The sequence below is a fragment of the Pseudomonas sp. 31 R 17 genome (genome assembly GCF_900004915.1).
GTDB classification, from domain to species: Bacteria; Pseudomonadota; Gammaproteobacteria; order Pseudomonadales; family Pseudomonadaceae; genus Aquipseudomonas; species Aquipseudomonas orientalis_A.
In genome coordinates this window covers 1-52,042 of sequence record NZ_CVTN01000076.1, presented here as the reverse complement: position 1 = coordinate 52,042, position 52,042 = coordinate 1, and the positions used below count along the sequence as shown (strand labels likewise).

General features: G+C 58.5%; 71 protein-coding genes and 4 tRNA genes (1 of these 75 cut by a window edge). 25 read left to right on the top strand and 50 right to left on the bottom strand.

Translation table 11 applies throughout. From position 1 onward, the window contains the following. From BFP89_RS20190 to BFP89_RS27790, 31 genes are all read right to left on the bottom strand, one after another. Nucleotides 1–1,305 carry the 5' portion of a tape measure protein gene (locus BFP89_RS20190; protein ID WP_065887132.1) on the bottom strand. 2,124 nt of this gene lie to the left of the window's left edge, so only the first 1,305 of its 3,429 coding nucleotides appear in the window; it begins with the start codon at nt 1,303–1,305; its stop codon lies beyond the left edge, outside the window. A gap of 57 nt (nt 1,306–1,362) precedes the next feature. After that, on the bottom strand, nt 1,363–1,740 hold the full coding sequence (locus BFP89_RS28695; protein ID WP_141689116.1) for a hypothetical protein: 378 nt from the start codon (nt 1,738–1,740) through the stop codon (nt 1,363–1,365). Between the two features lie 134 nt (nt 1,741–1,874). Then, the gene (locus tag BFP89_RS29010) at nt 1,875–2,033 is read right to left on the bottom strand and encodes a hypothetical protein (protein WP_176718435.1); all 159 of its coding nucleotides are present in this window, start codon (nt 2,031–2,033) and stop codon (nt 1,875–1,877) included. 92 nt (nt 2,034–2,125) lie between these two features. Beyond that, on the bottom strand, nt 2,126–2,455 hold the full coding sequence (locus tag BFP89_RS20185) for a hypothetical protein (RefSeq protein WP_065887131.1): 330 nt from the start codon (nt 2,453–2,455) through the stop codon (nt 2,126–2,128). 38 nt (nt 2,456–2,493) lie between these two features. Continuing rightward, a complete protein-coding gene (locus BFP89_RS20180; RefSeq protein ID WP_065887130.1) occupies nt 2,494–2,994 on the bottom strand; it encodes a hypothetical protein in 501 nt (166 codons plus the stop codon). A gap of 55 nt (nt 2,995–3,049) precedes the next feature. Next, nucleotides 3,050–3,436: a DUF3168 domain-containing protein gene (locus tag BFP89_RS20175; protein WP_065887129.1), complete on the bottom strand. Its 387-nt coding sequence runs from the start codon at nt 3,434–3,436 to the stop codon at nt 3,050–3,052. Continuing rightward, on the bottom strand, nt 3,429–3,932 hold the full coding sequence (locus BFP89_RS20170) for an HK97-gp10 family putative phage morphogenesis protein (protein WP_065887128.1): 504 nt from the start codon (nt 3,930–3,932) through the stop codon (nt 3,429–3,431). Before BFP89_RS20170 ends, BFP89_RS20175 begins: the two co-directional genes overlap by 8 nt. Nucleotides 3,933–3,935: 3 nt before the next feature. Next, the gene (locus BFP89_RS29005; RefSeq protein ID WP_170876023.1) at nt 3,936–4,103 is read right to left on the bottom strand and encodes a hypothetical protein; all 168 of its coding nucleotides are present in this window, start codon (nt 4,101–4,103) and stop codon (nt 3,936–3,938) included. Nucleotides 4,104–4,112: 9 nt separating this feature from the next. Next, nucleotides 4,113–4,445, bottom strand: a complete 333-nt coding sequence (locus BFP89_RS27800) for a head-tail adaptor protein (RefSeq protein WP_083208117.1) — start codon at nt 4,443–4,445, stop codon at nt 4,113–4,115. Next, the gene (locus BFP89_RS20165; RefSeq protein WP_065887127.1) at nt 4,445–4,786 is read right to left on the bottom strand and encodes a head-tail connector protein; all 342 of its coding nucleotides are present in this window, start codon (nt 4,784–4,786) and stop codon (nt 4,445–4,447) included. The genes BFP89_RS27800 and BFP89_RS20165 overlap by 1 nt, the downstream gene beginning before the upstream one ends. Nucleotides 4,787–4,909: 123 nt before the next feature. Beyond that, on the bottom strand, nt 4,910–5,527 hold the full coding sequence (locus tag BFP89_RS29000) for a hypothetical protein (protein ID WP_065887126.1): 618 nt from the start codon (nt 5,525–5,527) through the stop codon (nt 4,910–4,912). Between the two features lie 129 nt (nt 5,528–5,656). Further along, nucleotides 5,657–6,853: a phage major capsid protein gene (locus tag BFP89_RS20155; RefSeq protein ID WP_065887125.1), complete on the bottom strand. Its 1,197-nt coding sequence runs from the start codon at nt 6,851–6,853 to the stop codon at nt 5,657–5,659. Between the two features lie 70 nt (nt 6,854–6,923). After that, entirely contained in the window at nt 6,924–7,787 is an 864-nt protein-coding gene (locus BFP89_RS20150; RefSeq protein WP_065887124.1) for a head maturation protease, ClpP-related, read from the bottom strand. A gap of 2 nt (nt 7,788–7,789) precedes the next feature. After that, entirely contained in the window at nt 7,790–9,091 is a 1,302-nt protein-coding gene (locus tag BFP89_RS20145) for a phage portal protein (RefSeq protein WP_065887123.1), read from the bottom strand. A gap of 150 nt (nt 9,092–9,241) precedes the next feature. Beyond that, on the bottom strand, nt 9,242–10,930 hold the full coding sequence (locus BFP89_RS20140) for a terminase large subunit (RefSeq protein WP_065887122.1): 1,689 nt from the start codon (nt 10,928–10,930) through the stop codon (nt 9,242–9,244). Further along, entirely contained in the window at nt 10,931–11,419 is a 489-nt protein-coding gene (locus tag BFP89_RS20135) for a terminase small subunit (RefSeq protein ID WP_065887121.1), read from the bottom strand. A 153-nt stretch (nt 11,420–11,572) separates the two neighbouring features. Next, complete coding sequence (locus BFP89_RS27795; protein WP_370671227.1) at nt 11,573–11,869, bottom strand: HNH endonuclease; 297 nt, start codon at nt 11,867–11,869, stop codon at nt 11,573–11,575. Nucleotides 11,870–12,089: 220 nt separating this feature from the next. Next, on the bottom strand, nt 12,090–12,320 hold the full coding sequence (locus BFP89_RS20130; protein ID WP_065887120.1) for an Acb2/Tad1 domain-containing protein: 231 nt from the start codon (nt 12,318–12,320) through the stop codon (nt 12,090–12,092). A 56-nt stretch (nt 12,321–12,376) separates the two neighbouring features. Further along, a complete protein-coding gene (locus BFP89_RS20125; protein ID WP_065887119.1) occupies nt 12,377–12,562 on the bottom strand; it encodes a hypothetical protein in 186 nt (61 codons plus the stop codon). Further along, nucleotides 12,534–12,911, bottom strand: a complete 378-nt coding sequence (locus tag BFP89_RS20120) for a hypothetical protein (RefSeq protein WP_065887118.1) — start codon at nt 12,909–12,911, stop codon at nt 12,534–12,536. The genes BFP89_RS20125 and BFP89_RS20120 overlap by 29 nt, the downstream gene beginning before the upstream one ends. Beyond that, on the bottom strand, nt 12,908–13,225 hold the full coding sequence (locus BFP89_RS20115; RefSeq protein ID WP_065887261.1) for a phage holin, lambda family: 318 nt from the start codon (nt 13,223–13,225) through the stop codon (nt 12,908–12,910). Before BFP89_RS20115 ends, BFP89_RS20120 begins: the two co-directional genes overlap by 4 nt. Before the next feature lie 244 nt (nt 13,226–13,469). Then, nucleotides 13,470–14,033 carry a hypothetical protein gene (locus BFP89_RS20110; protein ID WP_065887117.1) on the bottom strand — a complete coding sequence of 188 codons (564 nt, stop codon included), beginning with the start codon at nt 14,031–14,033 and terminating at the stop codon, nt 13,470–13,472. Nucleotides 14,034–14,036: 3 nt separating this feature from the next. Further along, a complete protein-coding gene (locus BFP89_RS20105) occupies nt 14,037–14,366 on the bottom strand; it encodes a hypothetical protein (protein ID WP_065887257.1) in 330 nt (109 codons plus the stop codon). A gap of 19 nt (nt 14,367–14,385) precedes the next feature. Further along, on the bottom strand, nt 14,386–15,666 hold the full coding sequence (locus BFP89_RS20100; RefSeq protein WP_065887116.1) for a tyrosine-type recombinase/integrase: 1,281 nt from the start codon (nt 15,664–15,666) through the stop codon (nt 14,386–14,388). After that, the gene (locus BFP89_RS20095; protein ID WP_065887259.1) at nt 15,663–16,076 is read right to left on the bottom strand and encodes a VRR-NUC domain-containing protein; all 414 of its coding nucleotides are present in this window, start codon (nt 16,074–16,076) and stop codon (nt 15,663–15,665) included. Before BFP89_RS20095 ends, BFP89_RS20100 begins: the two co-directional genes overlap by 4 nt. A gap of 14 nt (nt 16,077–16,090) precedes the next feature. After that, on the bottom strand, nt 16,091–16,387 hold the full coding sequence (locus tag BFP89_RS20090) for a DUF1364 domain-containing protein (protein WP_065887115.1): 297 nt from the start codon (nt 16,385–16,387) through the stop codon (nt 16,091–16,093). Beyond that, a complete protein-coding gene (locus BFP89_RS20085; RefSeq protein ID WP_256097366.1) occupies nt 16,384–17,070 on the bottom strand; it encodes a replication protein P in 687 nt (228 codons plus the stop codon). The genes BFP89_RS20090 and BFP89_RS20085 overlap by 4 nt, the downstream gene beginning before the upstream one ends. Beyond that, complete coding sequence (locus BFP89_RS20080; RefSeq protein WP_065887114.1) at nt 17,067–17,819, bottom strand: DnaT-like ssDNA-binding domain-containing protein; 753 nt, start codon at nt 17,817–17,819, stop codon at nt 17,067–17,069. The genes BFP89_RS20085 and BFP89_RS20080 overlap by 4 nt, the downstream gene beginning before the upstream one ends. Continuing rightward, nucleotides 17,819–18,481, bottom strand: coding sequence for a phage antirepressor KilAC domain-containing protein (locus BFP89_RS20075; protein ID WP_065887113.1), 663 nt, complete (start codon nt 18,479–18,481; stop codon nt 17,819–17,821). The genes BFP89_RS20080 and BFP89_RS20075 overlap by 1 nt, the downstream gene beginning before the upstream one ends. A 318-nt stretch (nt 18,482–18,799) precedes the next feature. Beyond that, complete coding sequence (locus BFP89_RS20070; protein WP_065887112.1) at nt 18,800–19,162, bottom strand: hypothetical protein; 363 nt, start codon at nt 19,160–19,162, stop codon at nt 18,800–18,802. Then, a complete protein-coding gene (locus BFP89_RS27790) occupies nt 19,159–19,359 on the bottom strand; it encodes a Cro/CI family transcriptional regulator (RefSeq protein ID WP_083208115.1) in 201 nt (66 codons plus the stop codon). Before BFP89_RS27790 ends, BFP89_RS20070 begins: the two co-directional genes overlap by 4 nt. A gap of 109 nt (nt 19,360–19,468) precedes the next feature. Here BFP89_RS27790 and BFP89_RS20065 point away from each other — a divergent pair, with 109 nt between their 5' ends. From BFP89_RS20065 to BFP89_RS20035, 6 genes are all read left to right on the top strand, one after another. After that, nucleotides 19,469–20,329, top strand: a complete 861-nt coding sequence (locus BFP89_RS20065; RefSeq protein ID WP_065887111.1) for a S24 family peptidase — start codon at nt 19,469–19,471, stop codon at nt 20,327–20,329. A gap of 6 nt (nt 20,330–20,335) precedes the next feature. Next, nucleotides 20,336–20,569 (top strand): hypothetical protein, encoded by a 234-nt coding sequence (locus BFP89_RS20060; RefSeq protein WP_065887110.1) that lies wholly within the window; start codon nt 20,336–20,338, stop codon nt 20,567–20,569. Then, nucleotides 20,566–20,781, top strand: a complete 216-nt coding sequence (locus BFP89_RS20055) for a hypothetical protein (protein ID WP_065887109.1) — start codon at nt 20,566–20,568, stop codon at nt 20,779–20,781. Before BFP89_RS20060 ends, BFP89_RS20055 begins: the two co-directional genes overlap by 4 nt. Before the next feature lie 533 nt (nt 20,782–21,314). Beyond that, on the top strand, nt 21,315–22,088 hold the full coding sequence (locus tag BFP89_RS20045; RefSeq protein WP_176718434.1) for a DUF1828 domain-containing protein: 774 nt from the start codon (nt 21,315–21,317) through the stop codon (nt 22,086–22,088). Nucleotides 22,089–22,181: 93 nt separating this feature from the next. Beyond that, nucleotides 22,182–22,508, top strand: coding sequence for a DUF2388 domain-containing protein (locus tag BFP89_RS20040; RefSeq protein WP_065887107.1), 327 nt, complete (start codon nt 22,182–22,184; stop codon nt 22,506–22,508). A 104-nt stretch (nt 22,509–22,612) separates the two neighbouring features. Further along, on the top strand, nt 22,613–23,497 hold the full coding sequence (locus BFP89_RS20035; protein WP_256097365.1) for a zinc ribbon domain-containing protein: 885 nt from the start codon (nt 22,613–22,615) through the stop codon (nt 23,495–23,497). Between the two features lie 51 nt (nt 23,498–23,548). Here the strand turns inward: BFP89_RS20035 and BFP89_RS20030 are convergent, their stop codons facing one another. After that, nucleotides 23,549–23,860, bottom strand: coding sequence for a DUF1654 domain-containing protein (locus BFP89_RS20030; protein WP_083208121.1), 312 nt, complete (start codon nt 23,858–23,860; stop codon nt 23,549–23,551). A gap of 385 nt (nt 23,861–24,245) precedes the next feature. On the opposite strand from BFP89_RS20030, the gene BFP89_RS20025 reads away from it, so the two are divergent. The 5 genes from BFP89_RS20025 to BFP89_RS20005 all read left to right on the top strand — a co-directional run bounded on the left by BFP89_RS20025 (nt 24,246) and on the right by BFP89_RS20005 (nt 27,181). Next, a complete protein-coding gene (locus BFP89_RS20025; RefSeq protein ID WP_065887106.1) occupies nt 24,246–24,629 on the top strand; it encodes a LuxR C-terminal-related transcriptional regulator in 384 nt (127 codons plus the stop codon). A gap of 659 nt (nt 24,630–25,288) precedes the next feature. Then, the gene (locus tag BFP89_RS20020) at nt 25,289–25,570 is read left to right on the top strand and encodes a hypothetical protein (protein ID WP_065887105.1); all 282 of its coding nucleotides are present in this window, start codon (nt 25,289–25,291) and stop codon (nt 25,568–25,570) included. Next, a complete protein-coding gene (locus BFP89_RS20015; protein WP_065887104.1) occupies nt 25,567–25,881 on the top strand; it encodes a hypothetical protein in 315 nt (104 codons plus the stop codon). The genes BFP89_RS20020 and BFP89_RS20015 overlap by 4 nt, the downstream gene beginning before the upstream one ends. Nucleotides 25,882–25,972: 91 nt before the next feature. Then, nucleotides 25,973–26,320: a hypothetical protein gene (locus BFP89_RS20010; RefSeq protein WP_028619156.1), complete on the top strand. Its 348-nt coding sequence runs from the start codon at nt 25,973–25,975 to the stop codon at nt 26,318–26,320. A gap of 45 nt (nt 26,321–26,365) precedes the next feature. After that, a complete protein-coding gene (locus tag BFP89_RS20005) occupies nt 26,366–27,181 on the top strand; it encodes a YfdQ family protein (RefSeq protein WP_065887103.1) in 816 nt (271 codons plus the stop codon). A 64-nt stretch (nt 27,182–27,245) separates the two neighbouring features. Here BFP89_RS20005 and BFP89_RS20000 read toward each other — a convergent pair whose 3' ends face one another. Next, a complete protein-coding gene (locus BFP89_RS20000) occupies nt 27,246–27,983 on the bottom strand; it encodes a RipA family octameric membrane protein (protein ID WP_083208113.1) in 738 nt (245 codons plus the stop codon). A 107-nt stretch (nt 27,984–28,090) separates the two neighbouring features. Between BFP89_RS20000 and BFP89_RS19995 the strand changes: the two genes are divergently transcribed. Together BFP89_RS19995 and BFP89_RS19990 are read left to right on the top strand one after the other, a co-directional pair. Continuing rightward, nucleotides 28,091–28,651: a hypothetical protein gene (locus tag BFP89_RS19995; RefSeq protein ID WP_065887102.1), complete on the top strand. Its 561-nt coding sequence runs from the start codon at nt 28,091–28,093 to the stop codon at nt 28,649–28,651. A gap of 68 nt (nt 28,652–28,719) precedes the next feature. After that, nucleotides 28,720–29,484, top strand: a complete 765-nt coding sequence (locus BFP89_RS19990) for a hypothetical protein (protein ID WP_065887101.1) — start codon at nt 28,720–28,722, stop codon at nt 29,482–29,484. Nucleotides 29,485–29,582: 98 nt separating this feature from the next. Here the strand turns inward: BFP89_RS19990 and BFP89_RS19985 are convergent, their stop codons facing one another. Then, entirely contained in the window at nt 29,583–30,299 is a 717-nt protein-coding gene (locus BFP89_RS19985; protein WP_065887100.1) for a DUF6602 domain-containing protein, read from the bottom strand. A gap of 160 nt (nt 30,300–30,459) precedes the next feature. Beyond that, entirely contained in the window at nt 30,460–30,693 is a 234-nt protein-coding gene (locus BFP89_RS19980; protein ID WP_065887099.1) for a hypothetical protein, read from the bottom strand. A 70-nt stretch (nt 30,694–30,763) separates the two neighbouring features. Between BFP89_RS19980 and BFP89_RS19975 the strand changes: the two genes are divergently transcribed. The 7 genes from BFP89_RS19975 (at nt 30,764) to BFP89_RS19945 (ending at nt 36,648) form a co-directional block, all read left to right on the top strand. After that, nucleotides 30,764–32,926 (top strand): DNA cytosine methyltransferase, encoded by a 2,163-nt coding sequence (locus tag BFP89_RS19975; RefSeq protein ID WP_065887098.1) that lies wholly within the window; start codon nt 30,764–30,766, stop codon nt 32,924–32,926. 249 nt (nt 32,927–33,175) lie between these two features. Further along, the gene (locus tag BFP89_RS19970; RefSeq protein WP_065887097.1) at nt 33,176–33,487 is read left to right on the top strand and encodes a hypothetical protein; all 312 of its coding nucleotides are present in this window, start codon (nt 33,176–33,178) and stop codon (nt 33,485–33,487) included. Further along, on the top strand, nt 33,484–34,041 hold the full coding sequence (locus BFP89_RS19965) for a hypothetical protein (RefSeq protein WP_065887096.1): 558 nt from the start codon (nt 33,484–33,486) through the stop codon (nt 34,039–34,041). The genes BFP89_RS19970 and BFP89_RS19965 overlap by 4 nt, the downstream gene beginning before the upstream one ends. 715 nt (nt 34,042–34,756) lie before the next feature. Further along, the gene (locus BFP89_RS19960) at nt 34,757–35,356 is read left to right on the top strand and encodes a hypothetical protein (RefSeq protein WP_065887095.1); all 600 of its coding nucleotides are present in this window, start codon (nt 34,757–34,759) and stop codon (nt 35,354–35,356) included. Then, nucleotides 35,337–35,735 carry an HNH endonuclease gene (locus BFP89_RS19955; protein WP_065887094.1) on the top strand — a complete coding sequence of 133 codons (399 nt, stop codon included), beginning with the start codon at nt 35,337–35,339 and terminating at the stop codon, nt 35,733–35,735. Before BFP89_RS19960 ends, BFP89_RS19955 begins: the two co-directional genes overlap by 20 nt. Next, nucleotides 35,732–36,316: a hypothetical protein gene (locus BFP89_RS19950; RefSeq protein WP_065887093.1), complete on the top strand. Its 585-nt coding sequence runs from the start codon at nt 35,732–35,734 to the stop codon at nt 36,314–36,316. The genes BFP89_RS19955 and BFP89_RS19950 overlap by 4 nt, the downstream gene beginning before the upstream one ends. Continuing rightward, nucleotides 36,313–36,648, top strand: a complete 336-nt coding sequence (locus BFP89_RS19945; RefSeq protein ID WP_065887092.1) for a hypothetical protein — start codon at nt 36,313–36,315, stop codon at nt 36,646–36,648. Before BFP89_RS19950 ends, BFP89_RS19945 begins: the two co-directional genes overlap by 4 nt. 49 nt (nt 36,649–36,697) lie before the next feature. Here the strand turns inward: BFP89_RS19945 and BFP89_RS19940 are convergent, their stop codons facing one another. Beyond that, nucleotides 36,698–36,940: a hypothetical protein gene (locus BFP89_RS19940; protein ID WP_065887091.1), complete on the bottom strand. Its 243-nt coding sequence runs from the start codon at nt 36,938–36,940 to the stop codon at nt 36,698–36,700. 132 nt (nt 36,941–37,072) lie between these two features. Here BFP89_RS19940 and BFP89_RS19935 point away from each other — a divergent pair, with 132 nt between their 5' ends. From BFP89_RS19935 to BFP89_RS19920, 4 genes are read left to right on the top strand one after another with little or no spacing between them, the layout of a single operon-like run. Beyond that, nucleotides 37,073–37,564, top strand: coding sequence for a hypothetical protein (locus BFP89_RS19935; protein ID WP_083208111.1), 492 nt, complete (start codon nt 37,073–37,075; stop codon nt 37,562–37,564). A 40-nt stretch (nt 37,565–37,604) separates the two neighbouring features. Further along, nucleotides 37,605–37,823, top strand: coding sequence for a hypothetical protein (locus BFP89_RS19930; protein WP_065887090.1), 219 nt, complete (start codon nt 37,605–37,607; stop codon nt 37,821–37,823). A 2-nt stretch (nt 37,824–37,825) separates the two neighbouring features. Next, a complete protein-coding gene (locus tag BFP89_RS19925) occupies nt 37,826–38,059 on the top strand; it encodes a hypothetical protein (RefSeq protein ID WP_034134173.1) in 234 nt (77 codons plus the stop codon). Then, nucleotides 38,059–39,195, top strand: coding sequence for a tyrosine-type recombinase/integrase (locus tag BFP89_RS19920; RefSeq protein ID WP_065887089.1), 1,137 nt, complete (start codon nt 38,059–38,061; stop codon nt 39,193–39,195). The genes BFP89_RS19925 and BFP89_RS19920 overlap by 1 nt, the downstream gene beginning before the upstream one ends. 109 nt (nt 39,196–39,304) lie before the next feature. Here the strand turns inward: BFP89_RS19920 and BFP89_RS19915 are convergent. Continuing rightward, nucleotides 39,305–39,381, bottom strand: a tRNA-Val gene (locus BFP89_RS19915). Between the two features lie 184 nt (nt 39,382–39,565). On the opposite strand from BFP89_RS19915, the gene BFP89_RS19910 reads away from it, so the two are divergent. Further along, nucleotides 39,566–40,849, top strand: a complete 1,284-nt coding sequence (locus BFP89_RS19910; protein WP_065887088.1) for an NAD(P)/FAD-dependent oxidoreductase — start codon at nt 39,566–39,568, stop codon at nt 40,847–40,849. Nucleotides 40,850–41,006: 157 nt separating this feature from the next. On the opposite strand, the gene BFP89_RS19905 is transcribed toward BFP89_RS19910, so the two are convergent. The 13 genes from BFP89_RS19905 to BFP89_RS19845 form a co-directional block, all read right to left on the bottom strand. After that, nucleotides 41,007–41,083, bottom strand: a tRNA-Asp gene (locus BFP89_RS19905). Between the two features lie 105 nt (nt 41,084–41,188). Beyond that, nucleotides 41,189–41,265 (bottom strand) — tRNA-Asp (locus tag BFP89_RS19900). A 55-nt stretch (nt 41,266–41,320) separates the two neighbouring features. After that, nucleotides 41,321–41,396 (bottom strand) — tRNA-Val (locus BFP89_RS19895). 100 nt (nt 41,397–41,496) lie between these two features. After that, on the bottom strand, nt 41,497–42,261 hold the full coding sequence (locus BFP89_RS19890) for an SDR family oxidoreductase (RefSeq protein ID WP_034116861.1): 765 nt from the start codon (nt 42,259–42,261) through the stop codon (nt 41,497–41,499). An 11-nt stretch (nt 42,262–42,272) separates the two neighbouring features. Then, nucleotides 42,273–43,484: an O-succinylhomoserine sulfhydrylase gene (locus BFP89_RS19885; protein WP_065887087.1), complete on the bottom strand. Its 1,212-nt coding sequence runs from the start codon at nt 43,482–43,484 to the stop codon at nt 42,273–42,275. Nucleotides 43,485–43,548: 64 nt separating this feature from the next. Next, on the bottom strand, nt 43,549–45,054 hold the full coding sequence (gene purF, locus BFP89_RS19880) for an amidophosphoribosyltransferase (protein ID WP_065887086.1): 1,506 nt from the start codon (nt 45,052–45,054) through the stop codon (nt 43,549–43,551). Between the two features lie 40 nt (nt 45,055–45,094). Further along, nucleotides 45,095–45,652 (bottom strand): CvpA family protein, encoded by a 558-nt coding sequence (locus BFP89_RS19875; protein WP_003234314.1) that lies wholly within the window; start codon nt 45,650–45,652, stop codon nt 45,095–45,097. Nucleotides 45,653–45,894: 242 nt separating this feature from the next. Then, complete coding sequence (locus tag BFP89_RS19870) at nt 45,895–46,557, bottom strand: SPOR domain-containing protein (RefSeq protein WP_065887085.1); 663 nt, start codon at nt 46,555–46,557, stop codon at nt 45,895–45,897. Then, the gene (gene folC / locus BFP89_RS19865) at nt 46,541–47,848 is read right to left on the bottom strand and encodes a bifunctional tetrahydrofolate synthase/dihydrofolate synthase (protein WP_065887084.1); all 1,308 of its coding nucleotides are present in this window, start codon (nt 47,846–47,848) and stop codon (nt 46,541–46,543) included. The genes BFP89_RS19870 and folC overlap by 17 nt, the downstream gene beginning before the upstream one ends. Beyond that, nucleotides 47,845–48,765 (bottom strand): acetyl-CoA carboxylase, carboxyltransferase subunit beta, encoded by a 921-nt coding sequence (gene accD, locus BFP89_RS19860; protein WP_005789754.1) that lies wholly within the window; start codon nt 48,763–48,765, stop codon nt 47,845–47,847. Before accD ends, folC begins: the two co-directional genes overlap by 4 nt. Nucleotides 48,766–49,010: 245 nt before the next feature. Then, nucleotides 49,011–49,643, bottom strand: coding sequence for a phosphoribosylanthranilate isomerase (locus BFP89_RS19855; protein WP_065887083.1), 633 nt, complete (start codon nt 49,641–49,643; stop codon nt 49,011–49,013). Nucleotides 49,644–49,707: 64 nt separating this feature from the next. Next, the gene (gene truA, locus BFP89_RS19850) at nt 49,708–50,532 is read right to left on the bottom strand and encodes a tRNA pseudouridine(38-40) synthase TruA (protein ID WP_065887082.1); all 825 of its coding nucleotides are present in this window, start codon (nt 50,530–50,532) and stop codon (nt 49,708–49,710) included. Nucleotides 50,533–50,702: 170 nt separating this feature from the next. Beyond that, nucleotides 50,703–52,042 (bottom strand): FimV/HubP family polar landmark protein (locus BFP89_RS19845; RefSeq protein ID WP_305119632.1); only part of this gene is annotated, 1,340 nt, incomplete at its 5' end.

Here is a 52,042-nt window from a genome sequence, read left to right as displayed (position 1 = left end):
CAGTTTCTCTTCTAAGACGCTTGTATTGTTGCGCAGAGTCAGGAAAGCAGTCGCAGCGCCGATCGCGAGCGCGGCTACGCCTACGGGGCCACCGAGCATACCGAGGAGACCGAAGCCTGCACGACTAACACCGGCCTGGGCAGCGGCAACGGCGTTAGTGGCGCGCGTCTCCGCCAGTCTTGCCTCGGCCAGTTGAAGCGACATTTGAGTCTGGACTGCGGTACCGCGCGCTGCGATCGCTTCCTTCTCGGCCAAGAAAACCGAAGTCTGGGCTTTCTGCTGCTCGGCCTGCGCCACCAGCAACACAGCTGTGGCCTGAGCCTTTCTGGCGGCAACGTCTTTGAGCGCCGAATATGTGGCTGACGCAGCAGATGAGACAGATAGGGCGCCATACCGCCCAAGAGCAGCGATGGCGGCCATGATTGCAACATCGGCGATGGTTTCGAAATTATCACCCACCACGCCGATGGCTTTGCCAAGAACGCCAGTAAACCCAATCGTCTCGTCCAGTTTTCCGACATATACGCTGAACGCATTGGAGAGGTTTTGTACTGCATCACGAACAGCTACGCTCATCGCATCTGCAAGCTCACCATTCGCCTTTGAAGCCTTCTGAAGACCCTCCGTCAGGATATCGAGTCCGAGCTTTCCCTGGGCGCCGAGACTTCGGATCTCTTCAGCGCTTTTACCGGTGGCTTTTGCGAGGGTGTCGACTACAGTCGGCATGGCCGCGAGAATGGATTGCCAACCGTCCGCCTCTACTTTCCCCGTTTGAAGCGCTTTCGAATACGCGTCAATGGCGGCGCCGGCCTTGTCAGCTGATGCTGAGTTTGTGACAAGCAGAAAGCTGAAACTGTCCATCACGTCCAGCGCTTGGCTGGTGTTGTAACCCATTGACTTCAGGCTATCCGAGGTGCGGATGTAAAGCTCTTGGGCCTCTGCGAGCGGTCGGTATGTGCGCTTTGCGGTATCGAGCAGGCGCTGCTGCACCAGATCGTATTCGCCCACACTCGCAGTCGCCATACCGATACGATCAGACATCTGACCGTAGGAGTCGGCCGCCTCAATGATCTTGCCAATACCAGCAGCACCAATCGCTGCAGCGAGTGCCCCCTTTATCAATCCTGAAGCATGCTGAGCCCGTTCTCCGATACGATCGAAGGCAGAATCAACACGGCCCAAGCTTTTATCGATCTTCCCCGAGGCTTGAGCAACACTGGAATCGGCACGCGCCATTTCCTGACGCAACTGGGCGGTGGTCGCCTCGATGCGGACGAGCATCCCCTGTACGTCGGTATCAGCCATGCTTTTTCTCCGGGCGAAAAAAAACCGCCTGTTGGCGGCTTGCTTATGAAAGGTGATTCAAAATTTAGTATTAGCGGGTGCTTTTATGATTGAACACCCTGACGTTTCAAGATAGACAGAACCGCTCATTCGACTTGTGGTTTCTCTTTTAAGAATCAAACTGACACGGTCAACCGTAAATTTCTGCGGGAAGCTTTTAGACTGGTTCTGCCAACTTACATACTGAGGTCCGAAAGACGCCGGGGATGTGAAATTAAGCCCGGAACCGCTCTTATCGCTTTGTAGTGAGGCCGTACCATTTCCCTGATCTAGCACGACTACCAAATCGTCGGCGCGCTTATCAACAGCCGGGCAGGACAAATAAGTGACATTTCCCGCAGCCAGAGATACCTGCCAAGCAAATCCAAAACACGTCGCCGTCAATAGCCGCAACATTCCAACGCTCCTTTTTTGATGGAAACAATCTACCACCTTACAAAGGAGCGACAAAGCGCGGCATCATCGATGCGCTCTATCGAAGGCAGATGGATATAAGCCTCAGGCCTCATCAACGCTATGGCGGATCCTGCCTAACTTGCCTGCCGACCAGTCAGCGCCTGCCGGAGCTTATCCGCCACAGTCGACGGCGAAGGCTTCTCGGCCTTGGTCTTTGTCTTGCCAGTGCCAAACGGGTTGGTCATCTGCGCCCACTCGATCTTGGCATCCATGGCCAGGAACAATTCTGGCATAGGGGTGGACCAGGCAATGTGTGGCGGCCATCCAAGCCAGCCGGTGGCTACAGCGTAGAGCCGGTCGACGTAGCTGCCGTCCTCGACAGCACTTACGCCGCCGCCGGCTTTTCCTTTCCCGCATCGGGGCCTTTCGGATTGTACAGCGCCACCAGGTACGCGTTCAGTTGCACGGAAACGTTCAGCACGCCCGCCTTCCACACCAGATCAGGCACGGCCTCGGCGTCTTTGCCATTCAAGCCAGCACCACCGGCGATAATCACAGCGCAACCAACGATGCTCAATGCATTGATGGCCTGGGACGCACCGCGCAGACCGCCGAAGTGGGCCTCGATCGCACGTACGGCGCCGAGTGTAGGCGTCAAAGTGTACGTTTCGTCGCCCAACTTGATGTCGACGGTACCGTAAAGGGTTTTGCTCATGTGTCGAATCCTTAGGATTCGGGGCCGAAGCCCCGTGATTAAGCGGCGGCCGGCTCTGGCTCGATTTCGAAAATATCGGAGTTGATGCCGATAGTGACGTTCCGGCGGACGACGTTGTCAGCTGCGCCCGCTGCGACAGTGTTGTTCATAACCTTGCCGCGCATGTAAAACGTGGTCGGCAGCAATGGCGGGGTAGCGGAAGGGTCGCCGTCGTTCAGGGTGATCTTGATGTTGTAATCGCCCTTGCTGCGATCGCGGTGAGCGATCTTCAGCTTGGCCTGGCCCAGGTCGCCGTTGTCCAGGCCGACGGCCAGGGTCAGGTCGCCGGCGTCCGCCGTGCCCTTGTACTTGCGCACGCGCCCATCGCGAAGCGACGTGAAGTTCACGGAGCTGAACGTGTCGCCGAACTCGCCCAGGTCTTCTACCTCCCCGATATCGACATAGGTGTCCGCCTTATAGAGCGCTTCAGTGTTAGCGCCGTTTTTGCTGCCGATACCGATTCGGCAGCCGGCGGCTGTGTTGAGGTTGTCTTCGGCCATGGGGGTTCCTCCAAGGGCACATTGGATAAAGCCGCGGTGCGGCCGGGTGTTGGGATTAGTGAGTGGTGATGACGCGGACCGTTACCGATCCTTGATATGTGACGCCATCAGCATCGCGCTGGGCGTCGGCCTGCTCGACGCGGACCGATACAGCACGCCCGACGGTCAACGGCAGGCGGCGCTCGTCCAGAGCAGCAGCAACCTCGCCGAGGATGCGCTTCACCTCGGCCTGGCCATGGGCGTCAGACCAGACCGACAGGTAGATCAGCCGTTGCTCACGCTTCCTACCGGCAATAGGCGAGATGTTGGTGGATATCTCCCGGTCAAAGGAGACATATGGCATCGGTGAGTTCATGGGGGCGCCGTCGTAGACAGGGCATGACACCTCGGCAAGTAACCGAGCGTAGAGCGCCTCCTGCAGCGCAACAGACGGATCAGCCATTAGATAGCCCCTTGCTTGCCTTGCTGAGCGTCCGGCCTATTGCTGCCTGGATATTGGCAATCACATATTCCCGGTTCACGTCCTTTGCAGGTCGAAGCCACGGGTGCGCTGGACGAGCTGGAATATCTGGGTTTTTACCAAAGAAGTGAGTTCCATCACTTTTGTTTGTGTCGCGACGATTCCGCCCGCCAGAACGCTTCCCGCCCGTATAACCCTTAGTTCCATACTCAATGAACTTTAGGTAGAAAAATCCACTATTGTCTCGCTTTCCGCGAATACCAATCTGCGCATCAAGGCCACTTTTCGAAACGAACACTTTGAGAGCTGCCGCGGCGGCACCCGTGTCCTTCGGGACTAACTCTTTCATGGTAGTTAAGATGCGGTCTGCGGAATCAAGCATAGCCGGGGCAAGCTCGTTATCCATGGTTTGGTGGATTGTGCGGAGCATACGACGAAGCTTGAAGTCGCCCGACATACGCGAGCGGCGGGCGGCCATACTCTACTCCTTGACCTTTCCGGCCTTTTCGGCGGCGGGCGACTCAGGAGCAGACTCAACTAGTCCGCGACCGATCAGTTCGGCGCCAAGCTTGGCGTCCACCGTGAATTCCTCGCCTTTCTCCCGGTCGCCAGCAGCGCCGGAAAGAGTGCCCAGGGCAACTACTTTCATGATTCACCTCTATGGATTGGGTACGTTTGAGCAAAGTAATCGAAGCATGTCGCGCTCATTATTGAGCAGCGCTGCACCGATCAAGTAAGTTGTGGTGACTCCTTTCACCGCGTGCACAAGACGATTGCCCGCCACAGCATCAGCCCGGGGCCGGATGCGAATCTCGGCGGTGATCACAGCTTTCAGTTGCTCGGCAACGGGTGATACACGTCCAGTTGGCACTGCGATCTCTGCCCACAGCTTGCCGATCTCGGCCCATGTGGTATCAAAGCCGCCGGATTTATTCCTGGTCAGCACCGGCTTGAACATCTTGCAAGAGTGACGCAAACGTCCAGCGCGCATTAAACCCCCCAGCCAATACGATATGGCGTTAGCAACGATCGGGATCCGCCAGGAAGCTCTGAAGAGATTGTGCCCACAACAACATCTTCTCGGTTTCCGTAAAGGTTGCCGGCAATGAGCAGGCAGGCGGCGCGAATGGTTGGATTGATCAGGATCGGGCGATCCCCTGCAGACCCCTCTGCGATCGCCACATCCAGCGCCCCCTGATCAGCGTAAAAACGACGATTCATAAACTGCGCCGCGCTGTCCTCGGCCGCAGCAAGGTACAACTCAACATCCGCACGATCGTCCTCTTCGGCTCGCAGATGTCGCATCGCTTCATCGGTCGGAATGACGTTCATTTCAGGACTTCGGATTGAGTGTCGTAGCCAATCCTTTGGCAATCAGAAGGCTCGCTTCATGCTTCGGTGATCTATAGCCATCACCTCCAGCATTACGAATTTCCTTGCCGTCTAGATAGCTTCTCAGTGGATAGATGGTAATGAAGCTGTCAGCAGCGTCAGCAGCGTCAGCAGCGTCAGCAGCGTCAGCAGCGTCAGCTGCTGCTGCAGCGTCAGCAGCGTCAGCAGCGTCAGCAGCGTCAGCTGCTGCTGCAGCGTCAGCTGCTGCTGCAGCGTCAGCAGCGTCAGCAGCGTCAGCAGCGTCAGCAGCGTCAGCAGCGTCAGCAGCGTCAGCAGCGTCAGCAGCGTCAGCAGCGTCAGCAGCGTCAGCAGCGTCAGCAGCGTCAGCAGCGTCAGCAGCGTCAGCAGCGTCAGCAGCGTCAGCAGCGTCAGCAGCGTCAGCAGCGTCAGCAGCGTCAGCAGCGTCAGCAGCGTCAGCAGCGTCAGCAGCGTCAGCAGCGTCAGCAGCGTCAGCAGCGTCAGCAGCGTCAGCAGCGTCAGCAGCGTCAGCAGCGTCAGCAGCGTCAGCAGCGTCAGCAGCGTCAGCAGCGTCAGCAGCGTCAGCAGCGTCAGCAGCGTCAGCAGCGTCAGCAGCGTCAGCAGCGTCAGCAGCGTCAGCAGCGTCAGCAGCGTCAGCAGCGTCAGCAGCGTCAGCAGCGTCAGCAGCGAAAGGCTGGGCGCTGGCCGACTGACTGGCAACAACTATTTGATCTGCAGTCAGCGTCTTTTCCGTTTCATTATTTTGCTGAGTTGCCTCGTTCTTTCTTGCTCGACTCATAACAATTCTCCAATCGATCCAGGCCTCCCATTGAGACCTGAACCGGTAGCAAGTTAAGGAGCAGCAACCAGAGGGCCGGTAACGAAAGCTTCTGGACGATAGACCGCGAAGGCCAATCGCTCCTCGGCCCGGATGGTGACCATGTTGTTCTCGAAGTCTTTGTCGTTCTCAGTCGAGACCAGAACCTCGATACCCATCCGATCAAAGATTTGGGCTGCAAGGCTAAAGGCTCCGGTAAGAAACTGGCCCTGAACAATTGCCTGGGTCTCAACCACCGGTAGGTTCCAAAGGCGTGGCGAGGTGCCTTCCTGCGGCTTGCCAATGATGTAGCGGTTTTCACCGTCTTTGAGCAGCTCAATTGCCGCCCAGTCAATTGGGTTGAGCACAATGCCAGTAGACGGGAACTCGGCCAGGGTGGCTTGCAGCAAGGCCAGGCGGATGCGGTCAATACGCTGCTCAGCCGCTACCGTGATGCCTGCCGGGGTCACATATGCCTGGGCCTGGGGGATGATGCCGTGCAGGTTATTGCCGGTACCGTTGCCGTAAAGCAATTGAGCCTCTTCAGCCAGCAGCAGGCCGTAACGAGCACGGGCATCGATGTAGCTTTGCAGCGCGGCGGCGTCATCCAGAATTTGCCGGCTGCCCTTGAACAAATGGGCAATAGTGCGCACGTTCGCATTTTCGAGACCAAAGGTCAGTTCGCTATAAGGCTTGGCCAAGCCCTCGCCAACGATGGCTGCGTTGTTGGTGAAGCCCGTCTCGCGGACATATTCGACGGCGTTTGCACCAGTAGTACCCGGCGCTACCAGGTCACGAATGGTGAGTCGACGCTGGGGAGCCAAAATCACACCAACCCGTTCAGCAGGAACAAGAGCTCCGCCGGAAGCTGGTGCCGAAGTAATTGCTGCGCGCGGTACCTCGACACGTCGAGAACCTCGGAAAGAACTGCTTACGCCCTCCTCCTGCATTTTGGCAGCAACCATTTGGCCGGCAGACTGCTGAGTCTCCGGCTCGTTCGGTTTGCCTGCATTGACCAGTTTCTGCTCGGCGTCCTGCATACGAGCCTGCAGCTCCCCTTGCTTGGTCAGCAGCTCATCCACCTTGGCACGGGTTTCGGCCTGCATCTCGCCGGAGGCTTTAATTTCCTTCTCGGTCCGCTCGGCGTAAGTCTTGATCTGATCGCCGACGGCTTTCAGGTCAGACTGGGTTTGCTTCTGAGACGCTTCGATTTGGGACAGATCTACTGGCATGGTTTGTTTCCTTCAAAAATGAAAAAACCGCCACTTGGGCGGTTACTAATCGGGTTGCTGACACAGTCGTCTAGCGAATGGGAAGGAGGTCCCGTAGTGCTGACGCCTGGGTTGCGGTTTCTTCAAACGCGGATACATCAAGGGCAGCGCGAGGCTTACCCGGCACGACAGCGCGAGGCGTGTCGCCGCCAGCAGCGCTAGGCATGCCGGTCTTGATTTCGGAAATCAGTTTTCGTCGCTCACTACGCGGCATCCCTGACTTGGCCAAGGCTGCATCGAGTTTGCGCGCAGCTTGCGCTTGAGCCCGGGACTCATCCGCTGTTTCTTTGACTTCTGCGGGCGAGATCAAACCAGTGGCAAAGCCTTTTTCGAGAGCCGTGGTTCCATTCAAGTAGGTTTCGGCATCGAGCATCTTCTCAACGTCATTTTCATCCTGGCCGCTCGTCTCGGCATACACACCGACCATCGCTTGGTCGAACTCCTCCATCGTATCGGCGAGCTCGCGGATCGCGTGGCGGTTACCGGCGAAATAAGTCCAGCAGTTGTGGATCATCAAGAAAGCGCTCTTGGCAATTTCCCGCTTGGCGCCGGCCATGGCAACCACCGATGCGGCAGAGGCAGCCAAGCCCAGAACTTTCGTGGTGACCTCCTGAGAATGCTCCATCAGGCGGTTGTAAATCGCGATACCCTCAAACATATCGCCACCTGGCGAGTTGATGTAAACGGTGACCGGGTTATCGCCGATGGCACGGAGCGCTGCGTCGACACGCTTTACAGTGTTGCCCTCACCCCACCAATCCTCACCAATGATTCCGTAGATAGTGATGGTGTCTGTGTCGGCCTCAAGGGCCGCTTGGATGCCTGGGTTCCACATCTCAAGTGCACGCGGCGTAATTTCACAACGCATGCTGTTCGCCTTGATTGATTTCGGCATGTTTACTCCTCGCTCTGGCCGAGCCAGCTTTTTAAGGCAGCCTGCGCGGCCTGGCCATCGGTTTTGTTGCCGAGTTGATCAATCGGCGCCAAGTTGGTTTGCACCGTGAGCACGTCGGCGTTTCCTCCGTGCCGTGGCAAATTCTCTTTAACCCTGCATTCGTCGCGGGTCATGACGCCGTTCTGGGTCATCTTGCTGTACCACTCGGCGCGCCCTGCACTGTCAGCCTTCAGGAAGGCCTCCAGCGCATACTCCGAGTAATAGGTGCGGCGCTCGACCGGTGTCAGCAGGCGCTTGTTGATACATTGCTGAATTTGGTTAGTGACCGAACTGATGCTGAACGTGAGGAATGCGATCATCTGCTGTTCAAGGCCGGTACCCCAGTTGCTGCCTGAATCCGTCTTGCCAACCATCCAGGGCGGAACACCAAACCAGCGGCAGATTTCCTCAGTGCTATAGGCCCTCGACTCCAGGAGCTGTGCATCCACAGGATTGATGCCGATCGTTTCCGGCGTGATGCCCTGTTCAAGCACGGGCGACCTGCCGGCGTTTAGGGCGCCAGACACCTGCTTGACGTAGTCACGAAACTCTTCGCGCTGCTCAGGCTTCAAAGTCCGATCGATCTTGAAAGCGACCGCGGGAAGCAAACCGTTTTTAAAGGTGCCGTTGGCAGCGTCATCAGCAGACATTGCTGACCCGAATACATCAGCACCGTAACGAATTGCCGACAGCCCCACCCGCCCATCAAGGCTGAATGCTGGAATATGCAGCATATCGGAGCGTTCAATTTTGCGACGGGGCCCTTTGCGAGGCGAATACCAATACTCAATTCTTCCATCGCCATCCAGATCCAAGTCGACCCGCGAGGGCAACAGGAAGTCCAGAGCTACAACTCGGCCACCAATTCGCAGAATTTCTGCAAAGGCATTTCCGCGCAGCAGCATTGCAGAAACCATTGCCTGCCAAAACTGGAACGCCGTCATATCCTCGTTGGGGCTGTTATGGATAACGTCATATATTGCGAAGTCACGGGCATCCTTTCTCCCGCCATCAGTATCCCGCTGATACACCCCCAGTGGTAGACCGGCTACGGAGGTGGAGATAATGCGAACGCACGCCCAAACAGCAGACAGGTGCATTGCATTATCGACCGTTACTGTCTTGCCAGAACTGGACTGCCCCCCAAGAAACTGCCCCCAGAAGCCACCATCCGTCAATTTGATCGTCTTGCCGATCCAGTCAGTGACCGAGGCGCTTGGCTTTCGCGCGGCGCTCCCAATGACTGACGAAAGAGACTTAGCCATCTGTTAGCCCCTTGCGCACGAAACCAGCGATGAGAAGTAATGCCACCGATCCCGCGAGCAGGGACCAGCCTAAACCAGCAAGAACGTAAATCCCCGCGACGGCCAGGGCGAATCCGCACAGAGCGGCGGCAACAAATACGTGCAATGGATTCATACGATTATTGGATTCCGAATGGCAGCCATGAAGTCGTCATTACCCCTGCCTTCAGGGTTCAGAGCTATCAGGGTCACGGCGTTAAATAGAGCCATCAAGGGGTCGATCTTGGCCGACCCGCTGGCTTGCTTAGTGATCAGGATTGAGTTAGCTCTGGGTTCAACCTTTGCGTTACTCACGCACCAGGCCATCATCGCCTGCCCCCCGTGCTTCATACCGCCCTCGGCCAGCTTCCGCTCTGCGGTCTTGATCGCCCCGCCGAGCTTCCAGCCTTGACTGATCGCAACGATCTTTTCCGGAGGAATTTCTCGTTCAATCATTGCGTCATAAATCGCGCCAATACCGACTGGGTCGCAGCCCACTTTGTCGAGGAGCCCGGATGCCTCTACCTGCTCTACCAGGTCAGCCACATCCGCTACGTCATCGCCAATTCGCTCAGATAGCGTCAGATTCCCGTCCTTTTCGAAATCTTTAAACCGTGGGGCTTCGGCCTTTCTCCGCTCGAGCACTGACGGGTGAGCCCAGGCATGAGTCCAGACCAACCAATCGCGTGTTCGCTTGTCACGACCTACGGCGGCAAACCCAAGAAGGTCATCAAGCCCACCGCCATCAATACCCACCGCAATCACCTCGGACATTTCGATCAGCTTGTCCAAGGTCAAAATAGGGATAGCCGCAGCAGCCCAAAAATCCGCACCAGCCCAGCGATCAGAGCGCAGCGCAAGACCGATTTCAACGTTCAAGTGCTTGGACATAAAACCAAGCACCTCGGCCTCACCCGCCTCCTCAGCCTTGCCCATTTCACGAATCAGGAATTTTTCGCTGACCGAGTAACCCATGTTGGGGTTGGTCACGTAGAAGTTCTCGGGTGAACGATGCGCTCCGGCATCAATCATCCATTTCGGAAACTCATAGATGATCGGAAGGAAGTTCGGATCAACAATCGTGCCGTCTCGCACGCCACGGGCGTACATCAGCTTTTCGCGGAAAACACCCGCCGGCGGCTGGTCCGACTGAGTCGTGAGGTAGATCACGAAACCTTCTGGCCGGGAAGCCAATCCACCCGTCGCTTCTCGAAGCATGTTCGCCGCATGTGGGTTCTTGCCGAACAGGTGCAATTCGTCGACCAGGACAACCGCAGCCTTCTTACCGCCAACTGTATTCTGGTCAGCAGCTACGACCTTTAAGGTCGCGCCCGATTCGCGGTGTGTGATCGTTCGAACATGATCCTGAACGTGCAGCAGCGCGCTCAGCTCCTCGTCGTGCTTGATCATATCCCGGGCAGGGGCATACGCATTATTGGCTACCTCAATGGTGGGCGCCAAAATGATGAACTCTGCGGACTGCCGCCAATTGCGGATCAGCACCGTAAGCATGATTGCAGCGGCAATCGTGCTTTTTGCGTTCTTCTTGCTGATGAGCAGGAAGAACTCCTTAATGAGGCGCTCACCGGTTTCAGCGTTGTATGCACCGAAAATTGCGTTTCCTAAATCATCAATCCATGGGGCGCATGACTGACTGATCAGCGGGCTGCCTGGAGCATCCACAATGCGAAGATCGCCCATGACCTGCATGCAGGCCCGGGCCTCGTCAGGAAACAGTGGCGCAAAAGGCACCAGCGACTGGCGATTTACAATTTTCGTTTCCCAATCTGGGCAACTGGTACTCCAGACGGGCTCGCTCATTTACTTCACCGATCTCAGTTGAGGTGGTGCGGCAGCACCGAACTTGCCCTTGCTCGCCGATTTCGCGGCCTGGTCCTTTTCGTCCTTCTTGCCTCCTTCGCCTTTGCGCGGATGCACGAAAGGCATCAACGCTTTGGCGGCATCAACTCTCAACTTCGGCTCGGTGCTGAAGTCGTTCATGGTGGCCAACAAGAAATCTTTAGGGTCGGAAAATGACAACACCCTGGCGGCATCAAATGAGAACGCTTCGGCGCCATCATCCAGATCAAGGGGGGCCTGTTTAGGGACATGGGCGATGGCACCGCCATTAACATTCTTGTTAACGGGGGCGCCTGCCAACGCAGCCATAACCATTGGATGCTTAGCCAGCCTAGATCCGGCGGCCGAAGCGCTGGAAGCTGCGTATCCTGCGGCTATTGCCGCGTCACGATTGGACGCACCTCTCCTAACAGCCTCGACAAATGCGCGCTGTTTAGTTGTTAACGCCATTAACAAAAAACCTGTGAGAGGGAAAAAATCTCTACATGAGATCGGGGGCGGTGTCCTGTGCAAAACCTTCCACGGTTTAGACCCGCCCCATGGGGTACTGACGTGCCACAAATACGCAAACGATATGATTTCTCATTCGCGCGCGCCGCGCGGTCAGCGCGCCTTTCCCAAACCTTCAGCTGACTCCGAAGCAGTCTTAAGCTTGTGGCAAGGGACGCAGAGCGCCTGAAGGTTCGCATCATCGTCCGTGCCGCCCCTGGCCCTGTTGAGGATGTGGTCAACCTCAAGTTGCTGAGTGATAAATCCACACGCCTGGCATGTGTAGTTGTCTCTGAGAAGAATCGCAGCACGGATTCGCCGCCATGGACGACCGCCCCGACCGGAACCCCAACCATCGACGCCTTCAGGTTCCACTGGCGAAGCGAAGGGCCGGGGCTCTGCTGCACTCATGCGAGGCTTTATGGTGGTCAGCCTGCTCATCACCAGCCCCCTGCCATCTTGGCGCCTACCGCCATACCAGCGATGAACACCAACACCACCAGCATCGAGCCGATGCTTGGGATGATCGATGCGGGCCGGGGTGTGCGCATGGTTGGTGGCAGAGGCGACGGCCGCCCGTGCCATTTAGTTGTGGGCGGTGGAAGGCGTTCAGCGTGGCGGGACAGGCACATCAGCTGAAAGGATCGGCAGGCTTGGCGATCGAGCGAACGAACCACATAAATCCCTGCTGCAAGTTCGTCTTGGCCAGTGCCAGCAGGCGCTGGTCGACGCCCTCAATCTGGCCGATCTGCTTGAACAGTTCGCCGGTGTCAGCTTCCAGCGCCTTGATGGAGTTCATGCCATCGATTTCGGACTGGTTCAGGTCGCGATAGCCGGTGATTTTCTTGTGCTGGTTGTCCATGGGTGAATCCTCATGTTGCGCACCACGATTGGGCGCATTCGAAATCGTGGCGCGGACTACTTGCTCTGGCTGCGCACGATCTGCGCATCCACCTGGTCAGCGCAGGTATCCAGCAATTTGATGGCCTTGTCCTTCAACTCCCACACATCGCCATTGATGCGAAGGTCGGCTTCGGCCTGGTCCACCCGCTCACAGGGAATCAGTTCGGGCGCTTCAATTCTTACGGCCTGGGTCTTTGTCACCACCGCCGGCTTTGCCGCGCAGGCCGTCAGGCAGAGGCTGAGCAGCCCAGTCACGAACAGGCTTGCTGTTGCGCTTGAGATTTTCAAAGTCTTTCCTCGCCTTGTCGGCTTTCTTCTCGCTGGCCCTGATGCGCTTGTTCAAGTCTTTCAGGTAGTCAGCGTTGCGCTGGGCCTCGGCCCGCAGGGTTGTGATGGTGGCCTGGCTCTCGGTGTTGGCCTTGATGGCTTCCACCTTCGCCTGGGTCTCAACGAGCTTTTCGTCCCGCAGATCCTCGACTCGCATCTGCTGGATGCCGACTAGCAACAGGCCCACTAGGGCGACGATGATTGCTACTGCGATCGCCTTCATGCTGCGTCCGCCTTTTTGCCCAGGAACCGAATGATCAGGTCACGGATCGCCGTCACGCCGATGAAGCCAATGGCACCACCAGCAGCAACCGACAAGCTCGGCGGCCACTCCATCCACTCAATGACGCTACTGGCTGACAGGCTCAAGGCCCCACACAGCAGCGCCTCGAACAAGATGCGCCAGTAGTTCGGCTCTTTGGCGTCGTACAGCACGCGCAACAGCGTGATCGTGAAGGCCATGATTGCGCCCTGCCACAGTGGGTTCGAGAGGACCAGCCAGACCTGGGCCCAGAAGTCGGGGTTTTTCTCAGGCATGTTCAAGGACATCCGGCAGTCCTCCCTTTGGGGGAGCGAATAGATCCGGCTCCAGCAGCACACCCAGCTTGGTGCGATGGGTGTGGTGGGGCCGAAAACGAAAAAGCCCCGGCAAATGCCGAGGCTCGATGAACTGTAGAAAGCAAAAGCCCCGCACAGTGGCGGGGCTCAGAATTTTTGGTCGTCTCTCATAACGCGCAAGATCGACATGATGGGGTTAATTTACGGCCAGTCGGCCAGTGGGTCAAGCGGCATCTACAAGAATTTGTTCTCTGTCGAATATCTCGGTGGCATGGATTACCGCCTGCTCTTCAATCTTCTCCAACCGCTTGTGGATTCCGCCCCTCCAGTTGCGACGCGTGCGCTCCGGCGAGCCAGCCAGGTCCCAGGTGTTCATGTCGTAGAACTCTGCAGGCAGCACGATCATGTCAGTGGAACGCTTACCAACCTGAACTCCCTTCAACTTCGGTATGGCCCAGGCAGTCAGCGCCTTATAGATGAACAGCTGAGGCGCCGGGGAAACCATGCGCGCGACCAGACGGCCAATGGCACCGACCTTGTTGGCCTTGTGGGTCGAGTACTTCGCCACCAGAACATCCCACTGCGCCGCGTCGAGCTGACGGTGCAGCAGCGCATATAAGCAGCAGTCGTAATCGAACTTGTCACGCACAGACAGCGTGCTACCCGTGCCGCCTTGGCGAAGGTCGGCGTCGATCAGCTTCTGCCAGGACTGCTTGGTGCTGTTGTCGATGTTGTCTGCTGCCAGCACCCGCACCAGGGTACCCATCACGTCGTTGTACATGGCCATGGCTCAATCCCCTGTGTAATTGGTGCCGCCGGCGCCGCGGCGGTTGTTCTGTTCGTAATAGCTGCTGACATCGGTGGACCGAACCGGCCCTGGCTGAATGCGCATACCGTTGGCCTGCTGACACGCAGCAGTGAGGGCGGTGCCCAATTGAAACACCAGATCCTGAAGCGCCAAAGCCTGGCCATCATCGAAGCGAACCCAACCGGACGCATTGCACTGAGAGCAGTCAATCTGGTGAAAAACCCCACTGACGAAGGCCTTCCCTTTGCAGGCTGGGCAAGAGGCCAGCGGGACTATTTCCTTCTTGAAGGCGGGGCCATGCTGCTTTTTCATCATTTTTAAACCTCGCCTTTTATGGTTTCTGAATTTGGCTATAGGCCGCGCCATTTAAGGCCTCGGCGCCATTGTGCGAATTTCCGTTTCTAGTCATGGTCGAGCGGTGAATCAGGTTGAAACCCTTCCCGTCTAACCAGTCGTGCCACTTGTTCAGCGCCTCACGCTTGAGCAGTTCCGCCGAGGTATGGATGTAGGTCTGCACGTTGCGGGTCATCGTGTGGTTCACCAGCATCTCGCCGATCAGGAAGTCGACGCCCAGGTCAGTCCAGCCGGTTCGGGCCACCTTGCGCAGGTCGTGACTCGTCCACTCACCCTTACCCAGGCGCGTGAACACGGCGCAGGCCTGGCTATCACTCATCGGGCCACGGATACGGGCAGGGAACAGGTAGGTGCCCTTGTAGCCCTTGGACGCCTGCCAGTCCCGGTACCGCTCCAGCAGCGCACAAACCTGATGGGTGAGCGGCAGGTGATGCTCACAGCGGGTCTTGGTGTTCTCGGTGGGAATGAACCACTCGCCCTGCTCACCCAGGGTCAGATGCGACCATTGGGCTTGCCGGGTCTCGCCGGCGCGGGTGCCGTGGCATAGCATCATCAAAGCCAACATGCAGTCCTGCGGGTGCTGATCGAAGCCGGCGGCCAGTTGGCATATGACTTCCTCGAGCTGCACCGCCCGCAAGCGAGACGGCTTCGGCTGAATGCGAGCTTTGGTGAAGTCGGTGAACTTGAACCCGGCAATGGGGTTGGCGGTGATCAGGCGCAGCTTCTCGGCCTGGCGGAAGGCGACGACCAGCACGCCCCACATCAGTCGCACGTAGGACAGCGACATTTCGGCCTGCATCGGCCACATAACCAGTTTGTCGAGCGTGGCCCGGTCAACGTCCTCCACCACCAGGGTGCCGAGCCGTGGTTTAAGATGGCATGAGATGATCGATGTGTTGGTGGAGCGGCGCTTCGCTGAGAGGCTGCGATCAACGGACTGGCGGCCAGTGAACCAGTCGAGCAGCTCGCCAACGGTGTGCAGCGTACCGGCAGCGGCGGATGCCTTGGGATCGGCGGCCAGGCGCTCGCGAATCTTAGGCAACGCGCCGACCAACCCCTTCACAGGCAGCTGAGGAAACCCGGCGATCTTGTCCCACTTGTTGCCCGTCACCAGGTACCAGGTGCCGCGCTCGCGGTTTTGATGGAAGCGAAAATACACGCCCGGGTACCGAGCATCCCGCAGGTCACGGATACCGGCGTTACCGGCCTGGCGCCGGATCTCGGCGTCGGTAAACGAGGTGAGCATTGTCTGGGTCATGCCGCAGCCCTGGTTTGTGGTTGGAGTAGGTAGGCTCGTATTGCCTCAATGGCGTCGAAGTGCCCTCGGCAGACGATTGCCAAGTAACCCTGATCGGTCAGCGCCTGCAGGTATGCGTCCTGGGCTGGCGAAACGGCGGCGTCATGCGGCGCCGTTGCCTTGAATTCGATGTACAGCCCGAAGTAACCCCCGCGGGCCATCGGCAGCACCAGGTCAGGGACGCCGGCCTTCACGCCCTGCTCTTTCAGCTTGATCGCCACCAGCTTGTGCCGGTGCCCACCGTTCGGGACGTGGTAGATCAACTTGGCGGCTGCCGGGTAGCGCAGGCTGATCTCTCTGATAAGGGCTGCCTGCTCCATGCCCTCGCGGTCAACTGGTTTTGCACGCGCGGGCTTCTGCTTGAATAGCATCAAGGCGGACGGCTTCAAAGTTTCACCTTTCCTTCGCGAATGAGGATGTCCTGGGTGCGCATGACGCCCTCGGCCAGGTACAACCGAACTTCGTCGCGACTCAATTGCACAGGCGCGCGAAGGCGACCGTCGGCGATGTCGTGGCAGTAGCCGCAGGCCCAGGCAGCCTGGAAATCATTCGGCTTCATGCCCACGCCGCAGGTGCCGCCCAGGCGATAGTGCGCCAGGACAGTGGTGGACGGTTCGCAAGAGCAGCCAGGAAACCGAACCTGGCAGTCACGATCGCGGGCCGCTTTGGTCAGGCGACTCATCGCGAACCGCCCGCTAGCTTGGCGCGAAGCTCGGCCAGAGCCCCCTTACCCACCTCGGGCGTGATTCGCCCGTCAACTTTGGCTGGCAAAGCCTTGGGCATTGGCTGAAGCGGAAGACCGTCAAGCAGGCGCCGAGTTGTTATCGTGTAGTTGCGCTCGAACAGCTTGAGGCTTAGCGCCGTTTCGAGCCTGTTCAGGTTCTCAAACCCGCACTCCTTGGCCGTGTGCCACACTGCGTCATGTGACCACTTACCCTCGCCCGCCATGCTCGGGTGAGCATTTCGCACGGCTTCGCGGTGAGCAGCCGCAAGCGATGGCAAACCGAGCATTTCGGGCGACGGCTTGCACCATTCGATGAATTGCCCCGGGCTCGGGATGAAATCGGATACCTGTTTGCGGGCCTTGATCATGCCGAACTCGATCTGTCCCTGAGTGCGGATGCCTTCGTCGAGGAACGCTTGCATCCACTGGACCTTGGCTGCGCGATAGGTCTCCTTATCGGGCCATGCTTGACGCCAAGCTGAGCGGATCAGGCGAAGCTCAGTGAACAGGTCGTTGATGGCAGATGCCATCTGGCGGCGGCCTTCGTCCTGCGGTACAGCACTTTCGTCTGCTGAGATAAATTCGCCGGCCTTGGGGTTGGCCCAAAGGCCTTGGGTCACTGCGGATACTTGCTTCATCATGACTGCACCCCGCTCTGCCAGTCCGTGCTGTCGTCATCGAATTCAGATGCAGCCGCGGGTTTCGGCCGAAACGGCGTGACGTTGCTGGCCGCAGCGCGGGTCTTGTCGTTGTTCACCCACTTGACCAGCATGCTCACCCATTCGGCCTGGGTGTTAACCTGGTGCTGAGGCTCGTAGTGGGCGGTGAAGGCCACCCTCGACTCTTCGGTAAATAACTCCAGTGCAAGGCCTCGGTGCAGCGCATACGTTTTCAGCAGCTTCTGGTCCGGTACCCAGTCGAGAGTCATCTCGCTTGGCATGCGAGGGTCGACCGCCTCGGGCGCAGAGATAGGGTTTTGATCTTCTCTTCTCTTCTCTTCTTTAGGTAACGCACCGCTAACGATAGAAGCGTTACTTTTACCGTTAGCGGCCTTGTGGTTTGCTACTCTCTTTGCCGTTAGAAGCCTGTTTTTAGCGGTCTTCCCGTTGTGCCGGTCGAAATGAGGCAGGCTTATCACACCGTCCGCTTCGATCATCCACCCGACAGATTTCATGTTCTCGCAGAAACCGATAACGCCAACCAGACGATCTAGTAACTTTTTGCTAACGCTTGGAGCGTTACCGTTTTCGGTTTGTTGGTCGAACCAGCCCCACACGCGCATCAGCTTTCCGACTACAGCATCGGGGTCGATATCTGCCAGGTCCGCGATCTGGCAGACCTCGGGCTTGTCCAGGGTGGTGAGTTCGAATTTGATCCAGTCGCCGGCCATTACGCGGCCTCCTGCAGAAGTTCAGCGAGGCGTGTCAGCCCCTTTGGAGTGATCATTGGGTCGAAGGCAGCGCGGTCGATACCGGTCTCGGGGTCAGGCTTCAATGCAGTAACCTTGTGGGTCATGTAACCGGAGGTTATGCGGGGCTGGTATGCGACCCAGCGCTTGCAGCCGTGACGGCGGAATATCCAGCGGTGCTGTTCAAGCCAGGCGAAGAGTCGAGATGGAGCCACACCAAGTTGCTTGGCGGCATCGATGATGCAGATAGCCCCGCCGGCGGCGGCAAGCCGCTTGATAGCGGCCACCTTGGGCGCCTGATCTGAAACCAATCGCTGAAGCTCTCCGTTTCTGTCGGCGAGATCGGCGGCAAGGCGCAGTGCTTCTGGCAGGGACTGAGGAATGGAGACCTGTCGTGACACGCTTTCAAGTTCGTGCAAACGTGTCACGACACGATGACGAAGAGGGACGCTATAGCCCGTCAGCAGCGTCATGACGAGGTCCGGTGGAAGCAGGTACTCGGTTTGCTTGCGGTTGGATGAGTCGAAATAGATGCATCCAAATTTGGATGCATCTAAGTTCAGCTCTGCCAAGTTGTGCTTGATGTCGCGCACGACGTGGTGATGCTGCTTTCCGGTTAGATCAGCGACCTCCCGGCTCGACATCGTTACGGTATTGCTTGGAGCGACGAGTGTGTTCATAATGGCCCCACAAGTTTTATTGCTGTTGAAAGGACCGCCCTGCCAGGCGGTTTTTTTATGCCTGCGATTCAGGCGGTATGGGTGTCCGGTGCATCCGTGGTAGCTTTCTGATTCAACTCGAAAAGGTCACGGAGACCGGACATGAAGCGTTTTAAGGAAGCTTTTGCGCGCTGGAAAGCCAAGCATTGGGACGAGCAGTACTGGTCCAGCGAAGGGCCTGGATACTCGATGGCAGGGCTTACACCGCCCCCGCTCCGTGCATTCTGGGAAAAGCACAAAGGTTTAGTTTTCAAGGCTGGCCCCTGGCTTGGCGGCCTGATCGGCGGCGCGATAATCCTGAAGCTGATTGGCTTGGCTTAACCTGCCGTCAATGACAGCGGCGCGGGCTTCATCAAGAAGCCTTAAGCGCTGATCGTCGGTCGCGGCGCGATCGAAGCTCACATGAGAGAATGGGAAGGTGTTGCGGCCATGCTTGCTTGGGCGCGCTGTTACGAGTCCCGCGACGAAGCCGAAGGCCATGGCGCCAAGAACCGCGCAAACAACCAACAATCCATTCCCCATCTCTATTCCCTTCCTATGCACTGTATGAATTAACAGCTGATCCAGAATCTCTAACCTGCCGAACTGTTTAGGTGGAAAATTCATCCCATCAAAGCGCTGCTTTGGGAGGGGAACGGTCTTACTTCTTCCGCGGTAAACGTACCGTCCGGGTGCTCTTGGACCTGAATATCCCGATCGGCGCGAAGTGCTTTTGAAATGGCAGGAGAGCTGACGCCAAGTGCCTTAGCGACAGCAGTCTGCCCAATCCTCTGTACCAGCTCTGGCAATGGCGTCTTCTTCATTTCTTGGCCTAACAAGGATGATGTGTGCTTGCGATATTAACCGCCGGTTAGAATCTAATCAACACCGGCGGTTAGCGCAAATAACTTAACCAACGGTTAAATTCTGCGAATGACCAAAAAGAAAGAGTTGTCCCCAGAGCTGAAGGCCGAGTGTGAAGCGGCAAAATCTCTTTTCGTCTCGAAGAAGAACGCGCTCGGCCTGACCCAGGCAAGCTTGGCAGAGGCGGCTGATATATCGGCCGCGGCGGTAGCCATGTATTTAAACGGAACGAATCCGCTCAACGCGAAATTCGCAGCCGTGCTGTCCAGGTTAATGGGCGTCCCGGTCGAACGGTTCAGCAAGCGTCTCGCTAATGAAATCGCGGGACTGACAAGCGTCGATCATCAAGATACTGGCCTATCAGCTTCCGAAATGGTTCGACAGATGCTTGCCGCAAAAGGGAAAGGTCTCTCAGATGTAGCTCGAGCAAGACTGCTCTCGGCTGCTGAGCAAAGCGATTCCGGTAATACCGGTCCTGTCGAATTCTCTCGCCCGGGCCAGGTCGGTGACGAGGTGTGGATTGCGCACTACGACGTGCGCGCCGCGATGGGCGGTGGACAGATCCCGCACGAATATCCTGAAATGCTCCAGGACATCAGGGTCAGCCCCAAGCATCTGCGCGACCTCGGCCTCACCTTCAAAGAACACTTCCATCTGAAGATGATCACCGGATGGGGCCAGTCGATGGCGCCGACGATCAAAGACCGCGACCCGCTGCTCGTGGACATTACGATCCGGGAGTTCACCGGCGACGGAATCTATCTCTTCTCGCACGACGACATGCTGTACGTGAAGCGCCTGCAGAAGAAAGGCAAGGACCGCTTCAAGATGATCTCGGACAACAAGCACCACGACCCAGAGGACATCCGGGTGGATGACACCCACATCCTGGCCCGGGTGCTTTATGTATGGAACGGACAACCGGTGTAACCAAAAATGGCCCTGACCCAGCCCAACCAGCAACTACGCCGCGACCTCAAGGCGATCGCATTCAACCTCAAGCAGTCCTGTGTTGACCTGGGAAAGCTTGCGGAAAAGCTCAGTGATGCTGACGCCATAGCCCTGATGGGGTTGGTGGGTACGCTCTACGAAGAGGCTGATCAATTGATGGGTTATGCGGATGAGGTAAAGAACGGCCGAATAACTCGCGCTGCGGAACAGAAAAAATGACTGCATGGCGAGAGCAGAGCTTTTGGAGCAAGTTTTGGGTCTGGGCCTGGCTGGCGTTCATGGCCGTCTTTACCAGCTACACCGGCGCGTTCTGGCTGGGTGATGGTTCATCTAATCGCAAGCGAGTCTTCAGCCCTGGCTTCGTTGTGCTCTGCGTTTTCGTGGCTGTGGTTGAGCTGATAGCGCTGAACCACTTCTACGGCCGAGGATGAGGTGAAGGCGAGAAGGATTGTGCGGGAAAGGTTTTGATTAAGCCCATAATACCAAGGAGCGGCAATGCACAAAGACACCTGGCTAGACGACTGTCGCCAATGGTGCCAGCGGATAAAGTTCCTATCTGAAGATGTAGAGTGGTCCGAAAAGCCCTCTCATAGCGGATGGCTCGAGGCCACAAGTGGCTTGCTGGATGATCGTCGCGTAACTATTCCTAACCTCTACTTCAAAGGGGAATTTCAGCCTGGGAGAATGGGAGAGCGCGTCAGCTATGGGCTCATGTACCGAGAGGGCAAGGAAAAGCGTCGCGTCTTCATGCTTGAGGTGTGGCCGGAGCATGAGCGGTCCCATAGAGAAAAAGGAATGGACATGTTCGGGCCTCATCTTCATCTTGGTGACGAGCGTTTGGCTCAAGTAACGAAAAAGGTCCGATCGTCGATCAGTGGTGCTACTGAGCGTAGATGGGTTGAGCGATTCGTACGACACGCTAGAATTATGAGCGTTAACGGTCGTTCAATATCAACTCCTTTCGATGACGATCTATTTGGGTAAGGGTATGTGCAGCATTGGATGCGGAGATTTTTTCTCAAAATCGGGGTGGCATTGCCAAACCGTCAATGTTGGTAGCGGTCCAGCTACTTACATCAGCACGCCTATAACATTGCCAGGAGGCAAGCCCCTTGATTTTTACCTGATCAAGCGAGGAAGCCATATCGAATTTACCGATGACGGGATAACCATCTTCGCGCTTCGCTCGCTTGGATACGCTCTCGGCGACAAGAGAAACTGGAAAGGTCTTGAAAATCTCGGCGTACGCCACGGTTTTGAGCTGACCAGCGCCGGAGCCTTTGAGTGCGTTTTTCCTGAGGGCGATCTCGATATCTGGGGGGCGAAGATTCTTCGGCTCATGGCGGCAATCGCTACATGGGAGGAAGACAGGTTCTCCGAGGGAGATACCGACTTCTCATTGACTGAAGAGGTCGAGATGCTGCTTCGGGCTAAAGATCCTGAAAGAAAGCTGCTCAGGAATGCGGCTCTCCGCGTTGGCAAGATCGATGTAACCTTCGATTTTCTGTGGGGAGATACCTATGTTGACGCTGTAGCCCCGGTGCAACAGTCAATCAACGCTCGGCTTAGGAAGGCCGTGATCATCAATAAATCCGAAGAGCCAGTTGATGTATTGTTCATCGTTGATGATCGGGACAAGAAACAAAAAGCCGAGGACGAAATCAATGTTCTCGGCGGGCTGTCCCCAACGATACTGTTCAGCGACTTCCAGGCACATTACAGTTCCGCTGTTCACTGACTCAAGCCCGGCCTAGCGCCGGGCTTCTTGTAACTGGCGAACGCTCTGCTCTGCTATTGTGGCGCCCTCTTGATGCAATGGAAGCAACGAAGAATGGACTCATGGAGGACCCTGGCGATCGCCCTACTGGCGTCGGTCAGCGCGCAGGCCGTATCAGGTGATGGCGCCAACCCTATCGCTGCCGCGATATTTCTCACAATTTCCGCGCCAACCATTTTAATTGGGGCGACCACATCCCTCACGACCGAGCCGCAAAAGGTTTTCAAGTCGGCGAAGGCCGACGCTCTAGCGTTCATTGGTTCGGACGGAGAGATTCGCGGCGCTCAGTTTGAGCAAGCCTCCAGGTACTACCACTCAACCAGCGCACCGCCGCTGATGTCGGACGCTCAACTGGCCCAGGCGATCGCAGCATTTCCTTGAGCCCTCTCTAGCGGCTGAACTGTCGTAATGACGCTTCCCTGCGAGTCAACGGTGGCTGTGCGCCACGAATGGTAAATTGCGGGCTCAATTACTGGAGGGATTCAATGGAACGAAAATTCAGGAATCCGGCAAACGGTCACATTGAAAGTGTTGGCGGGATGTCGTGGCTCGCGGTTGTTTTTTTCGGGATTTTCTACCTTGCCTATAAAGAGCTGTGGGGCCACTTTTTTATCTGGCTGTTGTTGGTTGGAGGCGTCACCGTTCTGACTGGCGGCCCTGGGATGTTCATCGCTGTCCCCCTGGTGACCATCGGGTATGCGATTGGCATCAACGGCATTCTGACGAACTCATATCTTCGTAAGGGCTGGGTTGAAGCATCAGGGGATTCCGCTGGTGCGAAGACTATCGACCTCCGCAACTGCCCTTTCTGCGCCGAGACCATCAAAAAGGCTGCCGTAAAGTGCAAGCATTGCGGGAGAGACATTGAGCCAGCGCGTGCCCCAAGACTGAAAAACGGATGGGTTGCATCAACCGCCTGTCATGACGAAGAAGAACAGCGACGGACAATCGAAGCCATCGCCAGCACCGGACTCCCGGTTGTTCCTATGATTGGCCTGGCCGTGGGTGCCGGCCCATTTGAAACAAAGGAAGAAGCCAACCAAGCCCTCATCACGATGCGCGACGGCACCAGGCTTTTGAGCGAGATCGTCTACAGGGATTCGGTGAGTGGCAAATATCCGCCCTTTACTGATCAGGCTCTTAAATCCGCTTTTCAAGGCTGGACGGTTCGCATAACAGCCCATCCGGGGGACTTAAGCCGGGTTGAAGGCGTGCTTGAAGACCTGGCAGTACCCGTTCTGGCGGTAGATGGGAACACAGTCATCACCGGCCCCTTTGAAAGCGAACAATCCGCTAAAACTGTTGCGGTTGAGCTTTACGACAATTATGAGATTCATTGCCACATGTATTGGGTGCCCCGCCAAACCTAACAGAAAACAGTACCCATCAAGCCCGCCACTGAGCGGGCTTTTTCATGCCCATCAGAACGGCGCCGCCTCCTCTTCCCGCTCAAACTCCGGCTCCCCCTTCCCCGCCGTCTCCACCTCCTGCTGCTCCCAACGCACCGTCACGCTGCCGTCATCATTGAGCGTCAGCTCAAGCTCGTCAGTTGCGGCGATAACGCCTAGAACCTCCTCCCATTCCCTATCCCCGTCAGTGTCCAATCGATGGATCGTCACCCAGCGCTGCGCCTGCGCCACAGGGTGGTTGATCATCGAAGACACCCTCAGAGCTAGACGCTCCATCCCGCTCATTTCTGCTTTTTTATCTTGCTTATTGTGTGCGCCACCCATCATAAACCTCCACGCCATAGCTGTATGAACATACAGTAATCCAGAGATTAACCCATCCCCCTGCAAAATAAATTAACCGCCGGTATTGACTAGATATAAACCGCCGGTTAATTTAGCTCCATCGCCGGATAACAGCCGGCCAGATGGAAGGCAGCGATGAACCGGCCTCAACGGTTCAGAGGGTTGGCAACTGACCCGGGCGTGCAGCGTAAAGCGCCAAGACTAGTTATCCAGCGGGAGAACAAGCCGAAAGGCCCGCGGCTGGAGAAATATTTTGATGGGGCCGGCGGCAGCGCCAGTAGCGGGAAGCCGGCAAGCGACACCAGAAGATTTCACGTCAGCGCCTATATCGGGCGCTTTCGGAAACCAACCGGGAGTCACATTGATGGAAGCAACAATCGTCAGCGGCGCATGGAAGGGTCATCTCGGACGCGGCCTCGCGCCCAAGGAAGTTCAGTACCTGCTGGGCACCGCCCAGGGCAAGACAGCCAAAGAGATTGCCCGCCAGTTCGACGTGGCGGCCTGCACCGTGGCCAAACGTCTCTCCTGCGCCATGTTCAAGCTCGGCGTGAACCGGCAGACAGCAGCAGTTGCCGAGGCCATGCGCCGCCAGATCATCTCGCCGATGTGCATCACCCTGGCCGCGCTGATCGCCATGCACGTAATGATCGGTGACGACGCCATGCGCCGCGATCGCCGGGCACCAGATCGGCGAACCGCACAGGTCCGAATGGTTCGACAGTCCGAGAGGCCAACCCTTACCGCATAACCGACAGCATCACCTCTGCACTTTGACGACAGGGTGCAGCAATGTGGACCGCCGTCCGTTATCCAGTTTACTGGCTGATCGAGCCTCTGCGCGACGGGCTAGTTCATCGCGCATCTGCCCCTTAAAGAAAGTTAGCTCCCATGGAAAGACGGAATCTTTGGCCTGATCGGATTCGTAATCTTGGCAAAAACTCCATAGATGTGTCCGCATGCATCACAACTCGCGACCTGAAACCAAGCATCGCCACTTCCATGTTGTTGATCGCTGTCGTGGCTGTAGATGTGCTCAAGCCCGGCGATGTTGCAGCTAGGACATTTCGGTGCAGCGACTTCCTTAGTCATTCGGTGTTGCCTCACTAGTTGTAGGGACTTGGAGGCTAGCACATCCCGATACAGACGTAACCGCGACCGGGGTCTCACGTTAGTTCAGCTCAGAGCGGAGGATTGGCAGCCATGTGAAAGCACAGATACCAGCACGGCCCCAAAGGGCTCTGCCGGCTTGTCACCTACGGAGGCGTTTGTGACAGAACGAAAGCCCGGTTTCGACCGGGCTTTTTTACGACTTGCCTTTATCCGTCAGCACCCTCCCCTGGGCCCACCGGCACACGCCAGGCGGTCAGGGTGCTGACGAATAAACGCAGCCCCACAGAGGTATCCACCATGCACGCATCAGTTCAACAGCGCGTCGACGGGGTTGCGGCCCTGCGCATGCGCTCCCGCCTTGCCACCGCCGAGTTCTACGCCATGATCGGCAAAGAGCCGCCGGCGCAGCAGGTCCGCTTCCAGATCAAGAACGTCGGCAACGCTTACCACATCGTGGAGCGCTCGACCGGCAAGGTGAAGGGCTTCCGCTGGACCTGGAAGGAAGCGAGCAACTTTGCCCAGGCCCTGGAATCAAGTGCAGACGGCGTGAAGGTAACGCTCTCGGGCGGTGCGCAATGATCGGCGAACCAATGCCGGACCCACGGCGCTCGATCATCGACGATTTGAACCAACAGCTGGACGCGTTCTTCGGCGCCGGTAAGTCAGTGCAAGTGATCCCGTCGGGCGTCAGCGCAGACGCGCCGTTCTTCGGCACCAACTCCCACCAGGTGAAGCTTCGGGCCGAACGCGACAAGCTCTCCCCCGCCGTGCGCGCTGAAGCCGACAAGGGGGTTGTAGCCAGCGTGGCCGCAAAGAACCTGCGCACGCACGTCAAGCGCGTGACGCTGATCGCCGAGGAAAACGGCTTCAGGTTCGCCGAGAAGCCATGAAGCGCATCAACAACCAGGTGCGCCAGCGCCTTCGTCAATCGCAATTCACCCTTCCACCCAGCGGCCTTATGGCCAGTCCGGAGAAGCAGCCATGTCCACAGCCACAGATACAGCCGAGTTTCTTGAAGAACTCAACGGCGGCGCCTTCGCCAGCCAGATCGGTCACGCCATTTCCGAAGTAGCCGCTGGTGTGGTTGACCACGGCAAGGCCGGCAAGCTGGTGATCACCTTGGATTTCAGCCAGATCGGCGAATCGCACCAGGTGAAGATCAAGCACAAGCTCGACTACAAGGTGCCAACCAAACGAGGCACCCGAAGCGAGAACACCAGCCTCGACACCCCCATGCACGTGGGCACCGGCGGCCGCGTGACTCTCTTCGCGGAAAAGCATGACCAGCTGTTCAGCCGCGACGACGCGCCAATCCCAAAGCGGACCTAATCGACCCCGTCGTACCCTTCCTCCCGCAATCCAAGGAAATAACCGATGTCACTTACCAAAGAAGCACTCCAGCTTATCAACGCCAACGCCTTGGACGCCGCCGGCAAGAAGCTTGATACGCTGATTCCTACCGTGGTCCTATCGGATGACGCCAAGATCATCGATTTGGAGAAGTTCCAGGCCGGCCGCAGTCGCTTCCGGGGCACCTACAGCACCCACTCGCTGGCAGACTTCAGCGCCTATGTGGTTGAGCGTGCAGATCTCGGAGCGCGCGGCTTCATTGATCAGGACGCGATGAGCTGTGTCCTGCTGTTCAACCTGGGCACTGCCGACGTACCTGGGCACGCCGATGACCGCGCCGTTCTCAAGCTTAAGCCAACCGCGGGCTATATCGCCGCGCAAAGCATCGGCGGGCGCGGCATCAGTCAAAAGGATTTGAGCGACTGGATCGAAGACTGGCACCAGTACCTCACCCCGGTTGACGAGGCAGGCAACTCCATCCCGGTAGCCAAGGCCATTGCCGCCGTGCGCACCATCACCATCAAGGCTTCCAGCGAATCGGAAACAACCGTGGGTGAGACCAGCGCCAGCCGTAGCGCGATGGATCAGATCGAAGCGCGCAGTAAAGAAACGCTGCCGGTGTCTCTGCATTTCAGCACGATCCCATTCGAAGGACTGACCGAGCAAGTCATCACCCTTCGGCTGTCGGTCATCACCAGCGGCGCGCAACCTGTCCTGAAACTGCGCTGGGTGGGCGAGGAAGTCCAGCGCGAAGACATCGCACAGGAATTCAAGTCCGTGCTGCAGGAAAAAATCGGCGAGGCCGCCGTCTTGTCGCTCGGCGCGTTCGATCCAAAGTGAAAAATAGGTGGCTCTCATTCTGAGTGCCACCTACAACTCACCATCCACGTGGATAGAAAGCAAACTAAACAGGCTCCTTAGATTGAAATCCAACAATAAAATCAAAAACACCCATATTTAACCCATCAAACCTAACAGTGCATACAAGCAAGAAAAGCCATATAGCAGACAAAAACAAGCCGGCATATATTGGTATTCGACTGGAAGAAAATTTCTGCATAATGAATTTATTCATAAAGAATGCATCAGGCCTACTCTCCACGATACTTTTCATAATTAGATCCTTATTTGTATCCTCTTGAAACAAATGAACCAAGAGAGCTCTATTCTCAAGCTTTGCTTCTAGGTCCTTATCTAAAACAATGCTCCGCTTCGTTAGTTGCCCCCGCAAGACCCTATGATACTGCGTGATTTTTGTCATTGCTTGTTCAGATCGCTGGGTGTTTATTTCCCAGTGAACCTGCCAGTACTTCGCCCCGGCTGCCATGCATGCTTGAAGTATTGATATCCCCAGCCCAGCCAAACATATTAAAAAGCTCACAACTGGAATCTGTCCTGAAGACTGACATATGCCAGCTAGCAAAACGCCTTGAAAAATCATAAAGAAGTTATTTCGTTGCACGAGTTGAGAAATCTCAAAATTTCTTAACTCAATGCAAAGCTTGTAGATCGCCTTCCATGCAGCTAAATCGCCTACAGCAGCAGTAACTGCATGCTCAGCCGCCTTTTGTTCTTCAATTCCTGAGAGCTTTTTCTTGGAACGCTTAGGTAAAAGCGTGCGCACATCTACTTCTTCACTCACCGAACTACTCCCTAAACCGGCTCCATGCCGGTCACCCGTAATACCCCAACCCAAACCAAATTGCCACCACCGGCCACCGGGGGGCGGCGCCTGACTGGAGATAGTCCATGAGCAACTACATGTACAAGACCACCGACCCTGCCGTGGTTGCGGCGGTCATCGCCTGGGAAACCAAGCGCAAAGAGTGGGACGCCCAGCGCGCCAAACTTGGCCAGGTGTTCGGGGGTGCGGCCTCGCCGATGCGGTCAGGTAATCGAAGCTACGTCGGCGGCGTGAAGATCAGTTATAGCCACGAACTAGACGTGCACTGGTGCCGCCCCGACCAGTACGACTACCGTGCCCTGCGTTCAAGCGCCAAGCAGGCGAAAGGAACACCAAAGAAAGCGCGCGCCGCCCAGGTCGTCGAGCATGAGCGCCTTTCGGCACTGTGGAAGGAGCATTGCCCCGCCAGTATCGACATGGACGAGGTATGGGAGGCGATCGGCCTGAACCCCGGCGCGCTGTGGATGTGCGGCGGTGTGTTCTTGGAGTTGGACGGGGTCGTGTACCTGAACCTCGGCCTACGTCTTGAGGATGGAAACGAGAACATCGAGGGCGCCGCCGAAATTCTGGGTAGCGAATTTGAAGCCGCACGCCAGCGAGTGCTGGGACAGCGCCAGGCCGCGTAAACCGTCCAGCCTGCCGGTCACTTCAATACCCCATATCAACGAATCACGCCAGCCGGCGAGGATGCCTTATGCATGTCTTGTTCTGCAGTTACGGAAATGACTCCATCGCCCTGATCCAGTGGGCGCATGAGCGCGGGCTGAAGGATGTGACCTGCCTCTACTCCGACACTGGCTGGTCCGCAAGCTGGTGGAACGAACGTGTAGCCAGGGGTGAGGCGCTGGCTCATGGCTACGGGTTCGCCACGGCCCGCACGAAGTCGGAGGGGATGCTTGAACTAGTCAAGCGGAAACGTGGATGGCCAGGCGCCGGCGGACAAGGCCAATTCTGTACCGCAGAGTTAAAAGTGATCCCAGCATTGGGTTGGCTCAATTCCAACGATCCAGACAAAGAGGCCACGGCAATGACCGGCGTGAGGCGCTGCGAGAGTAGGCACCGTTCGGACGCAGAGGAACACATCATGGAATCAGAGCGACATGGCGGCCGGGAACTATGGCAGCCCCTAGTGCGGCACGACAATGCGATGCGTGACGCCCTACTCCATCGTGCAGGTTTCGAGGTGCTACCTCACCGGTCGCTTGAGTGCTACCCGTGCATCAACGCGAATATCGACGACATCAGGTTGCTTTCCGAGGACCGGATAAAATTGATAGACATGACCGAGAGAGACCTGGGCCTCACCAAGAAAGGAAAGCCTCGAGTGATGTTTCGCACAGCGCGCAGGAAAGGTGCCGTTGGCATCCGCGCGGTTGTGTCGTGGGCCGCCGCGCCCAGGCCGCGCGATCAGATGGAAATGTTCCAAGCCGAGTGCGACTCTGGCTATTGCGGCGGATGAGCAAGACACCATCAGATGAGCAACCATCCCGGGCATTCATTTAAAGATGTCCGCCGAGCAAACAAGGTCGATGCCCCTTAAGAGGCTAAGAATTTCCTCTATAAAAGCCAGTCAAGAGGTTTATAGTCACTCCTCGACCTTGCTGACTCCTCTAACTGATCAAACAGTAATCCGACAAACATCCTCAAACCGTAAATATCGTCATCAAATTCAATGTATCGTCCGTCGTAGTCCAGCTCAATGTTTGTCGTATCAAACATTTTATGCGTCCACAGGCCACCAGAGTCCAAATAAACCAAACCTGATGAGTTCTTAATTATAGGATTCCGATAACAAAAATCCCCCAGACTCGATACTTTAGATTCAAACCCGAAAAGAGCGCAGACTGGATAGTAGCTTTGTCCACCTTCAAGCTTTCCTTTACCTGCCATTTTCAGGCCTTGCGGATTTTCTGGATCGAAGCATTCGATCATCCTAGAAAACTGGTCCAAAGCCCTACCATCTACAACGCTTTTAACCTCAATAACTCTTAATACAGAGTCTATAAGATATACCCCTCGACCTGCCGTCTCCAAAATTGGAGGCATGGTTCGCTTATCATATATAACAATATCAACTTGAACGCTCTCGGAGCCATTTTTGTCCACAACAACGCCAGAGCCAACACCAAAATGAAAAGGCAAAAATTGCTGCAACAAATTGATCACAAACGATTCTCTCAAGGCGCCCTTTTCGCCTTTATGAAGCACCCCTCTCGTAGCAGAAAACATCGCTCTTAGCTCTGCAACTCTCGCTCTGAATATTTCTTCAAACACATGAAGCTCCTCTACCGAGATAAGTTAACAAGTCACTCAATATCACAATTCAAACTTTTGTAAGTTACTAGCAAAGCTTAAATTCGCTCCACTGCTACCTAATGTCGACTGTCGCCTCATGGTACGTTACGCCTGCGCCAACAAAATCTCAAACCGTTATCTAGATGACTCGCTCAGCAATTAGCCTTGCTCCAAGCTCACGCCCAGCAACCTGCGCCAGGCCACGGTCAACAAAGGTTCGGTACCCCGCAACAACCAGCACCACCACCTCATCACCACGCTTTACCTCGACGTTGATACGCCAGGTCTCCCGGCCCTCCTCGTCCTTGTCGCACTCCATGTAGTTCCAAACCTGAAAGCCTTCGATCTCATCGTAGATATCGTGCTTTGTCATGGTCCAGCCCATTTAGAGGGAGTGGCCATCGTAGCACCACACCCCGGGCATGGCCCGGCAAGGATCCCCTATGTCCGCACAAAATAAGAAATGCACCTTCGATTTCAAAACCCAATACGGACTCGGCTTCAACCCACAAGATGATGAAATCGTTGTCGACTTCTTCTGTGGCGGCGGCGGTGCAGGTACCGGCTTGGAAATGGGCCTGGGCCGCACGGTGAACGTGGCGAAGAACCACAGCCCTCAAGCGATCAGCATGCACACCGTTAATCACCCAGGCGCCAAGCACTTCACCACCGACGTATTTGAAGGTGACCCGGACACCGAGTGCGGCGGCAAGGCCGTCGGCTGGTTCCACATGTCGCCGGACTGCACGCACCACAGCCAGGCGGCCGGGGGTCAGCCGCGCAAGCGCGAGATCCGCAACCTTTCGTGGATCGGCCTCAAGTGGGCAGGCATGAAGCGACCCCGGGTGATCAGCCTGGAGAACGTGAAGCAGATCCTGCAGTGGGGTCGCCTGATCGCCAAGCGCGACAAGGCAACTGGCCGCGTGGTGAAGCTCGACGGCGACGTGGCTGCACCTGGTGAGGTTGTGCCGGTGGGCCAGCAGTTCCTGATTCCTGACCCCAAGCAGCGCGGCCACACCTGGCGCCGGTTCGTGGCCTTGCTGGAAGGCATGGGCTATGTCGTTGAATGGAAGGTGATCAAGGCCTGCGACTTCGGCGCGCCGACCAGCCGGGAACGCCTGTTCATGATCGCTCGGTGCGACGGGCAGCCAATCGTGTGGCCACAGCCAACCCATGCCAAACATCCCGGCAAAGGCCAGCAGAAGTGGAAAACCGCCGCTGACTGTATCGACTTCACTGAACTGGGCAAAAGCATTTTCGGTCGCAAGAAAGACCTGGCGCCGGCCACCCTGCGCCGCGTTGCCAAGGGTATGAAGAAGTTCGTCATTGATAGCGCGGCGCCATTCATTGTGCCGATCGCAAACTGGTCGGGTGAAACGGTGCAGTCGGCAGACGAGCCGCTGCGCACCATCACTTCCTACCCCAAGGGAGGCGCCTTTTCAGTGGTGAGCCCGATCATCGCACCGGCTACACACCAGGGCAGCGATCGCATCAATGACCCGCTTGAGCCGCTGCCCACCGTGACCTGTGCGAACCGTGGCGAGCTGACGTTGATCAGTCCTACGTTGATTCAGTCGGGCTACGGTGAGCGCCCAGGGCAAGAGCCGCGAGTGCCAGGCCTGGACCAACCGCTGGGCACGGTGGTTGCCGGCGGCGTTAAACACGCACTGACCAGCTCAATCCTGGTGGGGGCTGGTGGGCCAGAGTATGCCGGTCACCCAGTTACAGTAGATCAACCAGTCGGCACGCTCATGACCCGCAGTCACCGCGCGATCGCAGCAGCGCACCTGGTGAAGTTTCGATTCAACGACGCGGGCAAGGCGCTGGACGAACCACTGCCGACCATCACCAGCGGCGGCAACTATCAGCGCCCGGCCGGGGCCGCGCACGCCATGGGCATATCCACGGTGTTCATGGCCCAGATGAATGGCGGCTTCAACGCCACCGACGCCAAGAGCATCGAAGACCCGATGACCACGGTGACCAACACCGGCAGCCAGCAACAGCTGGTGGCGGCGAACCTGGTGCACTTGCGCGGCAACTGCGATGCCCGGAACGTCATTGACCCGCTGCACACCGTCAGCGCCGGCGGCCAGCACCACGGGTTGGTCAGCGCATTCATGGAGCGGGCATTCGGCGGGAGCGTGGGCCAGGGCCTGGATGATCCGGCGCCGACGATCACGGCGGGCGGCGGTGGCAAGAGCTCGCTGGTTTCACTTACGCTCTCGCCTGAGCATGAGGCCGGCGCCCTTCGTGTAGCGGCATTCCTGATCAGCTACTACGGTACCGAGAACATCAGCGCTTGCGACTCGCCTGCGCCGACGATCACCACCAAGGACCGCCTGGCCATGGTCACCGTGATGGTTAAGGGCACGCCCTACGTGATCGTCGACATCTGCTTGCGGATGCTGAAGCCGGCCGAGTTGTACAAAGCCCAAGGCTTCCCGGCCGATTACATCATCAGCCACGGTGCCGACGGCAAGCCGTTCACCAAGACTCAACAGGTGCACATGTGTGGCAACAGCGTCAGCCCGCCGCCGATGGCAGCACTGGCACGGGCAAATGACCCGTGGCGCAATGAGCAAAGCCAATCTGTCGCGGCGTAAATCAGAGCCATGGCAAAGCCGCCATCCACTCGGCGAGGCGTAGCAAAATCTGGCTAAACACCTCAATCAAGACTTGGTACATGAGTTCAGCGATGAGTTGTTTCATGCGGTAGCGCTCCGGCTTGGTTGATAGCCAAAGCTTGGCGTCACGACACTTTTGAAAACAGCCGTGAGACTTGTGCGGAGCCTTCTTACAACTTTCCCCCTTGACATCACTTCTGGTCGTGACGCGGCCATTGAGGAGTCCCCATGCCTACAGAAAAAAGCATCCCCAAACAAACCAGGGCCCAGCAATTCGTCGACAGCATGATCCGGTGCCGCGGCATCGAGTTCGCCAAGCTGGGCATGATGGTCGAGGTGGAAGGTGACCTCGGCACAATCGTCGGAATGAACGGCTCAGCGAATCTCGATGTTCAGTTCGCCAACCAGTTGAAGTACGGCAAGCACACGCACAACTGCCACCCAACCTGGAACGTCAAATACTTCGACGCCGCGGGCAAGGTGATTGCCCATTTTGACGAGTGCAAGTGCGTGTTCCGGCCGATCAAGGAGGCAGCATGATCAATCTCTTCTGGCGCCTGGTCGCCAAGCTGCTTGCGCGGCCGGCGGTTGCCGCCTGGCTCATCGCGCGCGCCCAGCGCAACCCGTACCTGCACATCATGTCCGCCGACGGCACCGAGATGTACATGGGCCGCTGGTGGCTGTTCAATCCCTACTCCCGAGAAACCCACAAGCCAGCGCTGTGGTGGTGCCCGTGGTCGTTCCGCGTGCACCACATCATGCGTCCCGACGAAGACCGGGATCTGCATGACCACCCATGGAACGCCCGCACCATCATCCTGCGAGGCTGGTACACGGAACAGCGGCTGCTCGACCATGAAGACCCAGTGCTGTCAGGCCTGAACGTGCCGGCCGGCGCCCAGGCCACCGAATGCATCGACCGCCACGCCGGCGACACCGCTCGGCTCAACCACGGCGAGTACCACCGGATCGACGAGCTATCGCCCGGCGGCGTCTACACCCTCTTCATCACCAGCAAGTGGCGTGGTGACTGGGGCTTTCTGGTCAACGGCGTGAAGGTGCCATGGCGCACCTACACTGGATCCGACAATTAGAAGGTTGTGCGCAGCGAAGTACTGGGTTTTATTCTGGAGTCGCGTATAGATGGCTCACACAAGTTCCGCAAACAGCCCTTCCAAGTTTGGCAGCACTCGTCCTTGCGGATTCCTCTGAAAGACAACTCAGGCTGATCCAAGTGGTTTCGCTGAATGTTGCCTTTTTGCAGATTGACTGAAGTTGAGATTTACACTCTCTGGGGTCTTGGCTGGTCAGCCTCCCCTCAAAAATATGGTGTTCGTCAGTTTCGCCGCGCTTGCGTATTGAATAAGTGATCATTCCGTAATCTCAATTGATGATGGCGGTACGCCATCCTCAATGATGCCTAGATTTACAAATCATTAATACCCTCCCTCTTCAAAGTCAGCCGCTATAGCGGCAAGGATTCGGCATCAGGGATAGGGAACAAATTCTCCCAACCACTCTCGGGCAATCGGAACCGCATATTCGAGCAACTCAAGCGGAACATCCGGTATGAATAACGTCACCTCGAATCGAAGCGTTTCATCATTTCGAAATATCTCAAACAACGGTCCGTTGTTACCCCTCCAGCACTCCATCGCAAGTCCATCGCGTCCTTCGACGACACTTGAGGCGCAGCAAAATCGATATTCAACTCCGTGTACGACCACATCGCACCTCCCTATCTGAGGAGGCAACGATAACTCTCCCCTCTATGAATTTGATAGCCGCTGTGGCGGCAAGGACGAAGTCATGCCTGAAGAAAAAGTCGTGATGTACGAATCCCCACAAGCTGCCAGCATCCAAACCGTCACAGGCTGGGTAGGCGCTGATGGCCGCTTCTGGGGCAAAGATGAGCATATGGCGCGCTGGTGTGGCGCCACCCATCGCCAATGCGAGAAGAATCCGGATCATCCGATCCACGAGATTCGGAGCTACTGCCAGCAGTGTCACCAGGAAAGCCGCCAAGCGAAGTTCGCAGCGATGCCCGTCAAGGAGTGGTCCGGCGAACCGTTGGTAATATTCGACAGCGACCAATATTTCTTCGACGAAGACAGCCTGCGCGACTACCTGATCGACAGCGATATCGAGCTGGCCGACCTGCAGCTCTGCATCTGCGAGCCGAACATGCCACGAGAAATAGATCCTTCGGACGTATTTGGCGACGACCTACCGGAGGACGGCGAAATCCGCGACGAACAGTTGTTCGCGGCATTCGAGTTGCTGAACGAGATGATCCGCCAATCCGAGCCCCTTTCGTGGTCGGAAGGCGAGTTCGCCGCGCAGCTCCCTCAGCCGCTCATCGACGAGATCGCCGCCGCGAGGGCCAGCCATGCGCTTGAAGAAAGCTGAGCGCGAGCAAGTTCGCCTGAAATACGGTGGGCACTGCGCCTACTGCGGGGTGCTGCTGGGTGACCGTTGGCACGCCGACCATCTCGCCCCGGTGGTGCGTGAGCTGCTATCCAAGCAGACCGCCGCCGGCACCTGGAAGCTGGTATCAGGCAAGCCGCTGCGCCCCGAGCATGACGTGCTGGAGAACATGATGCCGGCCTGCGCGCCCTGCAACATCAGCAAGGGCGGCCAAACCCTGGAAGGCTGGCGGAAATGGATCGCCGGGCACATCAACTCCCTCAACAGCTACCACCCTATCTATCGCCTGGCCAAGTCCTACGGACTGATCGCCGAGACTGGCGCGCCGGTGGTGTTCCACTTCGAAAAGGAGAATCCATGAGCATCATTGACGACGTAATGACCGACAAGATCACCCTGCACGGCCTGGGCTTTGTGCAGATCCAGTTGGAAGGCAAACAGCGCATGCACGTCTGGCACCCTGAGCTACCGCGCCGGGCGTGCTTTGAACACTCGGCCATCCACAATCACCGCTTTGATTTTGACTCCCTGGTAATAGTGGGCACGCAGATCAACGTTGAATTTGCCGAGTTGCCGCCCGCAGCTGCCTGTTTCAAGCAGGCAACGCATGAGCTGTACATCCATGAAGGCGCCCGCAGCGCCAGGGGCGGCCGGCCATGGGTGCGCAATGGAACTGTAGAGATGCTGCAAACCGGCCGACAGGCTATTGCTGCCGGGTCGACGTACCGCATGCGGGCCTACGACTTTCACCAAACAGAACCAGGTGGTGACGGAAAGGTAGCGACGATCCTGAAAAAGGGTTGGGAGGGCCAGCAAGGCGCGCAGTCGAGCTGCGTAATAGGAATTGAGCCCGATGGCGACTTCGACCGGTACCAGTGGTCACCGGCCCAGCTCTGGGAAATTGTCGCCGACGTGATGCTCGGCCAGCGGGTGAACCCATGACCGAACAGAACACCAAAGAATTTTATTCTACCGAGCTGGCCTCTCAACGTGCTGCCGACTGGTGCAAGCGAAATCCAGCGTGGCGGCGGATCTGCGATATTCCGGACCACTCGATGTTTTATAAAACTTACGACGAGATCCCGAAACGAGAACGCGCCTACTGGGAAAAAAACGGTGGCGAAGAATATTGGCGGGAATTAGGTACCGCTGAAAGCAAGGTGCCTACGGGGTTCATCACCGGCAAGGGCGAGTTTTTCGACCACGTTCTCAAGGTCCCTCTCCATCACAACTTGATGATGGTTTTCCGTGTTGGTAGAAGCTGGAAGCCATAACCCTTTAGCCCTAACCCCAATCCCCCTACATGCCTGCCGGTGCGGTACTTCATGGCAGCTGACTATCGACCCATCGCTCAGCCGCCGCCATCGCATCATCAATAGCGGACGGGTAGTCGGGCCAAGGCCCCATCAGCTCAGCTGCGACTTCGCCCAGGCCATGAATGGGCGCCGGCTCGATGATCTTCGCAGCGACCGGTGCTTTGTCGTTAGGGCGCCGCCAGACGAACTTGAGAAACATCGTTTGGCCGCGGTACGCGTGCGCAATTGGCGCATCTAGTTGATGGGGCACGCGCCCTCCTGGCGACTGGGTGGGATGAATATCCGTTTTACACCCATCCAAAAGACACAGATATCCGGGCAAAACGCCATTACTCCAATCCCCTATATGCCTGTCGGTGAGCGGCGGGCGAGGTATTCCTGCATGTCCGAATCAGAAGAAGTCACCAAGCTGAAAGCGGAAATCGCCCAGCTTCGAAAGCACCTGGTCAGGCATCACCAACTGACTGACGCGCCACTTCTCAAGAATTATGAGCCCTACAAGAGCCTGAACAAGCCCACGCAAGACGACTTCAACGCAGTTCTGGATGACCTTCGCCGCAAAGGCGCCAGCATTGATGGCGACAACGCCTACAAGCGCGATCTGTGCGACGCGGTTGTCGGCGCCTTGGCCATGGGCGCGCAAAACTCCAACTCGCCACCGGCCGGGCATTGGGGCCAGCGCTTCTGGGATATCGGGCGAGGTGAAGCCGAGGCGCGGGAAGAGTTGATCGCGGCGCTGAAGCTGAACCGCGAGAACCTGCGCGCCTGCCAGGCAACCATCCACCTTTGCGGCGGTTTTGACCCTGCCTATGTGAACGATGCCCAGGCGGCGATGAAGGTAGCAGACGAGGCACTGGCCAAGTTCTCTACATAACCCACCCACCTTCTGCCGCCCAGCGCGGCAAGGACAACCCATGTTCGCTATGAAACTCACCCTGATACTGCTGGGCGCTTTGCTGTACCTGGTAGGAACCTTCGGCTGGTTCATCTGGATCGGCCCCGACCTGGTTGGCACCGGCACCACAGAGGCGCTGCTCTACGCATTCGCCGGCACATGCGCCTGGCTGCTGATCACATTCGGCCTGGCAATCCACATCATCAAGACAGCGCGGCCCACGGTGGGCGGGAGGTAGCTATGGCAAAGGTGCTGGCGCAAATTACAGTCAAGCTGCCACGCCTCATGGAGGCGGGCGAATACAGGAAGTTGCGGTACGTCGGCGGAAAGCCGAGCCTGCAGCAGTTGAAAAAATGGATTGAGGAAGGCGAAGTGATTGGAGAGGTAAAAGGCGGGATGTATTTCGTGGACGTGCAGGCGGCGGTCATGGGGTCGAGTGACCCGCTGCTGGCCAAAATGCTGGAGATCGGGTGATGGCTGCCCGGCCCCGCACGCTGCAGAACAGAAAGCTGCCGCCTAACCTTTACCCCAACGGGAAGTACTGGCGATATCGCAACCCGGTCACCGGCGTGATGACCAGTATCAACCGCCCGCTGGAAGAGGCAATCAAGCTGGCCAGGGCGGCAAACCTCAGATTTGCAGAGCTCGTCGTCGATGACGGTTCGCTGCTGGCTGTGCTGACCGGCGACCGCCTCCCGATCGTGAGCAACCTGCTGACGCGCTTCGAAGAAGAATGGTTGCCGGGGCGCACCTATGCCGCGCGCACCCTGGAGGAGATCAAGTTCAAGATCGAGCGGTACCGGCAGGACCTGGGCGATCGTTTGATCGGGCAACTGGATGTGCTGGCAATGGCCGAATACTTGGATAACTTCAGCAACAACGCCTACACGAAGCACCGCGGGCTGTGGGTGCAGATCTTCGCCTTCGCGGTGGCCAAGGGCCTGGCCGAACGAAACAACGCCGAACTGACCCTGGTGAAGAAAGAGGCCGAGAAAAAGCGCCAGCGCCACACGCTCGATGGACTGAAGCTGATCATCGATGCCGCGACAACGCCGCCATGGCTGAAGCGGGCAATTCGCCTAGCCCTGGCCAGCCTTCAGCGCCGGGACGACATCGTGACCTGGCTGAAGTCTGCAGCTGATATGGAAAAGAACACCCTCACGGTGTCGCCAGGTAAAACACAGGGATACGAGAACCCGGTACACCTGAAGATCACCATGGGCGCAACGCTGCGGGAGGTAGTCGGGGAGTGCCTGCGGTCGCCGCTCGCCTCGCCCTACCTGATTCACTACAAGCCCAAGGCCCGCCGGCGGGAACAGATAGACGCTAAGGATCACTGGACATCCGTGACGCCGGACTACTTGACCAAGGAGTTCAGCAAGGCCAGGGACGCGGCTCACGCCTATGACCACGTGCCGGCCGGTGAGCGACCCACTTTTCACGAGATCCGCGCTTTGGGAGCATGGCTGTACGAGCAGCAGAAATTCCCACAGGAGTACATCCAGGCACTCATGGGCCACGCGGACGAGAAGATGACGAAGCACTACCAGGAGGGGCACGACGAAAAGAAGATCGAGTATGTCGAGGTGGGCGCCGAGTTGGCGTTTTGAGGTGGGAGTTTTGCAAAAGTTTTGCAAAAGTTTTGCAAATCGCGGAAAGCAAAAAGGGGTCACCGTTTCCGATGACCCCTCTAGACCGCCCAGCAGAGCGGATTTTGTTTGGTAGGCGCGATTGGACTCGAACCAACGACCCCCACCATGTCAAGGTGGTGCTCTAACCAACTGAGCTACGTGCCTGCTGTGAGGCGGCATTCTACGGAATTCCGTAGGGGTGTCAACATCTTTTTTGCAGCTAACCCTATGAATATGCGAATTTTTTATTCGCGGGTCAGGCGCCCGCGAATTACGGGTGGCTGGCAGGCTATTTTCAACTCAGGTAGCATCGTCGCACTCGTAAAAAATATAAAACAGAGGTTCCAGGATGGCGAACACCCCCTACCCCCAGTCGTATTACGCCGCCTCCGCGAACGCGGTTCCGCCGCGTCCGGCGCTGCAAGGTGAGGTCGAAACCGATGTTTGTGTGATTGGCGCCGGTTATACCGGTCTTTCCAGCGCGCTGTTTCTGCTCGAGAACGGCTTTCGCGTGACGGTCCTGGAAGCCGCCAAGGTGGGTTTTGGTGCGTCCGGTCGTAATGGTGGGCAGATCGTCAATAGCTACAGCCGCGACATTGATGTCATCGAGCGCAGCGTCGGGCCCAGGCAGGCGCAGTTGCTGGGCGAGATGGCCTTCGAGGGCGGCAGGATCATTCGTGAGCGCGTGGCCAAATATCAGATCCAGTGCGACTTGAAGCATGGCGGAGTGTTCGCCGCGCTCAACAGCAAGCACATGGGCCACCTGGAATCACAGAAGCGCCTGTGGGAGCGTTACGGCCATACGCAACTGGAACTGCTGGACGAGCGTCGCATCCGCGAAGTCGTGGCGTGTGACAACTATGTAGGCGGCCTGCTAGACATGAGCGGTGGGCATATCCACCCACTTAACCTGGCATTGGGCGAAGCGGCGGCCGTCGAGTCCCTCGGCGGCACAATCCATGAGCAGTCGGCCGCCGTGCGTATCGAGCGCGGCGCCAACCCGGTGGTGCATACCGCCGAAGGCAAGGTCAGGGCCAAGTTCATCATCGTTGCGGGCAATGCCTACCTGGGCAACCTGGTGCCGGAGCTGGCGGCCAAATCAATGCCGTGCGGCACCCAGGTGATTACCACTGCGCCACTGGGCGACGAATTGGCCAGGACCTTGTTGCCGCAGGACTACTGTGTCGAAGACTGCAACTACCTGCTCGACTACTACCGCCTCACGAGCGACAAGCGCCTGATCTTCGGCGGCGGCGTGGTGTATGGCGCGCGGGACCCGGCGAATATCGAGGCGATCATCCGGCCAAAGATGCTCAAGGCGTTCCCGCAGCTCAAGGACGTGAAGATCGACTACGCCTGGACCGGCAATTTCCTGCTGACCCTGTCGCGCCTGCCGCAGGTGGGCCGCCTCGGCGACAACATCTATTACTCGCAAGGCTGCAGCGGCCATGGCGTGACGTATACGCACCTGGCCGGCAAGGTCCTCGCCGAGGCATTGAGAGGCCAGGCCGAGCGCTTTGACGCCTTTGCCGACCTGCCCCATTACCCGTTCCCGGGTGGACAGCTGTTGCGCACCCCCTTTGCCGCAATGGGCGCGTGGTATTACGGGCTGCGGGACAAGCTGGGTTTTTGATGAACAAGGGGAGCCGGTTCGCCGGCTTCTTGCCCGGAACGACAAATCGCGGACACAAAAAACCCCGGTCTTTCGACCAGGGTCTTTGCTATCGAATCAAGGTCCGCCAATGGCTTCGCTTGTGCTTCAAGGCGTTCAGTGGGCCTTGAAGCTGATATGGCGCAGCGGACGGGACTCGAACCCGCGACCCCCGGCGTGACAGGCCGGTATTCTAACCGACTGAACTACCGCTGCGTATCGCTTGGCTGACTGAGCGTAAAGCCTCAATCACCTTTAAACATCTGATCGATCAACCTGGGTTGTTCAATCTCAAGTCCGACACATCGAACCTGGAAAATATGGCGCAGCGGACGGGACTCGAACCCGCGACCCCCGGCGTGACAGGCCGGTATTCTAACCGACTGAACTACCGCTGCGCGTCGGTGCAACCTTTAACGTTGCGTCTTGCCCTAAGGCAAAACTCTCAAGAAGTGGTGGGTGATGACGGGATCGAACCGCCGACCCTCTGCTTGTAAGGCAGATGCTCTCCCAGCTGAGCTAATCACCCTTTGCTTCGTTGAGGCCGCGAAATTTACGCAGATAGCGGACCTAAGTCAATAGCCCGCTTGAAGTTTTTCTGAAAAAGACAAAAATGCTTCAAGACCGCCCTACTCGCTGTAGATCATCTTCTTGCTCATTCCGCCGTCCACCACGAACTCCTGCCCGGTGACAAACCCGGCCTGGCGCGACAGCAGCCACGCCACCATGGCCGCCACGTCCTCCACCGTCCCTACCCGGCCCGCCGGATGCTGCGCATGGTCGGCATCGGTAAGCGGCTCGGCCCGCCGCGCAGCAGGATCTCGCGCATCGATCCAGCCGGGGCTGACCGCATTGACCCGCACTTCCGGCCCCAGGCTCATCGCCAGGGCGTGAGTCAGCGCCAGCAGGCCACCCTTGCTCGCCGCGTAGGCTTCGGTGTCCGGCTCCGACTGGCGGGCCCGTGTCGAGGCCAAATTGACGATAGCGCCACCATGGGCGCGCAGGTACGGTGCGCAATGCTTGGCCAGCAGCATCGGCCCACTGAGATTGACTGCCAGCACGCGGTTCCAGTACGCCAGGTCGAGGCTTTCCAGGGTGATATTGCGTGGATCGGCCACCGCCGCATTGCACACCAGCGCATCCAGGCGCCCAAACTGCCCCAATACCTCGGCGACACCCTGGGCCACTTGCTTCTCGTCGGCCACGTCCATGGTGATAAACCAGGCATTCTCGCCCAGCACCTTGGACACCCTGGAACCGCGCTCGCGGTCCAGGTCGGTCAACACCACCTGCCAGCCTTCGCTGATCAGCCACGCCGCAATCCCGAGGCCAATGCCGCGCGCCGCACCGGTCACCAGCGCAACGCGCCCATTACTGGCCGCTGCGGCCTCCATGGACCACTCGGTCACAAAGCCGCCAGCCCGCGGGCCAGGTCAGCCTGCAAGTCGGCGACATCTTCCAGCCCGACCGCGACGCGAATCAGGCTGTCACGGATGCCCGCGGCTTCGCGCTCCTGCGGCGCCAGGCGCCCGTGGGAGGTGGTGCCCGGGTGCGTGATGGTGGTTTTGCTGTCGCCCAGGTTGGCGGTGATCGAGATCAGTCGCGTGGCATCGATAAAGCGCCAGGCGCCCTCTTTGCCGCCCTTCACCTCGAAACTCACCACCGCGCCGAACCCGCGCTGCTGGCGCTGGGCCAATGCGTGCTGCGGATGACTCTTGAGGCCGGCGTAATGCACCTTCTCGATACCGTCCTGCTGTTCCAGCCATTCGGCCAGGGCCTGGGCGTTGGCGCAATGGGCCTTCATGCGCAGACCGAGGGTTTCCAGGCCTTTGAGGAAGATCCACGCGTTGAACGGGCTCAGGGTCGGGCCGGCGGTGCGCAGGAAGCCCACCACTTCCTTCATCTGCTCGCTGCGACCGGCCACCACGCCGCCCATGCAACGGCCCTGGCCGTCGATGAACTTGGTGGCCGAGTGCACCACGATGTCCGCGCCCAACTTCAACGGCTGTTGCAGGGCCGGGGTGCAGAAGCAGTTATCCACGATCAGCATCGCGCCCTTGGCGTGCGCCACTTCGGACAGCGCGGCGATATCCACCAGCTCAGCCAGCGGATTGGACGGCGACTCGACGAACAGCAGCTTTGTATTGGGCTTGATCGCCGCATCCCACCCGGACACATCCGCCAGGGGCACGTAGTCCACTTCGATACCGAAGCGCTTGAAATACTTCTCGAACAGGCTGATGGTCGAACCGAACACGCTGCGCGACACCAGCACGTGGTCGCCGGCGCTGCACAGGCTCATCACCACCGCCAGGATGGCAGCCATGCCGGTCGCCGTGGCCACCGCCTGCTCCGCGCCTTCCAGGGCGGCAATGCGCTCTTCGAACGCACGTACGGTCGGGTTGGTATAGCGCGAGTAAACGTTGCCCGGCACTTCACCGGCAAAGCGCGCGGCGGCGTCGGCCGCCGTGCGGAACACATAACTGGAGGTGAAGAACATCGGGTCACCGTGCTCCCCTTCCGGGGTACGGTGCTGGCCGGCGCGCACAGCCAGGGTATCGAAAGCTACGCCATCGAGGTCGCTGTCCAACCGACCGGCATCCCATTCCTGACTCATGCTGCCACTCCTCATATATTCTTTATTTAAGATACAAAACCGGCCCCTCAGGGCCGGTGTCTACTCAGTTGTTGTACAGATCGATGATCGCACTGACCGCCTGGGTCTTGATCTTGGACGAGTCGTTGCGCGCCTGCTCGATCTTGTTCAGGTAGGCGTCATCGATATCACCGGTCACGTACTTGCCATCGAACACGGCGCAGTCGAACTCGGCGATCTTGATCTTGCCGCCGCCCACCGCTTCGATCAGGTCAGGCAGGTCCTGGTAGATCAACCAGTCAGCACCGATCAGGTCCGCCACGTCTTGCGTGGAACGATTGTGGGCGATCAGTTCGTGGGCGCTCGGCATGTCGATACCGTATACGTTCGGGTAGCGCACGGCAGGCGCCGCAGAACAGAAGTACACGTTCTTCGCACCGGCTTCACGGGCCATCTGGATGATCTGCTTGCAGGTGGTGCCGCGTACGATCGAGTCATCCACCAGCATAACGTTCTTGCCGCGGAATTCCAGCTCGATGGCGTTCAGCTTCTGGCGTACCGATTTCTTGCGTGCGGCCTGGCCGGGCATGATGAAGGTACGGCCGATGTAGCGGTTCTTGACGAAGCCTTCGCGGAACTTGACGCCCAGGTGGTTGGCCAGCTCCAGCGCGGCGGTACGGCTGGTGTCCGGGATGGGGATGACCACGTCGATGTCGTGTTCGGGACGCTCGCGCAGGATCTTGTCGGCCAGCTTCTCACCCATGCGCAGGCGAGCTTTATAGACCGATACGCCGTCGATGATCGAGTCCGGACGCGCCAGGTAGACGTGTTCGAAGATGCATGGCGTGAGTGTCGGCGCAACCGCGCACTGACGGGTGTGCAGCTTGCCGTCTTCGGTGATGTAGACCGCTTCACCCGGTGCCAGGTCGCGGATCAACGTGAAGCCCAGCACATCCAGGGATACGCTTTCGGAGGCGATCATGTACTCCACGCCTTCGTCGGTGTGACGCTGGCCGAACACGATCGGGCGGATGCCGTGGGGGTCACGGAAACCAACGATGCCGTAACCGGTGATCATCGCCACCACGGCATAACCACCGACGCAACGGTTGTGCACGTCGATCACTGCGGCGAACACGTCTTCTTCGGTGGGCTGCAGCTTGCCGCGCTGGGCCAACTCGTGGGCGAATACGTTGAGCAACACTTCCGAGTCGGAGCTGGTGTTGACGTGGCGCAGGTCGGATTCGTAAATCTCCTTGGCCAGCTGTTCAACGTTGGTCAGGTTGCCGTTATGCGCCAAGGTAATGCCGTAAGGCGAGTTGACGTAGAACGGTTGAGCTTCGGCCGAGGTCGAGCTACCGGCGGTCGGGTAACGCACATGGCCAATGCCCATGTGCCCGACCAGGCGCTGCATATGACGCTGGTGGAACACGTCACGTACCAGGCCATTGTCCTTGCGCAGGAATAACCGGCCGTCGTGGCTGGTCACAATACCGGCAGCGTCCTGGCCGCGGTGCTGGAGGACGGTTAGCGCGTCATACAGCGCCTGATTGACGTTCGACTTACCGACGATACCGACGATGCCACACATGCGACGCAACCCCTACTTAATGAATCTTGACTGAACACTCTTACTGAGGCGTTTTGGCCGGCAAGAGGTGTTCCTTGAACGGAAGATCAGCGGGTACGCTGATTCCGCTGGCCAGCCACTGACTGCTCCACCCCAGAATGAGGTTCTTGGACCAATCTGCAACCAATAGAAATTTTGGCACGAGTACCGACTCCTGCCACCACGCATCCTGCTGTACCGGCCCCAGGCTCAACAGCCCGACCGCCACGACCACCAGCAACGCGCCACGCGCGGCGCCGAAGGCCATGCCGAGAAATCGATCGGTCCCGGAGAGGCCGGTGACACGTATCAACTCGCCAATCAGATAATTGACCATTGCCCCCACCAGCAGCGTGGCGATGAACATGATGGCGCAGCCCGCGATGACGCGGGCCGAAGGCGTCTCTATGTACCCGGCCAGGTAGACCGACAGTGAACCACCGAACATCCAGGCTACGACTCCTGCGATGATCCAGGTCAGCAACGACAGTGCTTCTTTGACGAAGCCGCGGCTCAGACTGATCAACGCGGAGATGGCGACGATTGCAACGATCGCCCAATCAACCCAGGTAAATGGCACAGTGCAGCCTACGTACGGATAAGGCGGCGCATTTTAGCAGAGCGCCGGGCTATCGGTAAGCGGTGATTACGGGTGCTTTGCAAATCAATCAATTGGGCAATGGGAACACTGTTTCAAGACCGCCGAAAACCAATGTGGGAGGGGGCTTGCCCCCGATGGCGGTGGTTCAGTATCAGATGTGCTGACTGATCCACCGCCATCGGGGGCAAGCCCCCTCCCACATGTTGACCTTATCGTCCCGCCTAGCCGCGCTCAGGCTGGAAACGGGTCACAAACCCCTTGAGGTTCTGCTGGCGATCGAGCAAATCGCGCAGGCGATCCGCTTCGGCGCGCTCGATCAGCGGCCCGATAAACACACGGTTCTTGCCATCGGCGCTGCGGATATACGCGTTGTAGCCCTGGGCCCGCAGTTTTTTCTGCAAGGCGTCGGCACCTTCACGGTTGCCCAGGCTGGCCACTTGAATCGACCAACTGATCGGCAACCCATTCGGGTCGATACGACTCTGACCTACGTCCGGCTTGCCCGGCGCGGCAGGCTGTGGCGCGACCGGCTTGGGCGCAGGTGTCGGCGCGGCAGGCTTGGCGGCTGCGACAGGCGCTGACGGAGCCGGTTTGACCACAGGAACACTCGGCTGCACCGGCATGGAAGGCGCCTGCTGGGCAGCGACCTCGGCATCGGTCGGCACGGGCTCTTCCTCAGGCAGCGCCTGCGGTTCAGGCACCACCACCGGTTCCACCTGAACCTGGGGCACCACCGGCGCCTGGGGCGCAGCGGGCGCTTCAACCACTATCTGGCGCTGTTCGTCCTGACGGGAAAACAGCATCGGCAGGAAAATCACCGCCAATGCCACCAACACCAGGGCTCCGACCATTCGCTGCTTGTATGCGCTATCGAGTAATGCCATGTGCAGCTTCCTCCGTGGAGCGCCGGGCCAGCCATTCGAGCGCCTCGGCAACACAATAAAATGATCCGAACAACAGAATCTCGTCGTCGGCCGTCGCCACCGCACATTGCGCCTCAAGGGCGGCAGTGACGCTTGCATACGACGCCACCGGCGCACCAAGGTTCTGCAAGGCGATTTGCAGTTCAGCCGCCGCACGGCTACGCGGCGTATCCAGCGGCGCAACGACCCAGGACTCTACGCTGCCGAGCAACGGCGCAACCACGCCATCAAGATCCTTGTCAGCCAGCAAGCCGAACACCGCCAGGCGACGGCCGGACAATGGCGTGCGCATCAGCCGTTGCGCCAGGTATTCTGCAGCGTGGGGGTTATGACCGACATCCAGCAGCAGGTTAAGACGCTTGCCTTGCCACTCGACGGTGCGCCGATCCAGGCGCCCCACAACCCGCGTCGCCAGCAGGGTTGCGGCAATGTACCCGGCATCCCACGGCAGATCCAGCAACAGATAGGCTTGCAGCGCGAGTGCGGCATTCTCCATCGGCAGGTTCAGCAGCGGCAAATCGCGCAGCACTACCTGTTGACCCCGGGCATCGCGCCCGGACCACTGCCAATGCTGATCGCCGATCTCGAGATTGAATTCGCGCCCGCGCAGGTAGAACGGGCAATCGAGCTCCCGCACCTTGTCCAGCAAGGGCTGCGGTGGGTCAAGATCACCGCACAGCGCAGGTTTGCCGGGGCGAAAAATCCCGGCCTTTTCGTAAGCCACGGATTCGCGGGTATCGCCCAGGTAATCGACATGGTCGACACCGATACTGGTGACCAGCGCCACGTCGGCGTCCACCACGTTGACCGTGTCCAGACGCCCGCCCAGGCCCACTTCCAGCACGACGATATCGAGTTGCGCACGCTCGAACAGCCACAGCGCCGCCAGGGTGCCCATCTCGAAATAGGTCAGGGAAATGTCGCCACGCCCGGCATCGAGGGCGGCGAAGGCTTCGCAGAGTTGCGCGTCGCTCGCGTCGACGCCATTGAGCTGCACCCGCTCGTTATAGCGCAGCAGGTGCGGCGAACTGTAGACGCCGACTTTCAGCCCCTGGGCCTGCAGCAGCGCGGCGACAAAGGCGCAGGTCGAGCCTTTGCCGTTGGTGCCGGTTACGGTGATAACACGCGGTGCCGGGCGCCCCAACCCCAGGCGGGCCGCTACCTGTTGCGAGCGCTCCAGGCCCATGTCGATGGCGGACGGATGCAACTGCTCGAGGTAGGCGAGCCATTCGCCCAGGGTACGTTGGGTCATAGGTTTGCCGGCACCGGCGGCACGACAATCGGCTCGACTTTAGGCGCGACGTAGACAGGCGTTGGCAGGCCCATCATTTGCGCCAGCAAGTTACCCAGGCGTGGCCGCAGCTCACCGCGCGGGATAATCAGGTCGATGGCGCCGTGCTCGAGCAGGAACTCGCTGCGCTGGAAACCTTCCGGCAATTTTTCACGCACGGTCTGCTCAATGACGCGCGGGCCGGCAAAGCCGATCAGGGCCTTGGGCTCGCCGACGATCACGTCGCCCAGCATCGCCAGGCTGGCGGAAACGCCGCCGTATACCGGGTCGGTCAATACCGAGATGAACGGAATGCCTTCTTCGCGCAGACGCGCCAATACCGCCGAGGTCTTGGCCATTTGCATCAGGGAAATCAGCGCTTCCTGCATACGCGCGCCACCGGAGGCGGCGAAGCAGATCATCGGGCAGCGGTTTTCCAGGGCATAGTTGGCGGCGCGCACGAAACGCTCGCCGACGATGGCACCCATGGAGCCGCCCATGAAGGAGAATTCGAACGCCGACACCACCACCGGCATGCCCAGCAACTTGCCGCTGACGGAGATCAGCGCGTCTTTCTCGCCGGTCTGCTTTTGCGCGCCGACCAGACGGTCCTTGTACTTCTTGCTGTCGCGGAACTTGAGACGGTCGACCGGCTCCAGGTCAGCGCCCAGCTCGTTGCGGCCGTCGGCGTCGAGGAAGATGTCGATACGCGCGCGCGCGCCAATACGCATGTGGTGGTTGCACTTGGGGCAAACGTCCAGGGTCTTTTCCAGCTCCGGGCGGTACAGCACCGCGTCGCAGGATGGGCACTTGTGCCACAGACCTTCAGGAACCGAGCTTTTCTTCACCTCGGAACGCATGATCGAAGGGATCAGTTTGTCTACTAACCAGTTGCTCATGCTTTCTTTCTCCAGTACCGGTGGCTTGAACACAGCCCCGCGTATGCCCTTGAGCTAAATTCATATGTGGCGATGATGTCGGCGGGACGGGGTCAGAGGTTCGACCAGCCATTCCCCGCCTGTATCCTCAGCCTTCCAGACAACCTGCCAGCGCAGGGTTGCCACTTCGTTTCCGGGCCTCCCGCGGGCGGCGCCGGTGCTGTTTTACACAGTGGTAGTTATGGACGGCGGCAGACTGCCAGCCGTCACATCGCACCGCTGCTGTTGCGCACGGCCTGCATGAACGCGCGAATCCTGGCGTGATCCTTGATGCCCTTGCCCTGCTCCACCCCGCCACTGACATCCACGGCATACGGCCGAACCTGCTCGATGGCGGCGCCGACATTCGACGGGGTGAGCCCACCGGCCAGGATCAGCGGCTTGCTCAAGCCCGCCGGGATCAGCGACCAGTCGAACGCTTCGCCCGTACCGCCGGGAACGCCTTCGACATAGGTGTCCAGCAGAATCCCGCGCGCGCCCGTATAAGTGGCACAGGCGGCGGCGATATCGTCGCCGGCCTTGACGCGCAGCGCCTTGATATAGGGGCGCTGATAGCTCTCGCATTCGTCCGGGGTTTCGTCGCCATGAAACTGCAGCATGTCCAGCGGCACGGCATCCAGGGTTTCATTGAGTTCACACCGGCTGGCATTGACGAACAAGCCCACGGTGGTCACGAACGGTGGCAGCGCGGCGATGATGGCCCGCGCCTGCAACACATCCACCGCGCGTGGGCTCTTGGGGTAAAACACCAGACCTATGGCATCCGCCCCCGCCTCGACCGCCGCCAGCGCGTCTGCGATGCGGGTAATCCCGCAAATCTTGCTGCGAACGGCTGACATATCGTAGAAACCTCAGGGATTGAACCGAGAAAGTCCCGGATGGTAACAAAAGCGCTTGCGGGCGTCAGCCGCCAAGTTCGCTGAAACCGGTGAGGAAGTGTGGCCCGATAAAACGCTCCGGCAGTTCGAACTCATCGCGGTACTCCACCTCCACCAGATACAGGCCGAACGGATGCGCCGTCACTCCGCCGGTACGGCGCACGCGGCTTTCCAGCACTTCCCTGGCCCACTCCACCGGACGTTCGCCGGTACCGATGGTCATCAACACACCCGCAATGTTACGCACCATGTGGTGCAGGAATGCCCCGGCACGGATATCCAGCACAATCATCTTGCCATGACGGGTCACGCGCAGATGGTGGACTTCCTTGATCGGCGATTTGGCCTGGCATTGGCCGGCACGGAATGCGCTGAAATCATGCACCCCGACAAGATGCTGCGCAGCCTCGGCCATGCGCTCGGCATCCAGCGGGCGGTGGTTCCAGGTAATTTCCTGGTTCAAGTGCGCCGGGCGGATCTGATCGTTGTAGATCACGTAGCGGTAGCGCCGGGCGATGGCCTTGAAGCGCGCATGAAAATGCGCCGGCATGACCTTGGCCCATGTGACGCTGACGTCATGGGGCAGGTTGATATTGGCGCCCATTACCCAGGCTTTCATCGAGCGTTCGGCCTGGGTATCGAAATGCACCACTTGGCCGCAGGCATGCACCCCCGCGTCGGTCCGCCCGGCACACATCAGCGACACCGGCGAGTCAGCGACTTTCGACAAAGCGTTTTCCAGGGTTTCCTGCACCGTCAGCACGCCGGATGCCTGGCGCTGCCAGCCGCGATAGCGCGAGCCTTTGTATTCCACGCCGAGGGCGATGCGGTAAAAGCCTGCGGCCGCCATTTCGGCGGCCGCGTTATCTATATTTGCCAAGAACTGAGAGCCTGATGAGTTGCGCGAAGGCGGCCATTATAAAGGCGACGGCTGCACGACGGGCGCTTTTGTTGGGGAGGGGCGCCAAGCCAACTGTGGGGAGAAGCACGCCCTGCCCCACAGTGGATGTTTATCAGCCTTCAGATCCGGCCGAGCATTTCCTTGGCCTCGCCGCGCTGGCTCTCGTTGCCCTCGGTCAGCACTTCGGACAGGATATCCTTGGCGCCATCGGCATCGCCCATGTCGATATAGGCCTGGGCGAGGTCCAGCTTGGTGGCGACCTCATCGGTGCCCGAAAGGAAATCGAACTCGGGCTCATCGTCACCGAGCGCCGCATCTTCAGCCGTGAACGATGGCTCGATGGAGGGATGCTCCAGGCTCTGGGACAGACGGTCCAGTTCGGCGTTGACGTCATCCAGCTCCGATGCGAAGGCGTCCGGCTTGGCCGCCGATTCGGGCTCGTCCGCCAGGGAGAGGTCGAAATCTTCCGGCAAATCGAAGTCATCCAGGGCCGTAGGGGCCAGGGTCGGCGGCTCGACGGCAGGCGCATCCTTCATCTGCTCTTCGAGCCCGGAGAGGAAGTCATCGTCCGATTGCGCGGACGCCGGTGCATCCAGTTGCAGATCCAGGTCGAAGTCCGACAGGTCGTCGGCACTGGCATTGGCTGCCGTCTGCTGCTGAAGAAGCGCCTCGAATGTCTGCTGATCGTCGTTGACCTCAGCCGGCGATGCCGCCTCCAGCTCGTCCAGACTCAGATCGAAATCGGTATCCACGGGCTCTGGCTGCGATGCGGCCGGCTTGTCTTCCAGCAAGTCCTTGACGTACTGGGCGTCCAGGGCCGCAGCGGCCACTGCCGCACTTACGCCTGCCGCCAACACCGCCATGGCCGGGAAACGACTTTTGAGCTGCTCGACCTGGGCATGGTTTTCACCGTTGGCCACCAGTTGACGCTCCTGGTTGACGAAACCGTCCTTGTTATTTTGCAGCCCGTACACTTCCATCAATTTCAGACGCAGGTCGCTGCGCTTGGGCTCGCGCTTGATCGCTTGCTCAAGTACATCAGCCGCCTGGTTCAGGTGGCCACGGTCAATATGGGACTGGGCCTGGGCCAGCGCATCGCTGGCGTTCTGCGGGGCAACTGCAACCGCCAGCGGCGCAAGCACGGAGGCGACGCTCGGCACGACCGGCTCAACCACCGGAGCGCGCGCAGGCGCAGGCGTGGGCGCAGCATTCAGCGGCGCCACTTCCAGGCCTTCGAAACTGTCGGAGGGCAGGTCGCGCTCCAGGCTCGATGTGAACTCCGGCTCTTCAGCCAGCGCTCGCGCCATGCGCAGGTGCTTCTCTTCTTCAAGACGGGCGTTGCGATGGCGTACCCACAGCAGCAGGAGCAGCAACGCCAGGATGACGGCTGCGCCACCAAGCACACCGAGCACGATGGGGTTGGTCAACAGCTCATTGAATTTGCCTTCGGTGGTTGCAG

What these genes read in the sequence shown, in the direction of transcription:
- BFP89_RS19965 (WP_065887096.1), top strand. Translation starts at nt 33,484, where the DNA reads ATGATCAATCTCTTCTGGCGCCTGGTCGCCAAGCTGCTTGCGCGGCCG.
- BFP89_RS20065 (WP_065887111.1), top strand. Translation starts at nt 19,469, where the DNA reads ATGACCAAAAAGAAAGAGTTGTCCCCAGAGCTGAAGGCCGAGTGTGAA.
- BFP89_RS19935 (WP_083208111.1), top strand. Translation starts at nt 37,073, where the DNA reads ATGTCCGAATCAGAAGAAGTCACCAAGCTGAAAGCGGAAATCGCCCAG.
- BFP89_RS20075 (WP_065887113.1), bottom strand. Translation starts at nt 18,481, where the DNA reads ATGTCGAGCCGGGAGGTCGCTGATCTAACCGGAAAGCAGCATCACCAC.
- BFP89_RS20085 (WP_256097366.1), bottom strand. Translation starts at nt 17,070, where the DNA reads ATGATGAAGCAAGTATCCGCAGTGACCCAAGGCCTTTGGGCCAACCCC.
- BFP89_RS29010 (WP_176718435.1), bottom strand. Translation starts at nt 2,033, where the DNA reads ATGCCAGAATTGTTCCTGGCCATGGATGCCAAGATCGAGTGGGCGCAG.
- BFP89_RS20035 (WP_256097365.1), top strand. Translation starts at nt 22,613, where the DNA reads ATGGAACGAAAATTCAGGAATCCGGCAAACGGTCACATTGAAAGTGTT.
- BFP89_RS20175 (WP_065887129.1), bottom strand. Translation starts at nt 3,436, where the DNA reads ATGGCTGATCCGTCTGTTGCGCTGCAGGAGGCGCTCTACGCTCGGTTA.
- BFP89_RS20105 (WP_065887257.1), bottom strand. Translation starts at nt 14,366, where the DNA reads ATGAAAAAGCAGCATGGCCCCGCCTTCAAGAAGGAAATAGTCCCGCTG.
- BFP89_RS27795 (WP_370671227.1), bottom strand. Translation starts at nt 11,869, where the DNA reads ATGAGTGCAGCAGAGCCCCGGCCCTTCGCTTCGCCAGTGGAACCTGAA.
- BFP89_RS20040 (WP_065887107.1), top strand. Translation starts at nt 22,182, where the DNA reads ATGGACTCATGGAGGACCCTGGCGATCGCCCTACTGGCGTCGGTCAGC.
- purF (WP_065887086.1), bottom strand. Translation starts at nt 45,054, where the DNA reads ATGTGTGGCATCGTCGGTATCGTCGGTAAGTCGAACGTCAATCAGGCG.
- accD (WP_005789754.1), bottom strand. Translation starts at nt 48,765, where the DNA reads ATGAGCAACTGGTTAGTAGACAAACTGATCCCTTCGATCATGCGTTCC.
- BFP89_RS19925 (WP_034134173.1), top strand. Translation starts at nt 37,826, where the DNA reads ATGGCAAAGGTGCTGGCGCAAATTACAGTCAAGCTGCCACGCCTCATG.
- BFP89_RS20150 (WP_065887124.1), bottom strand. Translation starts at nt 7,787, where the DNA reads ATGCCGAAATCAATCAAGGCGAACAGCATGCGTTGTGAAATTACGCCG.
- BFP89_RS20005 (WP_065887103.1), top strand. Translation starts at nt 26,366, where the DNA reads ATGTCACTTACCAAAGAAGCACTCCAGCTTATCAACGCCAACGCCTTG.
- BFP89_RS20020 (WP_065887105.1), top strand. Translation starts at nt 25,289, where the DNA reads ATGCACGCATCAGTTCAACAGCGCGTCGACGGGGTTGCGGCCCTGCGC.
- BFP89_RS20135 (WP_065887121.1), bottom strand. Translation starts at nt 11,419, where the DNA reads ATGGCGTTAACAACTAAACAGCGCGCATTTGTCGAGGCTGTTAGGAGA.
- BFP89_RS20070 (WP_065887112.1), bottom strand. Translation starts at nt 19,162, where the DNA reads ATGAATTTTCCACCTAAACAGTTCGGCAGGTTAGAGATTCTGGATCAG.
- BFP89_RS19890 (WP_034116861.1), bottom strand. Translation starts at nt 42,261, where the DNA reads ATGGAGGCCGCAGCGGCCAGTAATGGGCGCGTTGCGCTGGTGACCGGT.
- BFP89_RS19870 (WP_065887085.1), bottom strand. Translation starts at nt 46,557, where the DNA reads ATGGCATTACTCGATAGCGCATACAAGCAGCGAATGGTCGGAGCCCTG.
- BFP89_RS19970 (WP_065887097.1), top strand. Translation starts at nt 33,176, where the DNA reads ATGCCTACAGAAAAAAGCATCCCCAAACAAACCAGGGCCCAGCAATTC.
- BFP89_RS27800 (WP_083208117.1), bottom strand. Translation starts at nt 4,445, where the DNA reads ATGCGCGCTGGACGTTTGCGTCACTCTTGCAAGATGTTCAAGCCGGTG.
- BFP89_RS29005 (WP_170876023.1), bottom strand. Translation starts at nt 4,103, where the DNA reads ATGAAAGTAGTTGCCCTGGGCACTCTTTCCGGCGCTGCTGGCGACCGG.
- BFP89_RS20110 (WP_065887117.1), bottom strand. Translation starts at nt 14,033, where the DNA reads ATGGCCATGTACAACGACGTGATGGGTACCCTGGTGCGGGTGCTGGCA.
- BFP89_RS19910 (WP_065887088.1), top strand. Translation starts at nt 39,566, where the DNA reads ATGGCGAACACCCCCTACCCCCAGTCGTATTACGCCGCCTCCGCGAAC.
- BFP89_RS20090 (WP_065887115.1), bottom strand. Translation starts at nt 16,387, where the DNA reads ATGAGTCGCCTGACCAAAGCGGCCCGCGATCGTGACTGCCAGGTTCGG.
- BFP89_RS20015 (WP_065887104.1), top strand. Translation starts at nt 25,567, where the DNA reads ATGATCGGCGAACCAATGCCGGACCCACGGCGCTCGATCATCGACGAT.
- BFP89_RS20170 (WP_065887128.1), bottom strand. Translation starts at nt 3,932, where the DNA reads ATGGCCGCCCGCCGCTCGCGTATGTCGGGCGACTTCAAGCTTCGTCGT.
- BFP89_RS19995 (WP_065887102.1), top strand. Translation starts at nt 28,091, where the DNA reads ATGAGCAACTACATGTACAAGACCACCGACCCTGCCGTGGTTGCGGCG.
- BFP89_RS20185 (WP_065887131.1), bottom strand. Translation starts at nt 2,455, where the DNA reads ATGAGCAAAACCCTTTACGGTACCGTCGACATCAAGTTGGGCGACGAA.
- BFP89_RS19950 (WP_065887093.1), top strand. Translation starts at nt 35,732, where the DNA reads ATGAGCATCATTGACGACGTAATGACCGACAAGATCACCCTGCACGGC.
- folC (WP_065887084.1), bottom strand. Translation starts at nt 47,848, where the DNA reads ATGACCCAACGTACCCTGGGCGAATGGCTCGCCTACCTCGAGCAGTTG.
- BFP89_RS20155 (WP_065887125.1), bottom strand. Translation starts at nt 6,853, where the DNA reads ATGCCAGTAGATCTGTCCCAAATCGAAGCGTCTCAGAAGCAAACCCAG.
- BFP89_RS20145 (WP_065887123.1), bottom strand. Translation starts at nt 9,091, where the DNA reads ATGGCTAAGTCTCTTTCGTCAGTCATTGGGAGCGCCGCGCGAAAGCCA.
- BFP89_RS19975 (WP_065887098.1), top strand. Translation starts at nt 30,764, where the DNA reads ATGTCCGCACAAAATAAGAAATGCACCTTCGATTTCAAAACCCAATAC.
- BFP89_RS20025 (WP_065887106.1), top strand. Translation starts at nt 24,246, where the DNA reads ATGGAAGCAACAATCGTCAGCGGCGCATGGAAGGGTCATCTCGGACGC.
- BFP89_RS20045 (WP_176718434.1), top strand. Translation starts at nt 21,315, where the DNA reads ATGACGATCTATTTGGGTAAGGGTATGTGCAGCATTGGATGCGGAGAT.
- BFP89_RS20080 (WP_065887114.1), bottom strand. Translation starts at nt 17,819, where the DNA reads ATGGCCGGCGACTGGATCAAATTCGAACTCACCACCCTGGACAAGCCC.
- BFP89_RS19885 (WP_065887087.1), bottom strand. Translation starts at nt 43,484, where the DNA reads ATGAGTCAGGAATGGGATGCCGGTCGGTTGGACAGCGACCTCGATGGC.
- BFP89_RS20165 (WP_065887127.1), bottom strand. Translation starts at nt 4,786, where the DNA reads ATGAACGTCATTCCGACCGATGAAGCGATGCGACATCTGCGAGCCGAA.
- BFP89_RS19920 (WP_065887089.1), top strand. Translation starts at nt 38,059, where the DNA reads ATGGCTGCCCGGCCCCGCACGCTGCAGAACAGAAAGCTGCCGCCTAAC.
- BFP89_RS27790 (WP_083208115.1), bottom strand. Translation starts at nt 19,359, where the DNA reads ATGAAGAAGACGCCATTGCCAGAGCTGGTACAGAGGATTGGGCAGACT.
- BFP89_RS19955 (WP_065887094.1), top strand. Translation starts at nt 35,337, where the DNA reads ATGCGCTTGAAGAAAGCTGAGCGCGAGCAAGTTCGCCTGAAATACGGT.
- BFP89_RS20095 (WP_065887259.1), bottom strand. Translation starts at nt 16,076, where the DNA reads ATGCTATTCAAGCAGAAGCCCGCGCGTGCAAAACCAGTTGACCGCGAG.
- truA (WP_065887082.1), bottom strand. Translation starts at nt 50,532, where the DNA reads ATGGCGGCCGCAGGCTTTTACCGCATCGCCCTCGGCGTGGAATACAAA.
- BFP89_RS20120 (WP_065887118.1), bottom strand. Translation starts at nt 12,911, where the DNA reads ATGAAGGCGATCGCAGTAGCAATCATCGTCGCCCTAGTGGGCCTGTTG.
- BFP89_RS20115 (WP_065887261.1), bottom strand. Translation starts at nt 13,225, where the DNA reads ATGCCTGAGAAAAACCCCGACTTCTGGGCCCAGGTCTGGCTGGTCCTC.
- BFP89_RS20100 (WP_065887116.1), bottom strand. Translation starts at nt 15,666, where the DNA reads ATGACCCAGACAATGCTCACCTCGTTTACCGACGCCGAGATCCGGCGC.
- BFP89_RS20140 (WP_065887122.1), bottom strand. Translation starts at nt 10,930, where the DNA reads ATGAGCGAGCCCGTCTGGAGTACCAGTTGCCCAGATTGGGAAACGAAA.
- BFP89_RS20010 (WP_028619156.1), top strand. Translation starts at nt 25,973, where the DNA reads ATGTCCACAGCCACAGATACAGCCGAGTTTCTTGAAGAACTCAACGGC.
- BFP89_RS19960 (WP_065887095.1), top strand. Translation starts at nt 34,757, where the DNA reads ATGCCTGAAGAAAAAGTCGTGATGTACGAATCCCCACAAGCTGCCAGC.
- BFP89_RS19855 (WP_065887083.1), bottom strand. Translation starts at nt 49,643, where the DNA reads ATGTCAGCCGTTCGCAGCAAGATTTGCGGGATTACCCGCATCGCAGAC.
- BFP89_RS20180 (WP_065887130.1), bottom strand. Translation starts at nt 2,994, where the DNA reads ATGGCCGAAGACAACCTCAACACAGCCGCCGGCTGCCGAATCGGTATC.
- BFP89_RS19980 (WP_065887099.1), bottom strand. Translation starts at nt 30,693, where the DNA reads ATGACAAAGCACGATATCTACGATGAGATCGAAGGCTTTCAGGTTTGG.
- BFP89_RS20030 (WP_083208121.1), bottom strand. Translation starts at nt 23,860, where the DNA reads ATGGGTGGCGCACACAATAAGCAAGATAAAAAAGCAGAAATGAGCGGG.
- BFP89_RS20055 (WP_065887109.1), top strand. Translation starts at nt 20,566, where the DNA reads ATGACTGCATGGCGAGAGCAGAGCTTTTGGAGCAAGTTTTGGGTCTGG.
- BFP89_RS19990 (WP_065887101.1), top strand. Translation starts at nt 28,720, where the DNA reads ATGCATGTCTTGTTCTGCAGTTACGGAAATGACTCCATCGCCCTGATC.
- BFP89_RS19930 (WP_065887090.1), top strand. Translation starts at nt 37,605, where the DNA reads ATGTTCGCTATGAAACTCACCCTGATACTGCTGGGCGCTTTGCTGTAC.
- BFP89_RS20130 (WP_065887120.1), bottom strand. Translation starts at nt 12,320, where the DNA reads ATGGACAACCAGCACAAGAAAATCACCGGCTATCGCGACCTGAACCAG.
- BFP89_RS20060 (WP_065887110.1), top strand. Translation starts at nt 20,336, where the DNA reads ATGGCCCTGACCCAGCCCAACCAGCAACTACGCCGCGACCTCAAGGCG.
- BFP89_RS28695 (WP_141689116.1), bottom strand. Translation starts at nt 1,740, where the DNA reads ATGTTGCGGCTATTGACGGCGACGTGTTTTGGATTTGCTTGGCAGGTA.
- BFP89_RS19945 (WP_065887092.1), top strand. Translation starts at nt 36,313, where the DNA reads ATGACCGAACAGAACACCAAAGAATTTTATTCTACCGAGCTGGCCTCT.